58 protein-coding genes, 1 other RNA gene and 1 pseudogene (2 of these 60 cut by a window edge) are annotated in these 54,392 nt (G+C 65.6%); 32 read left to right on the plus strand and 28 right to left on the minus strand.

Going from position 1 to position 54,392, the window contains the following annotated elements; all coding sequences use genetic code 11:
- The 6 genes from SCLO_RS16105 to SCLO_RS16130 form a co-directional block, all read left to right on the plus strand.
- Window positions 1–44 carry the 3' end of a chemotaxis protein CheB gene (locus SCLO_RS16105; RefSeq protein WP_066519374.1) on the plus strand. It extends 1,042 nt beyond the left edge of the window, so only the last 44 of its 1,086 coding nucleotides appear in the window; its start codon lies beyond the left edge, outside the window; its stop codon occupies window positions 42–44.
- Window positions 35–898: a CheR family methyltransferase gene (locus SCLO_RS16110; protein ID WP_066519371.1), complete on the plus strand. Its 864-nt coding sequence runs from the start codon at window positions 35–37 to the stop codon at window positions 896–898. Before SCLO_RS16105 ends, SCLO_RS16110 begins: the two co-directional genes overlap by 10 nt.
- A 125-nt stretch (window positions 899–1,023) precedes the next feature.
- Window positions 1,024–1,722 carry an N-acetylmuramoyl-L-alanine amidase gene (locus SCLO_RS16115; protein WP_066519370.1) on the plus strand — a complete coding sequence of 233 codons (699 nt, stop codon included), beginning with the start codon at window positions 1,024–1,026 and terminating at the stop codon, window positions 1,720–1,722.
- 29 nt (window positions 1,723–1,751) lie between these two features.
- Window positions 1,752–2,164: RNase P RNA component class A (gene rnpB / locus SCLO_RS16120), an RNA gene on the plus strand.
- A gap of 57 nt (window positions 2,165–2,221) precedes the next feature.
- Window positions 2,222–2,770, plus strand: coding sequence for a J domain-containing protein (locus tag SCLO_RS16125; RefSeq protein WP_066519369.1), 549 nt, complete (start codon window positions 2,222–2,224; stop codon window positions 2,768–2,770).
- A complete protein-coding gene (locus tag SCLO_RS16130; RefSeq protein WP_066519368.1) occupies window positions 2,743–3,087 on the plus strand; it encodes a hypothetical protein in 345 nt (114 codons plus the stop codon). The genes SCLO_RS16125 and SCLO_RS16130 overlap by 28 nt, the downstream gene beginning before the upstream one ends.
- Before the next feature lie 164 nt (window positions 3,088–3,251).
- Here the strand turns inward: SCLO_RS16130 and SCLO_RS16135 are convergent, their stop codons facing one another.
- Window positions 3,252–3,866: a superoxide dismutase gene (locus SCLO_RS16135; protein ID WP_066519363.1), complete on the minus strand. Its 615-nt coding sequence runs from the start codon at window positions 3,864–3,866 to the stop codon at window positions 3,252–3,254.
- Window positions 3,867–4,119: 253 nt separating this feature from the next.
- Here SCLO_RS16135 and SCLO_RS16140 point away from each other — a divergent pair, with 253 nt between their 5' ends.
- A complete protein-coding gene (locus SCLO_RS16140) occupies window positions 4,120–4,839 on the plus strand; it encodes a GGDEF domain-containing protein (RefSeq protein WP_083949133.1) in 720 nt (239 codons plus the stop codon).
- A 4-nt stretch (window positions 4,840–4,843) separates the two neighbouring features.
- On the opposite strand, the gene ispZ is transcribed toward SCLO_RS16140, so the two are convergent.
- From ispZ to SCLO_RS16165, 5 genes are read right to left on the minus strand one after another with little or no spacing between them, the layout of a single operon-like run.
- Window positions 4,844–5,503, minus strand: coding sequence for a septation protein IspZ (gene ispZ / locus SCLO_RS16145; protein WP_066519357.1), 660 nt, complete (start codon window positions 5,501–5,503; stop codon window positions 4,844–4,846).
- Window positions 5,504–5,534: 31 nt separating this feature from the next.
- Window positions 5,535–6,473: a signal recognition particle-docking protein FtsY gene (ftsY, locus tag SCLO_RS16150; protein WP_066519355.1), complete on the minus strand. Its 939-nt coding sequence runs from the start codon at window positions 6,471–6,473 to the stop codon at window positions 5,535–5,537.
- The gene (mtaB, locus tag SCLO_RS16155; RefSeq protein ID WP_066519354.1) at window positions 6,466–7,710 is read right to left on the minus strand and encodes a tRNA (N(6)-L-threonylcarbamoyladenosine(37)-C(2))-methylthiotransferase MtaB; all 1,245 of its coding nucleotides are present in this window, start codon (window positions 7,708–7,710) and stop codon (window positions 6,466–6,468) included. The genes ftsY and mtaB overlap by 8 nt, the downstream gene beginning before the upstream one ends.
- Window positions 7,707–8,513, minus strand: coding sequence for a diaminopimelate epimerase (dapF, locus tag SCLO_RS16160; protein ID WP_174521974.1), 807 nt, complete (start codon window positions 8,511–8,513; stop codon window positions 7,707–7,709). The genes mtaB and dapF overlap by 4 nt, the downstream gene beginning before the upstream one ends.
- Window positions 8,514–8,561: 48 nt before the next feature.
- Window positions 8,562–9,959 (minus strand): amino acid permease, encoded by a 1,398-nt coding sequence (locus tag SCLO_RS16165; RefSeq protein ID WP_066519352.1) that lies wholly within the window; start codon window positions 9,957–9,959, stop codon window positions 8,562–8,564.
- 278 nt (window positions 9,960–10,237) lie between these two features.
- Here SCLO_RS16165 and ffh point away from each other — a divergent pair, with 278 nt between their 5' ends.
- From ffh to SCLO_RS16205, 8 genes are all read left to right on the plus strand, one after another.
- Entirely contained in the window at window positions 10,238–11,710 is a 1,473-nt protein-coding gene (gene ffh / locus SCLO_RS16170; RefSeq protein WP_066519351.1) for a signal recognition particle protein, read from the plus strand.
- Between the two features lie 47 nt (window positions 11,711–11,757).
- Window positions 11,758–12,216, plus strand: a complete 459-nt coding sequence (gene rpsP / locus SCLO_RS16175) for a 30S ribosomal protein S16 (protein WP_066519348.1) — start codon at window positions 11,758–11,760, stop codon at window positions 12,214–12,216.
- A 5-nt stretch (window positions 12,217–12,221) separates the two neighbouring features.
- Complete coding sequence (rimM, locus tag SCLO_RS16180; RefSeq protein WP_066519346.1) at window positions 12,222–12,716, plus strand: ribosome maturation factor RimM; 495 nt, start codon at window positions 12,222–12,224, stop codon at window positions 12,714–12,716.
- 10 nt (window positions 12,717–12,726) lie between these two features.
- Complete coding sequence (locus tag SCLO_RS16185) at window positions 12,727–13,002, plus strand: hypothetical protein (protein WP_096362175.1); 276 nt, start codon at window positions 12,727–12,729, stop codon at window positions 13,000–13,002.
- Entirely contained in the window at window positions 12,999–13,736 is a 738-nt protein-coding gene (gene trmD, locus SCLO_RS16190; protein ID WP_066521115.1) for a tRNA (guanosine(37)-N1)-methyltransferase TrmD, read from the plus strand. The genes SCLO_RS16185 and trmD overlap by 4 nt, the downstream gene beginning before the upstream one ends.
- Before the next feature lie 5 nt (window positions 13,737–13,741).
- Window positions 13,742–14,110: a 50S ribosomal protein L19 gene (gene rplS / locus SCLO_RS16195; protein ID WP_066521118.1), complete on the plus strand. Its 369-nt coding sequence runs from the start codon at window positions 13,742–13,744 to the stop codon at window positions 14,108–14,110.
- A gap of 357 nt (window positions 14,111–14,467) precedes the next feature.
- Window positions 14,468–15,511, plus strand: coding sequence for a COX15/CtaA family protein (locus SCLO_RS16200; protein ID WP_066521120.1), 1,044 nt, complete (start codon window positions 14,468–14,470; stop codon window positions 15,509–15,511).
- A gap of 189 nt (window positions 15,512–15,700) precedes the next feature.
- Entirely contained in the window at window positions 15,701–16,387 is a 687-nt protein-coding gene (locus SCLO_RS16205) for an energy-coupling factor ABC transporter permease (RefSeq protein WP_066521122.1), read from the plus strand.
- A gap of 91 nt (window positions 16,388–16,478) precedes the next feature.
- Here SCLO_RS16205 and SCLO_RS16210 read toward each other — a convergent pair whose 3' ends face one another.
- The 7 genes from SCLO_RS16210 to msrP form a co-directional block, all read right to left on the minus strand.
- Window positions 16,479–20,591 carry a cobaltochelatase subunit CobN gene (locus SCLO_RS16210; protein WP_066521130.1) on the minus strand — a complete coding sequence of 1,371 codons (4,113 nt, stop codon included), beginning with the start codon at window positions 20,589–20,591 and terminating at the stop codon, window positions 16,479–16,481.
- Window positions 20,569–20,949 (minus strand): DUF2149 domain-containing protein, encoded by a 381-nt coding sequence (locus SCLO_RS16215; RefSeq protein WP_066521132.1) that lies wholly within the window; start codon window positions 20,947–20,949, stop codon window positions 20,569–20,571. Before SCLO_RS16215 ends, SCLO_RS16210 begins: the two co-directional genes overlap by 23 nt.
- Complete coding sequence (locus SCLO_RS16220) at window positions 20,949–21,566, minus strand: MotA/TolQ/ExbB proton channel family protein (RefSeq protein WP_066521134.1); 618 nt, start codon at window positions 21,564–21,566, stop codon at window positions 20,949–20,951. The genes SCLO_RS16215 and SCLO_RS16220 overlap by 1 nt, the downstream gene beginning before the upstream one ends.
- A 5-nt stretch (window positions 21,567–21,571) precedes the next feature.
- Window positions 21,572–22,156 (minus strand): hypothetical protein, encoded by a 585-nt coding sequence (locus SCLO_RS23460; RefSeq protein ID WP_066521135.1) that lies wholly within the window; start codon window positions 22,154–22,156, stop codon window positions 21,572–21,574.
- A 165-nt stretch (window positions 22,157–22,321) separates the two neighbouring features.
- On the minus strand, window positions 22,322–24,361 hold the full coding sequence (locus SCLO_RS16230; RefSeq protein ID WP_231923264.1) for a TonB-dependent receptor: 2,040 nt from the start codon (window positions 24,359–24,361) through the stop codon (window positions 22,322–22,324).
- 188 nt (window positions 24,362–24,549) lie between these two features.
- Window positions 24,550–25,173 (minus strand): protein-methionine-sulfoxide reductase heme-binding subunit MsrQ, encoded by a 624-nt coding sequence (locus SCLO_RS16235; RefSeq protein ID WP_066521138.1) that lies wholly within the window; start codon window positions 25,171–25,173, stop codon window positions 24,550–24,552.
- A complete protein-coding gene (msrP, locus tag SCLO_RS16240) occupies window positions 25,173–26,099 on the minus strand; it encodes a protein-methionine-sulfoxide reductase catalytic subunit MsrP (RefSeq protein ID WP_066521139.1) in 927 nt (308 codons plus the stop codon). Before msrP ends, SCLO_RS16235 begins: the two co-directional genes overlap by 1 nt.
- Before the next feature lie 220 nt (window positions 26,100–26,319).
- Between msrP and rplM the strand changes: the two genes are divergently transcribed.
- The 3 genes from rplM (at window position 26,320) to SCLO_RS16255 (ending at window position 27,649) form a co-directional block, all read left to right on the plus strand.
- Complete coding sequence (rplM, locus tag SCLO_RS16245) at window positions 26,320–26,799, plus strand: 50S ribosomal protein L13 (RefSeq protein WP_083949191.1); 480 nt, start codon at window positions 26,320–26,322, stop codon at window positions 26,797–26,799.
- Entirely contained in the window at window positions 26,799–27,338 is a 540-nt protein-coding gene (rpsI, locus tag SCLO_RS16250) for a 30S ribosomal protein S9 (protein ID WP_083949192.1), read from the plus strand. Before rplM ends, rpsI begins: the two co-directional genes overlap by 1 nt.
- A 128-nt stretch (window positions 27,339–27,466) precedes the next feature.
- Complete coding sequence (locus SCLO_RS16255) at window positions 27,467–27,649, plus strand: CsbD family protein (RefSeq protein ID WP_066521142.1); 183 nt, start codon at window positions 27,467–27,469, stop codon at window positions 27,647–27,649.
- A gap of 42 nt (window positions 27,650–27,691) precedes the next feature.
- On the opposite strand, the gene SCLO_RS16260 is transcribed toward SCLO_RS16255, so the two are convergent.
- Window positions 27,692–29,092: an alanine/glycine:cation symporter family protein gene (locus SCLO_RS16260; protein WP_066521145.1), complete on the minus strand. Its 1,401-nt coding sequence runs from the start codon at window positions 29,090–29,092 to the stop codon at window positions 27,692–27,694.
- Between the two features lie 94 nt (window positions 29,093–29,186).
- Here SCLO_RS16260 and glmM point away from each other — a divergent pair, with 94 nt between their 5' ends.
- The 5 genes from glmM to SCLO_RS16285 all read left to right on the plus strand — a co-directional run bounded on the left by glmM (window position 29,187) and on the right by SCLO_RS16285 (window position 32,943).
- Window positions 29,187–30,527: a phosphoglucosamine mutase gene (gene glmM / locus SCLO_RS16265; protein WP_066521148.1), complete on the plus strand. Its 1,341-nt coding sequence runs from the start codon at window positions 29,187–29,189 to the stop codon at window positions 30,525–30,527.
- Window positions 30,527–30,751: a DUF1272 domain-containing protein gene (locus SCLO_RS16270; protein ID WP_066521149.1), complete on the plus strand. Its 225-nt coding sequence runs from the start codon at window positions 30,527–30,529 to the stop codon at window positions 30,749–30,751. Before glmM ends, SCLO_RS16270 begins: the two co-directional genes overlap by 1 nt.
- Window positions 30,748–31,509 carry a bifunctional hydroxymethylpyrimidine kinase/phosphomethylpyrimidine kinase gene (gene thiD / locus SCLO_RS16275; protein WP_066521151.1) on the plus strand — a complete coding sequence of 254 codons (762 nt, stop codon included), beginning with the start codon at window positions 30,748–30,750 and terminating at the stop codon, window positions 31,507–31,509. The genes SCLO_RS16270 and thiD overlap by 4 nt, the downstream gene beginning before the upstream one ends.
- A complete protein-coding gene (locus SCLO_RS16280) occupies window positions 31,502–32,101 on the plus strand; it encodes a ribonuclease HII (protein WP_066521161.1) in 600 nt (199 codons plus the stop codon). Before thiD ends, SCLO_RS16280 begins: the two co-directional genes overlap by 8 nt.
- A gap of 149 nt (window positions 32,102–32,250) precedes the next feature.
- Window positions 32,251–32,943, plus strand: coding sequence for a L,D-transpeptidase family protein (locus tag SCLO_RS16285; protein ID WP_083949193.1), 693 nt, complete (start codon window positions 32,251–32,253; stop codon window positions 32,941–32,943).
- Between the two features lie 9 nt (window positions 32,944–32,952).
- Here SCLO_RS16285 and SCLO_RS16290 read toward each other — a convergent pair whose 3' ends face one another.
- The 4 genes and pseudogenes from SCLO_RS16290 to SCLO_RS24425 form a co-directional block, all read right to left on the minus strand.
- The gene (locus SCLO_RS16290; RefSeq protein WP_066521153.1) at window positions 32,953–33,258 is read right to left on the minus strand and encodes a hypothetical protein; all 306 of its coding nucleotides are present in this window, start codon (window positions 33,256–33,258) and stop codon (window positions 32,953–32,955) included.
- Window positions 33,259–33,447: 189 nt separating this feature from the next.
- Complete coding sequence (gene ahpF / locus SCLO_RS16295; RefSeq protein WP_066521155.1) at window positions 33,448–35,034, minus strand: alkyl hydroperoxide reductase subunit F; 1,587 nt, start codon at window positions 35,032–35,034, stop codon at window positions 33,448–33,450.
- Window positions 35,035–35,190: 156 nt separating this feature from the next.
- Complete coding sequence (ahpC, locus tag SCLO_RS16300) at window positions 35,191–35,754, minus strand: alkyl hydroperoxide reductase subunit C (RefSeq protein WP_066521157.1); 564 nt, start codon at window positions 35,752–35,754, stop codon at window positions 35,191–35,193.
- 127 nt (window positions 35,755–35,881) lie between these two features.
- Window positions 35,882–36,543: pseudogene (locus tag SCLO_RS24425) on the minus strand (IS5 family transposase); the annotation flags it as partial.
- Window positions 36,544–36,804: 261 nt separating this feature from the next.
- Here SCLO_RS24425 and SCLO_RS16310 point away from each other — a divergent pair.
- On the plus strand, window positions 36,805–37,266 hold the full coding sequence (locus SCLO_RS16310; RefSeq protein WP_066518390.1) for a hypothetical protein: 462 nt from the start codon (window positions 36,805–36,807) through the stop codon (window positions 37,264–37,266).
- A 222-nt stretch (window positions 37,267–37,488) separates the two neighbouring features.
- Here the strand turns inward: SCLO_RS16310 and SCLO_RS16315 are convergent, their stop codons facing one another.
- Complete coding sequence (locus tag SCLO_RS16315) at window positions 37,489–37,833, minus strand: ArsR/SmtB family transcription factor (RefSeq protein ID WP_066518388.1); 345 nt, start codon at window positions 37,831–37,833, stop codon at window positions 37,489–37,491.
- 288 nt (window positions 37,834–38,121) lie between these two features.
- Here SCLO_RS16315 and SCLO_RS16325 point away from each other — a divergent pair, with 288 nt between their 5' ends.
- The gene (locus SCLO_RS16325; protein ID WP_066518386.1) at window positions 38,122–39,246 is read left to right on the plus strand and encodes a site-specific DNA-methyltransferase; all 1,125 of its coding nucleotides are present in this window, start codon (window positions 38,122–38,124) and stop codon (window positions 39,244–39,246) included.
- Window positions 39,247–39,343: 97 nt separating this feature from the next.
- Complete coding sequence (gene folP / locus SCLO_RS16330; protein ID WP_066518415.1) at window positions 39,344–40,471, plus strand: dihydropteroate synthase; 1,128 nt, start codon at window positions 39,344–39,346, stop codon at window positions 40,469–40,471.
- On the opposite strand, the gene SCLO_RS16335 is transcribed toward folP, so the two are convergent.
- Window positions 40,468–41,094, minus strand: coding sequence for a hypothetical protein (locus SCLO_RS16335; RefSeq protein WP_066518421.1), 627 nt, complete (start codon window positions 41,092–41,094; stop codon window positions 40,468–40,470). The genes folP and SCLO_RS16335 overlap by 4 nt on opposite strands.
- Window positions 41,095–41,185: 91 nt before the next feature.
- Window positions 41,186–42,628: a sigma-54-dependent transcriptional regulator gene (locus SCLO_RS16340; protein ID WP_066518384.1), complete on the minus strand. Its 1,443-nt coding sequence runs from the start codon at window positions 42,626–42,628 to the stop codon at window positions 41,186–41,188.
- 155 nt (window positions 42,629–42,783) lie between these two features.
- On the opposite strand from SCLO_RS16340, the gene SCLO_RS23975 reads away from it, so the two are divergent.
- From SCLO_RS23975 to SCLO_RS16360, 5 genes are all read left to right on the plus strand, one after another.
- Window positions 42,784–42,909 (plus strand): aa3-type cytochrome c oxidase subunit IV, encoded by a 126-nt coding sequence (locus SCLO_RS23975; protein WP_066518383.1) that lies wholly within the window; start codon window positions 42,784–42,786, stop codon window positions 42,907–42,909.
- 25 nt (window positions 42,910–42,934) lie between these two features.
- Window positions 42,935–44,056 carry an NAD(P) transhydrogenase subunit alpha gene (locus tag SCLO_RS16345; RefSeq protein ID WP_066518382.1) on the plus strand — a complete coding sequence of 374 codons (1,122 nt, stop codon included), beginning with the start codon at window positions 42,935–42,937 and terminating at the stop codon, window positions 44,054–44,056.
- A 77-nt stretch (window positions 44,057–44,133) separates the two neighbouring features.
- Window positions 44,134–44,418: an NAD(P) transhydrogenase subunit alpha gene (locus tag SCLO_RS16350; RefSeq protein WP_066518381.1), complete on the plus strand. Its 285-nt coding sequence runs from the start codon at window positions 44,134–44,136 to the stop codon at window positions 44,416–44,418.
- 20 nt (window positions 44,419–44,438) lie between these two features.
- A complete protein-coding gene (locus SCLO_RS16355; RefSeq protein ID WP_066518413.1) occupies window positions 44,439–45,872 on the plus strand; it encodes an NAD(P)(+) transhydrogenase (Re/Si-specific) subunit beta in 1,434 nt (477 codons plus the stop codon).
- Window positions 45,873–45,957: 85 nt separating this feature from the next.
- Window positions 45,958–46,650 (plus strand): aspartate/glutamate racemase family protein, encoded by a 693-nt coding sequence (locus SCLO_RS16360; protein ID WP_066518378.1) that lies wholly within the window; start codon window positions 45,958–45,960, stop codon window positions 46,648–46,650.
- A 160-nt stretch (window positions 46,651–46,810) separates the two neighbouring features.
- Here the strand turns inward: SCLO_RS16360 and SCLO_RS16365 are convergent, their stop codons facing one another.
- The 7 genes from SCLO_RS16365 to SCLO_RS16395 form a co-directional block, all read right to left on the minus strand.
- Window positions 46,811–47,800, minus strand: a complete 990-nt coding sequence (locus SCLO_RS16365) for a type II secretion system F family protein (RefSeq protein ID WP_066518375.1) — start codon at window positions 47,798–47,800, stop codon at window positions 46,811–46,813.
- A gap of 18 nt (window positions 47,801–47,818) precedes the next feature.
- Window positions 47,819–48,817, minus strand: a complete 999-nt coding sequence (locus SCLO_RS16370) for a type II secretion system F family protein (protein ID WP_066518374.1) — start codon at window positions 48,815–48,817, stop codon at window positions 47,819–47,821.
- Window positions 48,818–48,873: 56 nt separating this feature from the next.
- The gene (locus SCLO_RS16375) at window positions 48,874–50,151 is read right to left on the minus strand and encodes a pilus assembly protein CpaE (RefSeq protein WP_066518373.1); all 1,278 of its coding nucleotides are present in this window, start codon (window positions 50,149–50,151) and stop codon (window positions 48,874–48,876) included.
- Window position 50,152: 1 nt separating this feature from the next.
- Window positions 50,153–50,809 carry a CpaD family pilus assembly lipoprotein gene (locus SCLO_RS16380; RefSeq protein ID WP_066518372.1) on the minus strand — a complete coding sequence of 219 codons (657 nt, stop codon included), beginning with the start codon at window positions 50,807–50,809 and terminating at the stop codon, window positions 50,153–50,155.
- 16 nt (window positions 50,810–50,825) lie between these two features.
- Window positions 50,826–52,343, minus strand: a complete 1,518-nt coding sequence (locus SCLO_RS16385) for a type II and III secretion system protein family protein (protein ID WP_066518371.1) — start codon at window positions 52,341–52,343, stop codon at window positions 50,826–50,828.
- Window position 52,344: 1 nt separating this feature from the next.
- Window positions 52,345–53,346, minus strand: coding sequence for a Flp pilus assembly protein CpaB (gene cpaB, locus SCLO_RS16390; protein ID WP_066518370.1), 1,002 nt, complete (start codon window positions 53,344–53,346; stop codon window positions 52,345–52,347).
- A gap of 63 nt (window positions 53,347–53,409) precedes the next feature.
- Window positions 53,410–53,871, minus strand: a complete 462-nt coding sequence (locus SCLO_RS16395) for an A24 family peptidase (protein WP_123905531.1) — start codon at window positions 53,869–53,871, stop codon at window positions 53,410–53,412.
- 51 nt (window positions 53,872–53,922) lie between these two features.
- Here SCLO_RS16395 and SCLO_RS16400 point away from each other — a divergent pair, with 51 nt between their 5' ends.
- On the plus strand, window positions 53,923–54,392 hold the 5' end (the start) of the coding sequence (locus tag SCLO_RS16400) for an alpha/beta fold hydrolase (RefSeq protein ID WP_066518369.1). The gene runs 484 nt beyond the window's last position; the window shows 470 of its 954 coding nt (coding positions 1–470); its start codon is at window positions 53,923–53,925; its stop codon lies beyond the right edge, outside the window.

Raw genomic sequence — 54,392 nt, forward strand, 5'->3', positions numbered from 1 at the left:
TGATGATGGATTTCGTCGCCCGGCAAGGGAGGATATGGTCTTGAACCCCGCATCCTCCGCGACGCACGGAGGGCTCCGGCTTCTGTCCGCCCTGCTGGAGGCCCGGACCGGGCAGGTCCTGTCGCCGGAACGGGAATGGCGGGCGGAAACGGCGCTCAAGCCGCTTCTGCGCGCGTATGGCTTCGGGGACGCGGCGATATTGGCGGCCCATCTCGCCCGCCATCGCGACCCGGATCTGGAGGCGGCGGTCGTCGATGCGCTTCTCAACAATGAAAGCAGCTTCTTCCGCGATCTCCAGATTTTCGGGATGATCCGGCGGGAAATCCTGCCGGACATCCGCGCGCGTGGAAAGGACCGCCGCCTGCGTATCTGGAGCGCGGGCTGCTCCACCGGCCAGGAAGCCTATTCGCTCGCCATCCAGCTTTGCAACGATGCCGGACACTGGCGTGGCTGGCGTATCGAGATATTGGCGACCGATGTGTCCGCGACGGCGATCGAGCGCGCGCGGGCGGGAGTCTTCCCCCAGATGGATGTCCAGAGGGGGCTGTCCGTCAATGACCTCATCCAATGGTTCGATCCGGTAGAGGGCGGCTGGCGCGCCAACGACCGGCTGCGTGGGATGATCGATTTCCGGCAGGATAATCTGCTCGATCCCCATGTGCCTTCCGGCGCCTATGATCTGCTGCTGTGCCGCAACGTGATGCTCTATTTCACGCAGGAGCGGCGGCAGAAGATGTTCGGCGTCTTGCAGAACCACAGTCACGATCATTCCGTCCTGCTTCTTGGGGCGGGGGAAACGGCCATCGGCCATGGCGATCCCTTCGTCGCGCATCCGGATTTCAGGGGCGCCTATCGCCTGCCGTCCTGCGCGGAGGATGCCGCGCGACGGGCGGTCTGATTTCCTTTTCCGCCACGCTTGATTGACGGGCCGCTCTCCGCCATTGTCCTCCCGAACGCCGCTTCATGCGAAGCGGGCCGGAAAGGGCGCGATGATCGAGAAGCTGTGGTGACTGGCCTTTCCCGATGACAGACATTCCGATGATCGACACGCCCTCGCCCAATTTCGACGAGCGCAGCCTGCCCATCTCGCTGCTGGTGCTGCACTATACGGGGATGCCGGATGCGGCGAGCGCGATCAACTGGCTCGCCAATCCGGATTCGAAGGTCTCGGCCCATTATGTCGTGACCGAGGACGGGCAGATCATCCGCATGGTGGATGAGGAAAAGCGCGCCTGGCATGCGGGCCGATCCCATTGGCGCGGGATCGACGATGTCAATTCCGCCAGCATCGGCATCGAAATCGTCAATCCCGGCCATGAATGGGGATACCGTCCTTTCCCGGAAACGCAGATGAGCGCGCTCATCCCGCTGATCCACGACATCGTGCAGCGCCGGAAGATCACCCGCGGCAACATCGTCGGCCACAGCGACATCGCCCCCGCGCGCAAGCAGGACCCCGGCGAACTTTTCCCCTGGGGCCAGCTTGCCCGGCTGCGTCTGGCCCTGCCGCGCCCGACCAGGAACCTGATGGACCCGCATTGGTCGGATGGCGGCTTCATGCTGGCGCTGGAGCGGTTCGGATACGACATCGCCGATCCGCAAGCGGCGGTGGTCGCCTTCCAGCGGCGCTTCCGTCCCGAACTGATCGACGGGATCATCGATGGGGAATGCCGTGCTATCCTGCTGGCGCTGCTGCTGCCCAAGCCGATGGGGGATGACTGAGCCGCTGGAAGTCTGTATAGGCGCCGATGCCAGAGGGCCGGGCGGCCGCGGCTTCGCGCAAGCGGGGGCGAGGAAAGTCCGGGCTCCACGAAATGACGGTGCCGGCTAACGGCCGGCTGGAGTGATCCAAGGGACAGTGCAACAGAAAGCAGGTCGCGTTTTTGTCTTCGGACATTGGGGCTTCGGCCACGCGAAATTGAAAGGGTGCGGTAAGAGCGCACCGCGTCTCCGGCAACGGAAGGCGGCACGGTAAACCCCACCGGGAGCAAGACCGAATAGGGGCGGCGCGCGGCTTGGCCGCTAGGCATGTTTCGGCCGAGACCGCCCGGGTTGGTTGCTTGAGGGACGGAGCAATCCGTCCCCTAGAGGAATGGTCGCCCATCTCCGCCCATCTTCGGGTTGGCGGAGTGGACAGAACCCGGCTTACAGGCCCTCTGGCATTTTGATTTTGACCTCATCCGGGGTGGCGTTTGCCGCTCCGCTTTCCTAATTTGGTGACATGGCACGGAACGGGCGATCGAATGACTGGGGGTTTCCCCGCTGGCGCAGCTACGGCGCATCGCGTGAAGCGCAGGCGGTGCGGCTGTGCGACCGGCATGGCTGCGACCGGCCCGGCGACTGCCCCGCGCCAAAATCGCCCAACAGCCGGGAGCGCTGGTATTTCTGCGCGGATCATGCGGGGGAATATAATCGCAACTGGGACTATTTTCAGGGTCTCGACCAGGAAGAGCGGGAACGGCGCGAGCGGGACGAACAGCGCGAGGCGAACGGCTATCAGTCGAGCGCCTATCATGGCTGGGGCGGTCCCGGCGACGGCAGCCGCTCGCGCGACGAACGCAATGCCCTCAAGGCGCTGGAGCTGGAGGACGACGCTGATTTCGAAGCGGTGAAGAAAAGCTGGCGCAGGCTGGCGAAGGAGAATCATCCCGACGTGAAGCCCGGCGACACCCATGCCGCCATCCGCTTCCAGACCATCCAGGCGGCCTATGAGGTGCTGCGCACCGCCGAGGAACGCCGCACTTGGAAGCCACGGGAGCGCGCGGATTGAAGGGCCATGTGCGGTCGAACTGGTCGAACGCGGTTCTGATCTGCCGCAAATGTTCGAAGAAGCTGGACGGCGGCTTCGGCCCCGATGGGGATGAGCGTCTGGCGAAGGCGCTGCGCCGCCATCTGAAACTGAAGAAGGGACGCAAGGCCGCCGCCGGCATCGTGGAGGTCAATTGCCTCGGCATCTGTCCCAAAGGGGCGGTGACGGTGGTCGATGGCGCGCACAGCCGTGATTGGCTGCTGGTGCGGCCCGGCGCGGATCCGGACGATCTGGCGCGGGAACTGCATCTGGCGGCGGAAGAGGAAGCGCCTGCCTGAAAAGGCTGGCTTCATGCCCCTGTGGGGAGAGGAGCCCGGTGTCGTCGTTCGATCCGGGCTGAAAGCGGAGCCGCCGGTTATGTCTCCCTGTCCGTGCGGGAGCGCGGCGATATCAGAAAAAACGGTCCGCCCGCCGCCGTCCCACAACGGCGGGCGGATCGGGATCAGCCCGGCTGGTCGGCGCGGCTCACGCCCTTGCCGTCCAGATTCTGGGCCGCGAAGTCCCAGTTGATCGCTTCCTTGAGCACGCGGTCGGCATAGTTGGGGCGCGCGTTGCGATAGTCGATATAATAGGCATGTTCCCACACATCGAGGATCAGCAGCGGCGCATGGCCGTCATGCGCGACCGGCGTGTCGGCGTCGTGATAGCTGGTCACTTCCAGCTTGCCGTCCTTCAGGATCAGCGCGGCCCAGCCGCTGGCGAAATGGCCCACGGCCTCCGCCTTCAGCTTTTCGACCAGCGCGTCGACCGAACCGAACGCCTCGTTGATGAGGTCGAGCAGCTTGCCTTCCGGCGCGGTCTTCGTCGGCGAAAGCGACTGCCAGTAGAATGTGTGGTTCCAGATCTGGCCGACCTGGTTGAACAGGCCGCCCTTGGACGACTTGATGAGTTCGACCAGCGACTTGCCCTGCAAGGCAGGATCGGCGGCGACCAGCTCGTTCGCCTTCACGACATAGGCATTGTGATGCTTGCCATGATGATAGTCGAAGGTTTCGGCCGACAGGATGTCGCCGAACGCATCCTTGGCATAGGGCAGGTCGGGCAGGATAAAGGCCATGGTTTTTCTCCTCGGTTTTTTGGGTGGACGGCCACATAACGGCTGGCGCGTCCGAAGGCTCCGATCCCTCCCCTAGCAGGGAAAGAAGCATGGGAAAGACGATTTTTGCTGTCAGCGGCCACGGAAATATCCATGTGACAGGGGCGGAACGGTCGGCTAGATTGGTCGATCAGGCGGATGGCGTTGCGCTGCGGGTTTCGGCCGGGCGCGGCGGATTTACCCCGCGTAAACCATCCCATCCTATGCCGCTCCCATGTCTCCGGCACAGAAGATAGCGCTCTCGGTACTGTTCTCCGTCGCGATGACGATCCTGCCGCTCGCGATCATGTCGCGCGTTCCGGGATTGGGCATCCCGCCCGCTTATTGGGCCTTCGCCTTTTTCTGCCCTGCCATCGGCTCCTATCTCGTCTCGCGCAGGCTGGTCCTGCAAAGCGAGCGGCTGACCCGGCTGCATGACGAACTGTCTCGGGCGCATGAGATGCTGAAACGCGCGGCGGAATCGGATTCGCTGACGGGCGTCCTCAATCGCGGCGGTTTCTTCCGCCGGATGGAAAAGCGGCAAGGCGCGGGCGGCATGGGCTGGCTGCTGATGCTGGACGTGGATCATTTCAAGTCGATCAACGATCGCTACGGGCATGAGGCCGGGGATCGCGCGCTTCAGGCGATGGCCGCGCTCCTGCGCGGGACGCTTAGGGCAGAGGATATCGTCGGGCGGCTGGGCGGCGAGGAATTCGGCATCTATCTGCCCCAGGCGACGCAGGATCTGGCAGCGAATATCGCCGAACGCCTGCGCTACCGTGTGGAGGAAACGCCGCTCGTCGATCTTGAGGGCGGTCCCATCGCCATGACCGTCTCCATCGGCATGGTCCGCATCGGCGAGCGGGCGGCGCTTCGCGACTGCCTGCGCATGGCCGACATCGCTTTGTATGAAGCGAAGCGCAAGGGCCGCAATCAGGTCATATTGGCGGCCTGACGCCTTACCCTTGAGGCGGCGTGGTCTCGCCGATCTCGTCGCTGTCCAGCTTGTCGCCGATGTCGAGGCCATGGCGCATCAGCATCGGGATATTGGCGGCGGCAAAGACCACCGACACGATGGTGACGCCCCACACCTTGACCGCCAGCCAAGCATCGAAGCTCATCGACCGGCGCATGACTTCGTTCGCCACGGCCATGCCGACGAAGAAGAGCGCCCAGTTGCGCGACAGCTTGAGCCAGCCTTCTTCGGTCAGCCCGTCATAGGCCGCCTGCAACAGATATTTGAGCAGCGCCTTCCCCCGCATCAGCCCCGCGAACAGCATCAGCGCGAAGAAGGCGTAGATGATGGTCGGCTTGATCTGGATGAACCGCTGGTCGTGGAAATAGATGGTGAGCCCGCCGAAAAAGAGGATCAGCAGCGCCGACAGCCACAGCATCGGCGACACGCGGCCCAGCTTCACCTTCGACACGATGACCGCGATCACGATGGCGGCCATGAAGGCGGCGGTGCTGAACGTCATGGCGGTGACCGGATTGTTCGCGCCCCAAAGCCATCCCGCGCCCTTGTAGGTGAGGAAGAAGACCAGCAACGGCCCGAAATCGAGCATCAGGCTGAGCGCGCCGTTATGGGCCGGTTTGGGCGCGGGTCGGGTTTCAGCCATCTATATGCCTCCGCAGGAGCAAATCATTCCATTACCGCGCATATGCCGTCCCCGCGATAGCCTTCGCCATGTCGGTGGGGTCGAAGGGCCGCAAATCCTCGATCTTCTCGCCCACGCCGATGGCATGGATGGGCAGGCGGTATTTCTCCGCCGCCGCGACCAGGACGCCGCCGCGCGCCGTGCCGTCCAGCTTGGTCATGACCAGGCCCGTCACCTGCGCGACTTCCTTGAACACCTCGATCTGGCTCAGCGCATTCTGCCCCGTGGTAGCGTCCAGCACCAGCACCACGTCGTGCGGCGCCGCCGGGTTCAACCGCCCAAGCACTCGGCGGATCTTCGCCAGTTCGTCCATCAGCTCGGCCTTGTTCTGGAGCCGCCCCGCCGTGTCCACGATCAGCACGTCGATGCCGGTCGCCGTCGCCTGCTTCACCGCGTCGAAGACGATGCCCGCCGCGTCGCCGCCTTCCTTGCCCGCGACGATGGGGATGCCCAGCCGTTCCGCCCAGACCTTGAGTTGCCCGATCGCCGCCGCGCGGAAAGTATCGCCCGCCGCCAGCATCACGCCATAATCCTGCTCCAGGAGCAGGTTGGCGAGCTTGGCGATGGTGGTGGTCTTGCCCGATCCGTTGACGCCGATGACCAGGATCACCTGCGGGCGCGGAAAGGCTTCGATCTCCAGCGGGCGGGCAACCGGGGCCAGCACCTTCTCGATCTCTTCCGCGATGATCTCGCGCAGATATTCTTCCGTGAGTTCGCGATTATAGCGCCCTTCCGACAGGCGATCGCGCACCCGCGCGGCCATGGCAGGGCCAAGGTCGCTGACGATCAGCGCCTCCTCGATCTCGTCCAGCGTCTGCTCGTCCAGCGCGGCCTTGGTGAAAAGGCCGGTCAGGTTCTCGCCGAGCTTGTCGGATGTGCGCTTGAGCCCGCCGAACAGGCGGTCGCGCCAGCTATTGCCGGGTTCAGTCATCCTGCGCCTCTTGCGCGATCAGCGCGCCCTTCTCAAGCCCCGTGATGACGGCCCGGACGATGGAGGAGGGGGGCTGAGCCGTTGCGAAGCGGACCGGCGCGAAATTTTCCGCATGGCCGCTGATGCCGTTGCGCTCCACCAGCACGGATTGGGTGGAACCGATCAGGCTTTGCAGCCAGCGCGTGCGCTCCCCGGCGCAGGCGTCGCGCAGGCGGGCGGCGCGGTCCCTGATCGTGGCGCGGTCCACCTGCGGCATCCGCGCGGCGGGCGTGCCCGCGCGCGGCGAATAGGGGAAGATGTGGCCGTGGACGATCCGGCACTCCGCGATCAGGCGCAGGCTGTTGTCGAACATCGCCTCGTCCTCGGTCGGGAAACCCGCGATGATGTCCGCGCCGATGCTGATGTCCGGACGGGCGCTTTTCAGCCGATCGACGATGCGGATCGCGTCGGCGCGGGCATGGCGGCGTTTCATCCGCTTCAATATCATGTCGTCGCCCGATTGCAGCGACAGGTGCAGATGCGGCATCAGGCGCGGCTCATGGGCGATGAGGTCGAAGAGCCGCTCGTCGATCTCCACGCTGTCGAGCGAGGAGAGGCGCAGGCGGGGCAAATCCGGCACGCCCTTCAACAGGCGCTCGATCAGCAGGCCGAGCGAGGGGCTGCCCGGCAGGTCGGGACCATAGCTGGTGACGTCGACGCCGGTGAGCACGATCTCGCGATAGCCCGCGTCCACCAGTTGCCTCGCCTTGTCGATCACCGCGCCCGCCGGGACCGATCGGCTGTTCCCCCGGCCATAGGGGATGATGCAGAAGGTGCAACGATGGTCGCAGCCATTCTGCACTTCCAGGAAAGCGCGCGCATGTTCGGCAAAGGCGCTCGCCATATGCGGCGCGGTGTCGCGCACCGCCATGATGTCGGAGACGGTGGGCTCCGCCGTGGAGAGATAGGAGCGCGCCTCCATCTTCTCCCGATTGCCCAGCACCGCATCGACTTCCGGCATCGCGGAAAAAGTCGCAGGCTCGGTCTGCGCCGCGCATCCCGTCACCATGATCCGCGCATCGGGCCGCTCCCGCCGCGCGCGCCGGATCGCCTGCCGGGCCTGCCGCACGGCTTCCGCCGTCACCGCGCAGCTATTGATGACGACAAGATCGTCCTGCCCCGCCGTCATTTCCCGGATCGCCTCGCTCTCCGCGATGTTGAGGCGGCAACCCAGCGTGATGATCTCAGGCCCGCTCATCCAAAGCGCGACCAGTCGGCCTCGCCATCGAACACATGGGTGGCGGGGCCCGTCATGCGGATCGTGCCGCCGGGCGTCCAGTCGATCACCAGATCGCCGCCCGGCAGGCTGACCGTCACCGGGCCGGTCATCAGCTTGCGCCGGATCGCGGCCACGGCGGTGGCGCAGGCTCCCGTGCCGCAGGCGCGCGTCAGCCCCGCGCCGCGTTCCCAGACGATCAGGCGCAGATGATGGTCGCTCACGACCTCCGCGAAATTGACGTTCACCCGCTGGGGAAAGAGCGGATCGGTCTCGATGACCGGGCCGAGCCGGGGGATGTCCACCGCGTCCAGATCGTCGCAGAAGAAGATGACATGCGGATTGCCGACATTGACGGCGGCGGGCGCGGGCAGGTCCTCCCAGCTTGCCTGCATGGAGAGCGTGTCCATGGCATAGGCCAGCGGGATCGCGTTCCAGTCGAAGCGCGGCATGCCCATGTCGACGCTCGCGCCACCCTCCACGCCCTTGGCGTCGAGCAGGCCCGCCTTGGTCTCGATCGTCACGTCGCGGCCCACGAACAGCGGCACGCAGCGGGTCGCATTGCCGCATGCCTCCACCTCGCTCCCGTCCGCGTTGAAGATGCGCATCGACACATCGGCCCGCTCCGATGGACCGATGAGGATCAGCTGATCGCAGCCGATCCCTCCATGCCGGTCGGCAATGGCATGAGCCCGGGCGGCGGTCATCCCGACCGCGTCCTCGCGCGCGTCGATCACGACAAAGTCGTTCCCCAGCCCATGCATCTTCGAAAAGCGTCCCATGATGGGCGCTCATCTAGTGCGGATGCGGGCAAAAGGCCAGTGGGCGCATCGCTATTGCGCCACCCGTGCCCGCTTCTGCCCATAGAGGAAATAGACGATCAGCCCGACCGCATTCCACGCCAGGCAGGCCAGCATGGTTTTCATCGGCAGGCTGACGAACAGATAGGCGCAGCCCGCCACGGCCCCGCCGCCCACCAGCGAGCCCAGCGGCGCGCGGAAGGGGCGCTTCATGTCCGGGCTGCGGCGGCGCAGGACCAGGAGGCAGGCGCCCACGGCGGTAAAGGCGATCAGCGTCCCCGCATTGGCGAGCGCCGCGATCTCGTCGATGGGCAGCAGCCCCGCGAGGATCGCGACCAGCACCGCCGTCACCGCCGTGATCCGCGCGGGCGTCCCCCGTGCCGAGATACGGGCGAGGCTTTGCGGCAGGAACCCGTCCCGCGCCATGACGAGGAAGATGCGGCTCTGCCCATAGAGGAATCCCAGCAGCACGGTCGGAAGCGCGATCACGGCGGCGATGGCGACGATGCGCGCCACTTGCCCCTGTCCCATTTCGCGCAGGATGAGCGCCAGCGGCTCCGGGCTGTCGGCGAAGCGGGTGAAGGGCATCGCCCCGATGGCCGCCGCCGCGACCAGCACATAGATCAGCGTGCACACGATCAGCGACCCGACGATGCCGATGGCAAGGTCGCGCTCCGGCCGCTTGGCCTCTTCGGCGGCGGTCGAGATGGCGTCGAAGCCGTAAAAGGCGAAGAAGATGATCGCCGCCGCCGCCATCACGCCGCGCTCCACCCCGTCCGGCCCCATATGCTTGGCGAAGCCGAAAGGCATGAACGGTTCCAGATTCTGCGCGTCGAAGGCGGGCAGGGCGACCGCGACGAACAGGCTCAGCGTCGCGATCTTCACCAGCACCAGCAGGCTGTTCAGCCGCGCGCTTTCATGCGTCCCCAGCGACAGCAGTCCCGCCACCACCGCGATGATGAAGATGGCGGGCAGGTTGATGAGGCCGCCCAGTTCAGGCCCCTGGGTGAGCAGTTCGGGAAACCCCACCGCCGTCAGCAATGGCGCGGCATAGCCCGACCAGCCCACCGCCACCGTCGACACCACCAGCGAATATTCCAGGATCAGGCTCCATCCCACGATCCACGCGATGCCTTCGCCCAGCACCACATAGGAATAACTGTATGCGCTCCCCGCCGCGGGCATCATCGTGGAAAGCTCCGCATAGGCGAGCGCCGCGCAGGCGCAGATCGCGCCTGCTATGGCGAAGGAGACGAGCACCGCCGGACCCGCCCGGTCCGCCCCCACGCCGATCAGCGTCAATATCCCCGTGCCGACGATCGCACCCACGCCCAGCGCCAGAAGATGCGGCCAGGACAGCGTCCGCGCCATGCGATGCCCCGCTTCCTGCGGCATCATCGCTTCCATCGGCTTGCGGCGCGTCCAGCTCATCCTTGCAGCCTTCCCTGTGCATGAAAGGATGTAGCTAACGCAAAGCAGGGGCGGGTGCAAGCGATAGCCGTGGATCGAGCCGCCCGGGTTGCGCTTCGGGCGGGCTTGCGCTAAAGGCCGCTCGCAGATCGGGCGGCTTGCCGCCGGATACCCTGACAAATCCATGGCGCCCGAAGGGGGTACCGGATGGACGCTGGCCGGCGAGGTTTCGCCCGCCGGCGATTTTGTCGTTTGGCAGGGATGCATGGTTTTCCGGGGCTTTCGCCCCAATCGAGGTGATGATGTTCGATTCGCTAAGCGATCGTCTGGGCGGGGTATTCGACAAGCTGCGTGGGCGCGGTGCGCTGACGGAGGACGATGTCCGCGCCGCGATGCGCGAGGTGCGAATCGCCCTTCTCGAAGCCGACGTCGCCCTTCCGGTCGTGCGCCAGTTCGTCGATCAGGCGACGGAGCGGGCGGTCGGCAGCGACGTGCTGCGTTCGGTCACGCCGGGGCAGATGGTCGTCAAGATCGTCTCCGACACGCTGACCGAGACGCTGGGCGCGGAAACCTCCGAACTCCTCATCGACGTGACCCCGCCCGCCGTCATCATGATGGTCGGCCTTCAGGGGTCCGGCAAGACCACCTCCACCGCCAAGATCGCCAAGCGCCTCAAGGACAAGGAGCGCAAGAAGGTGCTGATGGCGTCCCTCGACGTCCAGCGCCCCGCCGCGCAGGAGCAGCTCGCCGTGCTGGGCCAGCAGGCCGATGTGGCGACGCTCCCCATCGTGCCGGGCCAGCAGCCGGTCGAGATCGCGAAGCGCGCGCTCCAGTCCGCGAAGCTGCAAGGCTTCGACGTGGTGATGCTCGACACCGCGGGCCGCCTCCACGTCGATCAGGCGCTGATGGACGAGATGAAGGCGGTGGCCGATGCCTCCGACCCGGCGGAAATCCTGCTGGTGGTCGACTCGCTGACGGGGCAGGACGCGGTGAATGTCGCGACCAGCTTCACGGCGCAGGTGCCGCTGACCGGCGTGGTGCTGACCCGCATGGACGGCGATGCGCGCGGCGGCGCGGCGCTTTCGATGCGCGCCGTCACCGGCCGCCCGATCAAGTTCGCGGGCACCGGCGAAAAGCTCGACGCCATCGAGCCTTTCCATCCGCAGCGCGTGGCGCAGCGCATCCTGGGCATGGGCGATGTGGTCTCACTGGTCGAAAAGGCCGCCGAAACCATCGACGCCGAGGAAGCCGACAAACTCGCGAAGAAAATGGCCAAGGGTCAGTTCGACATGAACGACCTGCGCGCCCAGCTTGGCCAGATGCGCCGCATGGGCGGCCTTGGCGCGCTGGCGGGCATGATCCCCGGCCTCAAGAAGGCGCAGGCTGCGATGGCGAACAGTGGTGCGAACGACAAGACGCTGCTGCACCTGGACGCCATGATCGGCTCCATGACGCCCAGGGAGCGGGAGAAGCCCGCCCTCATCAACGCCAAGCGCAAGATCCGCATCGCCAAGGGTTCCGGCACCACCGTGCAGGAAGTCAACCGCCTCCTGAAAATGCATCAGGAAATGGAAACGGCGATGAAGAAGATCCGCAAGATGGGCGGCCTCAAAGGGCTGGCCAAGATGTTCGGCGGCGGCGGGCTTGGCGGCATGCTGGGTGGCGCGGGCGGTCCCGAAGGGGCGGGCGCGCCCGATCTCTCCGGGCTTGGTGGTCTGGGAGGCAATATGCCGAAACTCCCGCCCGGTTTTCAGAATTTCATGAAGAAATAAGCGTTTTCAACAGATTATATAAGTCAGAAAGGTAAGGTTGGTTAAACATGGCAACGTCCATTCGTCTTTCGCGCGGCGGCTCCAAGAAGCGTCCCTATTACCGTATCGTCGTGGCCGACAGCCGCGCCCCGCGTGACGGCAAGTTCATCGAGCGCATCGGCAGCTACAACCCCGTCCTGCCCAAGGGCGACGAGAAGCGCGTCGTCCTCGACGTCGAGCGCGCGAAGCACTGGGTCGCCGCCGGCGCGCAGCCGACCGACCGCGTGGCCCGTTTCCTCGACGCCGCGGGCGTGAAGGAACGCGCCACCCGCAACAACCCGAAGAAGGCCGAGCCGGGCCAGAAGGCCAAGGACCGCGCCGAAGAGCGCGCCGAGAAGGCCGCCGCCGCCGTCGAGGCCGCGAAGGAAGCCGAAGCCGAGACCGTGGAAGTCGTCACGGAAGCGCTGGACGAAGCGACCCCCGAAGCCGCTCCCGAAGCGCCCGCTGAAGAGCAGGCCGAGGGCTGAGCCCTTTGACCGACCAGCCCGTCACCCTCGCCGTCATCATCGGCGCGCATGGCGTGACGGGCGAAGTCCGCCTGAAGCTCTTCGGCGAGGGCGTGGACACGCTCAAAAGCTACCGGAGCTTCGATGCGGCCGGGCGCACGCTGACGCTCAAGTCGGTGCGCCCCGGCCCCAATGGCGCGGTGGCGCGCTTCGCCGAGGTCGGCGACCGCGGCCTGGCCGAATCCCTGCGCGGCACGGAACTCACCGTTCCGCGTTCCGCCCTGCCCGAACTGGGCGAGGGCGAATATTATCATGCCGACCTCATTGGCCTGCCCTGCTTCTCCAGCGAAGGGGAAGCCTTGGGCAATCTCGTCGCGGTCGAGAATTTCGGCGCGGGCGACATCATCGAGGTCGAGCGCCCCGGCATCGATGGGAAGGGCGGCAAACGCTTCATGGCCCCGATGCACGCCGTCACGCTGGCCGATGGCCGCGCCGTGATCGAAGCGGCCTTCGCGGCCTGAGCCGGCCGCCATGCAGACATTCCTCGTCCTCCTCTATCCGCTGGCGCTGGTCGGCATCGGCTGGGCGCTCTGGGGGCTGCGCTGGCACTGGGCGCTGCGCCTCCTCGCCCTGCTGGCCGTCGTGAGCATCGCCCCGGCCTTCTTCATCCTGCCGACCGTGCTCCGCCCGCCGCAGGGCTTCGACGATCTGGCGCGCGCCATCGGCTGGATGGCGCTGGGTGTCGGCGGAGCCGCCTGTTTCGCGGGCATCGGCCTGCGCTGCTGCATGAGGGCGCAGAGGCGATGAGCTTCACCGCCCAGATCCTCACCCTCTATCCGGAGATGTTTCCGGGTCCCCTCGGCCATTCGCTCGCCGGACGGGCGCTGGCGGAGGGGAAGTGGGCCTGCGATCCCATCCACATCCGCGACTTCGCGACCGACAGGCACCGCACCGTGGACGACACGCCGGCGGGCGGCGGCGCGGGCATGGTGCTGCGCGTCGACATTCTCGCCAGGGCCGTGGATCACGCACTGGAAAAGCGCCCCGACCTCCCCGTCATCGCCATGACGCCGCGCGGCGCGCCGGTGACGCAGAAGCGGGTGAGGCAACTCGCGGCAGGGCCGGGGGCCACCCTTCTCTGCGGCCGTTTCGAGGGTTTCGACGAGCGGATTTTCGAAACCCGTGCCGTCGAACAGCTCTCCATGGGCGACATCATATTGTCGGGCGGGGAGATGGGCGCGCTGATGCTGCTCGACGCTTGCGTCCGGCTGCTTCCCGGTGTAATGGGCGCGGCTTCCAGCGGAGACGAGGAAAGCTTCGAAAGCGGCCTCCTCGAATATCCGCACTATACCCGGCCCGCTTTGTGGGAAGGGCGCACGATCCCTGAAGTGTTGCGATCGGGGGATCATGCGAAGATCGCCGCCTGGCGGAAACAAAGGGCGGAGGATGACACACGGCTAAGGCGGCCGGACCTTTGGGAACGCCATATCGGCGTTCGGGACCAGCCGCCCTCTGGCGCGCAACGCGAAAGTAAGGACTGAGTTAAATGAACTTGATCCAGCAGATCGAGGCCGAGAACATCGCGGCCCTCGCCAGGGATATTCCGGAATTCCGTCCGGGCGACACGCTGCGCGTCGGCGTGAAGGTCGTCGAAGGCGACCGCAGCCGCGTCCAGAATTATGAAGGCGTGTGCATCGCCCGCTCGAACAAGGGCATGGGTTCCAACTTCACCGTTCGCAAGATTTCGTTCGGCGAAGGCGTGGAGCGTGTGTTCCCGCTCTATTCGCCCAACATCGATTCGATCACGGTGGTCCGCCGTGGCGTCGTGCGTCGCGCGAAGCTCTATTATCTGCGCGGCCGCACCGGCAAGCGCGCCCGCATCGCCGAGCGCCGCGACGTCCGCACCGAGGATTGATCCCCGACGCGCGGTTCGCGATGCCGTGAACATGAACAGGCGGCGCTCCCGGAGCGCCGCCTGTTTTCGTTGGGCGGTTTTCGGCCATTTGCGGACACCCCTTCATTCGTTCGGGCTGAGCGAAGTCGAAGCTGTCCACCGAACGAAGTGAGGTGTTTACGCCTTCGCCAAGCTCAGGCGAACCCCCTTCGATTGCCTGCCAAGGCAGGCTCTCAGGACGGGCTTCGACTTCGCCCAGGGCGAACCGGCGTGGATGTCTGGAACCTGCCCAAAGCCGGGCCATGATGGCCCGATAGGACATTCTGCCCCGCCGCGCCCTCTTGAATCCCGCCTGCCTTGGGCGCATGAACCCCGCCCATGACCGCGACCGCTTTCCGTTCCGCCGCGCCTGGCGCGCGTCCTGCCTCCATCGCCCGCTGGCTGTTGATGGTGGCGGTGCTGGTCTTCTGCATGGTCGTGGTCGGCGGCATCACCCGCCTCACCGAATCGGGCCTGTCGATCACCCAATGGAAGCCGATCACCGGCGCCATTCCTCCGCTGACCCACGATCAATGGATGGAGGCCTTCCGCCTCTACCAGCAGATTCCCGAATATCAGCAGCTTCGGCAGGGCATGACCCTTTCCGACTTCCAGTTCATCTTCTTCTGGGAGTGGGTGCACCGCCTGCTCGGCCGTCTGATCGGCATCGCCTTCGCCGTGCCGCTGATCTGGTTCGCGGCGAAGCGGGCGATCCCGCAAGGCTATGGCTGGCGGCTGGTGGCCCTGCTCGCGCTGGGCGGCCTGCAAGGCTTCATCGGCTGGTGGATGGTGACATCGGGCCTGTCGGTCCGTACCGATGTCAGTCATTACCGCCTCGCCGTCCACCTGCTGACCGCGCTCCTCATCATGGGCGCGTTGATATGGACTGCGCTCGACCTTCTCGCGCTCTCCCGCTACAGCCGCGCCCGGCCCGCCGTCTTGCGCCCCTTCGCGCTGCTGGCGCTGCTCATCCTGTTCGTGCAGCTTCTCTTCGGCGCGTTCACCGCCGGGCTGGACGCGGGCTATGTGTCCAGCACATGGCCGCTGATGAACGATCATTTCGTTCCGGAGGGGATCGCATGGGCGGGCTCCGCCTGGGCGACGATTTCCAGCGATCCCTATCTGGTCCACTTCATCCATCGCTGGTGGGCGTGGATCGCGGCTCTGGCGCTTGTCATGCTGGCGCGCAAGGCGAAGCAGGCGGGCCGCCGCGCTCCTTCCGTGGCCATCAACGCAGCGGTGGGAACGCAGATCGTCCTCGGCATCGCCACCGTCCTGAGCGGCATAGACCTGACGCTTGCCGTGCTGCACCAGGCGGTGGGCGCGCTCGTGGTGGCGTCCGCCACATGGGGGGCGCACGCCATCGGCCAGCGCCGGGCATAAGCCTATCGGTTCCCCCAGGGGAGCTTGTATCGCGGTGCGTCCGCTATTCGGATTGAACGCCTGGGCCACGGCTGCACGCCGTCGGTCAAAACCCGCCTTTGCGCCTCCCCGTCATTTTGATCTGTGACAAAGACATGTCGCGGATAATGCTGTTCCATGGGATATTATGGCTGGGGACGGAGGTGCGCCATGCATATTCAACCGGGTGTCGTCGAAGGCGCCAAGATCGCCTTGAGCTATGCCACGGCGGCGGGGTCCGCCGCTTTGGCCGTCGGCATGGCGCGCGATACGATCAGGCTGGACGGCGGTTCGAGGGCGCTGGTGCTGCGCAGTATCGCCACCACCCTTCTGGTGCTCTTTTTCTTCCAGATTCTCCCGCATTATGCGAGCGGCATTTCCGAAGTGCATTTCATCTTCGGGGCCACGCTCTACCTCATTTTCGGCGGCGGTCCGGCCGCGATCGGGCTGGCGCTGGGCCTGCTGGTGCAGGGCCTGCTGTTCCAGCCGCAGGATCTGCCGCAATATTTCATGAACGTGACCACGCTCGTGGTGCCGCTCTACATCGTCACGCGGCTGGTTCGAAAGCTGGTTCCCGCCCATGCCCCCTATGTCGGGCTGCGCCTCTGGCAGGCGCTGGCGCTGGCCGCCGCCTATCAGGGCGGCATTATCCTGCTCGTCGCGTTCTGGGGCCTCTACGGTCAGGGTTTTGGGGCCGAAAATATGCACCAGATCGGCGTGTTCATGGCGAATTATCTCGTCGTCATCATCGTCGAACCGGTCGTGACCATGGCCATGCTGGCCTTGGCGAAGCTTTTCGACCCGATGACGACCGGCCATCCGCTTTTCTACAACCGGCTTCATCACCCTGTCAGCTGACGGGCGGAGCGGCGGCGCGATCCGCCGCAAGGCCCGGCTTCGCGATCATCGCCCGAGGAGGGCTGGCCGTCAAACCGCCAGCCCTTCCTGCCTATGCCGGTTCGGACGGCCGGGCCCTTTCCCGCCAGCGCCAGCCGCCCAGAAGCAGGGCGAACAGGATGGCGGGCCAGATCACATCCACGGGCGCCAGCGCCGGCGGCAGTGCCCTGGGCGCGGGCGGCGTCTTCGACGAGCGGTCCTCTTCCCGCATGACCTGTCCCTTGAGGGCTTCAGGCGCCTTGCGGTCCTGCCCGGTGCGCGGGGGCGCGGGGGAGGGGGGCGGCGTTCTTTCCGCCCGGACCCGCGCCCGTGACGGGGCCTGTGCTGATCCGGCCTGCGCGGCTCCGCCTTGCCGGGCCGCGGGCGCCGCCGCCACCTTGCGGCCCCCGTCGCGCTCGGCCTTCTCGCGCGCATCGTTGCGCCGGGCGAACGCCTCCAGCTCCGCCGCTGCCGATTCGATGGAGCGGCCCATCGCCTTTTCCATGGCGGCACGGGCCTTCGCGATCAGCGGAGCGGGCACGCCCTGGCTCGCCGCCTGCTCCATCACATAGCGCAGCAGCCTGCCATTGCCGCAGGACACATCGGTGCAGTTCACGCCATGCGCGGCGACGCTGTCCAGATATTCGCGGACCAGCCGGCCGCGCGTCTTTGCATCCGCCTTCCAATAATCCTTGCGGATGGTCTCGATCATCCGGGCGGTGATGTCCTGATAGGCGAAGGGCGACTTGCTCTCGAAAAACTGCTTCATGCCGAGCTTCTGCCTGTCCTCGACATAGGTTTCGTAGGTGTGCTGCCACATGGCGTCGTCCACCGCATCGGTGACGGTGGCGTCCCAGCCCCAGAGATATTCGATGAATTCGCGCATGGCTCCGGCCCCGGCATAGCCTTCCTTCTGCATCCCCCTGATCCATGTCGGATTGACATAGCGCGACCGGAACTCGCGGCCGATGAACTCGTCGAGGCTCCGCATGGCCGGGCGGCCCGGATCGCGGCTGTCGGCGACCATCGTTTCGGGCGTCGTGCCGTCCACATTGCGCACGGCGGCGGCAAGCCCGCCCATATACATGAACATGTCGTCATTATCGAGCGCGCCATAAAGGGCCGTCGAGTTGGAATGGACCACCGTGTCGGTCCCCGACAGCGCCATGCGGAACACGTCCGGCATGGGCTGGCCCCAATAGCCGTTGCCGAAGCCATGGCCCATCTTGCGGATATAGTCGTTCGCGAAGCCCGCCTCGTCATCCCACGACCCGCTCTTGCCGATGATGGCGGAGGTGTTCAGATTATAATTGCCGGGCGGCTCGTCGAAGATGCGCACGCCCGCCATCTTGTCCGCTTCCTTCGCGTCCACGCCCTTCGCGATCAGCGCGGAGCGGGTGGCGAGATAATGCTGCCGGACCTGATTGTCCGCCTCGTCCAGCGCCTTCACCTTCTGGACCGCCTCGTCCATCAGGCGGGTGAGGTTGCCGAACAGGCCCTCCGACGCCGAGGCGATCACGATGTCGACACGGGGGCGACCGAGTTGTTCGCGCGGCACTACCTCCACGCCCGTCACCTTGCCGCGCTCGTCCCACACCGGCTTGGTGCCGAGCAGGTAGAATATCTGGGATTCCAGCACGCCTTCATGGCGCATCGTCTCGTCGCCCCAGATGACGAAGGAGACCTTGGCGGGATAGCGGCCATGCCTGCGTTTGAAATCCTGCAACATCTGCTCGGCCATCCGGGTGCCCATGTCCCATGCTGCGGGCTTGGGAATCTTGTCCGGGTCGATGCCGTAGAAATTGGCGCCGGTGGGATAGGCGTCCGGATTGCGGATCGGCTCGCCGCCCATGCCCGCGGGCACGAACCGGCCGCCCAGCGCGGTCATCAGCCCGTCCAGTTCGCGCGGACCGGACAGCAGGATGCGCTGCCTCATCTCTTGCGCCAAGACCTCGCGCCGGTCCGGCAGGCCGGAACGATCGACGCTGACGATCGCGTCCACCGTGCTCGTCACCGCATCGGGCTCCGGCACACGGCCGAAGGCGTGCAGGCCATAGGGGATCGTCTGGCCTTTCAGCTCAAGCAGATAATCCTCCACCTGATGCAGTTGCTCGTCCGTCCACGGTTTCGCGGGATCGAGCCCCAGATCCTTGGCGATGCCCATCCGGCCCGCCGCCTCCCGCGCCTGTTTCGCATAGGCGGCGGCAAGCTCGGGATTCTTGGTTTCATTCTGGCTGTGGTCGTCGATCAGTTCGCCCAGCTTCGCCAGATCCTCGGTCAGTCCCCCCGCGACGAAGGGCGGCACCATATGGTCGATCAGCGTGGCCATGCCGCGGCGGCGCGCCACCAGCCCTTCGCCGACGACATCGACATTGTAGATATAGGCATCGGGCAGGTCGGCGATCAGCGCGTCGGGCGCGTCCTCCTCGCCCAGCCCGGCGTCGCGCCCGTCCAGCCATTCCAGCGTGCCGTGCGTGCCGACATGGACGACCGCGTCGGCCTTGAAACCGTTGCGCAGCCATGCATAGCCCGCGACATATTGGTGATGCGGCGCCAGGTCCTTGGCGTGATACAGTTTTTCCAGGTCCTCGCCCCAGGCGCGCGACGGCTGCGGCGTCAATATGACCTTGCCGTAACGCACCAGCGGGATGACATAATAGGTCTGCCCGTCCTTGCGCTCGGTCATCAGCCGGTTGTCCTCCGGCTGTCCCCAATCCTTGACGATCTTGTCGCGCAGCGGCGGCGCCAGCGCATCGAGCCAGCGGCGATAGTCCGTCACGGAAACCCGCTCCGCCTGTCCGAGCGCGAGCATCTCCTCCAGCTCTCCGGGCGCATCACCGCCGACATTGCGCGCCTTGGTGGTGATCTCGGCCAGCACCTCGTCGGGCGAGGGCAGCCTGTCCCCGACATCATAGCCCTCCGCCTTCATCCGCTTCAGGATGGTGGCGATGGATTCGGCGACGTTGAGGTAGCTGGCCGCGATCCCGGCCTTTCCGGGCGGAAAATTATAATAGAGGATCGCGATGCGCTTCTCGCCATTGGGCTTGCGCGCCAGTTCGGCATAGCGCAGCGCGCGGCTGACGGCCATGGAGACGCGCGACGGGATCGGGCTGGTGATGACCGAATTCAGCCCCGTCAGCGGATCGGCGATCTTCTCCTTGGTGCCCACCACCGTCGGCGCGACGGTGCCCGCCAGTTCCGGCCCGGCCAGGTTGAACGTGCCTTCGAAGGCGGACAGGCCCTGGGGGGAGGAACGCCACTCCTGCTCGCTGCGGCCGTAAAGCGTGATGAGGTTGATGACCGGAATGCCGACCTGTTCCAGCAGCTTCGACGACTGGGTGTCGTTGAACTGGAAGAACAGGCCCAGCCCGGCATCGGCGCGCGCATCCTTCCCCGTGCCGATCAGCTTGTGGAAGGCGACCGCGCCGGGATAGCCGAAGACGGGAACGGCCTCGGCGCCCTGCTTCTCCACCTCGGCGACCAGCGCGTTGAGCAGGCGGGTGTCGCCCGTATAATAAGTGGCCTTGAAGAAGCCGATGGCGATGCGCGGCGCGCCGGGCTTCAGCTTCCCGTTTGCCGCCCGCCATGTCTGGAATGCGTCCCAGTCCGCGAAGACGCGGCCATTCTCGCCGTCGGGATAATAATAGCCGAAATCGAGCGAGGGCTGCGGCGCGGGCAGGGTGAAGCCCGTGACGCCCGCTTTGGTCAGCGCCAGTTCCATCAGGGCGCGCTGGTTCTGCGGGCCGCCATGCTCCCAATAGGCGCGGGCCTGTTCGTCCCACTGGATGCCCTGCTGCCTGTAGGCGTCCGGGCCCTGCAACCCCTGGCCCACGCCCAGCACGGTGCCCCGCGCCTTCACCGTGGCGATAAGGTCGGTCTTCTTCTCGCTGTCGAAGCGGCGCAGCAACTGCTCGTTCATCACGTCATAGACCAGCACGTCGCTCGCCGCGATCCTCGCCGGGTCGGTCTCGTCGAAGGTCGATTCGGCGAGAAACTGAAGCTCGATCCGCCCCTTGAGGTCCGGCCGCGCCTCGATCAGCTTGCGATAGGCGGCGAGCGTGCCGGGAATATTGCCGTCCGAAAAAACGTAAGACAGCCGGATCGGGCGCGGCTCTTCCGCCCGCGCCGCCGCCGGCATCAGCGCCAGCGCAAGGAACAGCGCGCTAAGGAGCCGGAACAGGCGCATGGGTGGGGTCGCCGTTCTTCTGGTCGGTTTCGGGCACATAGATGATCTGGCCGTTGGCGAGCCGGTAGGCCGCGCCCAGCCGCTCGCCATTGCCGGTGCCTGTGGCGCCCGACAGCTTGTAGGCCTTGATGACCTGCCCCTTCCTGACGACGATCTCCTGCTGCCCGCTGGCGTCGGTCCTGACCATCGTCATCTCGCCCTCGCCGCTCATCAGGTCGCCCATATTGTAGACCGAGAACAGCGTGATCATGAGGCCGACGATGAAGACGATCGAGGCGTCGAACAGGTTGGCGACGCCCGCCAGCGGATCTTCCTCCGCCGGTTCGTCCGGCGGCGCGAGCTTGATGAACCGGCCCATCAGCGCCCCTCCATCTCGGCCACGACGACCTCGGCCAGGTAGCGCTGCTCGCGGATCGAGGCGCTGACCCAGCCCTGCCGCAGCACTACCAGCCCATAGGCGACGGTGCCGGTGGCGAGGCCGATGATGGTGCTGGTGAAGGCGACGACCATCTGGCCCGCCATCGCGCCCAGATTGCCGCCCGCCATGGCGGCGAGCGAACTGCCCATCGGGATCAGCGTGCCGATCAGGCCGAGGCTCGGCCCCAGCTTCACCAGCGCGCGGGGGCCGTCCAGGCTGTGCCGCAGCCGCTCCTCCGCCTCGGCGACGACATTCTCCAGCCCGCCATGATGCAGCGCCTGCGTCCGGTCCAGCGCGCGGATCGCGGCGAGCAGCTTCGCCAGATGCACGGGCAGCGCGGCCTCGCGCGCGGGGTCGGCCCCCTCGTCCAGCACGCGGCCCTGCTGGAGCCAGCGCTTGAGGTCGAAACCGGCGCGCTCGCGGCGGCGGGCGACCGCTTCCACCAGATAGCGGCCGACATAGTAGAACATGAGCGCGACGCACAGCCACAGCATCAGGACGACCGGCAGGCGCAGCACCTGCCCCAGCGCGAACAGCCCGTTTTCGAGAATGTCCATGAATCTCATCGTCTCACCCAAAACCCTCTGATGACGCCGGCCGCTCCGGCCAGCACGAGAATGGCGATCGCCCAGACGGGCGGCGCGGGCACGGCCGCCGGCTGGACCGTCCTGTTGAGCATCACGGCGGACTGCCAGCCATAGGCCGCGTCGGCCGCAAGGCCGATGGCCGGCGATGCCAGCGCGACGACGACCAGCACATGCTCGCGCAATGCGACGCCGCCCTCCCCCGCGCCGCCGCGCGCCAGCCCGGCGGCGCACAGCGCGGCCAGCCCCAGCGCCGCCGCGATCCAGAGCGGCACCCCGCCCGCCATTTGCAGGGCGGCCGCCAGCGCCGCGCTGCCCCCCGCGACGACGGAGCCGCTGCGTCCCGCCGGACCCGCGATGAGCCGCCAGAAGGCCGCCGTCCCGATCAGCAGGCCAATCCAGTTGGGCTGCGGCGAAAGGATGGTCGCGATCCAGAAGGCCGATGCATAGGCGGCCAGCGCGCGCGCCCAGTCCGCGCGCGCCAAACGGGCGGGCGTCATATGCGCGGCGGCTCCCAGCATCGCCAGCAGCCAGAGAAGAGAGATGGACAGGGCCGGATTCATGCCATGGTCTTCCGTCGGGCGGGTCTATGCTGCCTCCTTAGGGCGGAAAGGCGGCGATCGCCATGCCGTCGCGGGTCTTTGCTGGCGCATCCCGCCATTTCCCTTGCCTCCATGAAAAAAGACGCGGTTCGACCCCAATCGAACCGCGCCAGGGGGGAGGGGCCGTCAGAGTTTCAGGCGCACGCCGCCATAGGCGGCGCGGCCGGGTGCCGCATAACCGAAGGTTTCCTGATAATGGTCGTCGAACAGGTTCTCGACCCGGCCGAAAAGCTGGACCTTCCTGCCGATGTCCCATGTCGCGTTGAGGTTCACGAGCGTGAACGCCTTCATGTCGACCAGCAGGCGCTGATAGAGACTGTTGAAGGCGTAATCGACCTGCTTCCCATTGTAGCGCACCGTCAGCGTGGCCGAGAAGGGCAGGGCTTCAGGCGCATAGCTCAGATTGAAGCTGGCGATGTTCCTGGGCCTGCGGGCGGCCTGCGTCTCCACCGGGACGGCGGGTTGGAAGGCGCCGTCCAGCGGCGCGGGGTCGACCAGCGCGTTGATGATCTGGGGCGCCTTCAGATAGGTGTAGCTCGCGTCCACGCGCCAGTCGCCCAGGCGGGCGTTCGCATAGGCTTCCACGCCGCGTTGCCGGGAAACGACGGCATTGTTGAAACTCGTCGAGAGATAGACCCCGCCGACGAAGGTCCCGGCGGTTTCGATCTGGTTGTAGAAGCGGCTGCGGAAATAGGTCGCGCCCAGCGTCAGGCCGCCGTCGAGCAGGCTCTGTTCGATGCCTGCTTCCCATCCGCGCGACCGTTCGGGCTGCAAGTCGGGATTGCCGATATACCGCCCGTCGACATAGCCGAACAATTCGCTTGCCGACGGCGCCTTCACCCCGGACCCGTAGGCCGCATGGATGCGCGTCCCGCTGTCGAACAGATAGCTGCCCGTCGCCCGGAAGGTGGCGGCGTCCCGGAAACGGTCGTTCGCATCGATCCGGGCCGACACGCCCAGGGCCAGCCGGTCGTCGACCGTCACGTCATATTGGGAAACGAAGCCGATGGTGTCGATCCGATGCTCGCCGGTGAAGGCATAGCCGCTGGGATCGACATTGCGGAATTCCTCCCGCTCGGCATCGATCGCGAAGGTGAAGCGGTTCTTCACATGATCGTTGCCGAAGCGCACCGTGTTTTCGAACGAGCCGCGATACCGGCGGCCGCGATCGCCATAGCTGTATCCCGACGCCTTGTAGGCGTCCCGGTTGGCGTCGGTGATCTGTCCTGAAAGCGCCGTGGTCAGCGCGTCGTCGAAGAGGCTGAGTTCGGCGCGGACCAGCCCGTAAAACGCCTTGTTGCGATAATAATGGCCGGGCGTGTCGATCGTGGTGATGACCGGATAGCGCAGCACGACCGGGGAAGAGGCGTCGATCGCCTGTTCGTTGAGGTCGGCCTTGGTATAGCTGTAGCGCGCGACGGCGGTGACCTTGAAGTTCGGCGCGGGCGTCCAGTTCAGCTTGCCCGACGTGCCCAGATTGTCCGACCCCAGATCGCGGTTGCCCGCCGGGGCGGTAGGATAGCCGTCCGTCGTCAGATAGCTCGCCGAAAGGGCGTAGTCGACATTGTCCCCGGCCGTCCCGGCGACCCGTCCCGCCGTGGAGATCGTGCCGAAGGAACCGGCCTCCGCCCGTGCGCGGATGCCCGGCGCCTCGCGCCCGGACAAGGTGGTGTAGGTGATGACGCCACCGATGGCGTCGGACCCGTAAAGCGAACTTTGTTGCCCCCGCAGCACCTCGACGCGGGCATTTTCGTCCGCGATCAGGTTTCCGAAATCATATTCGCCGCTATAGGGATCGGACGCCTTGATGCCGTCGATGAACACCAGGACGTGATTGCCCTCCGAACCGCGGATGCGCACCTGGGTGAACCCGCCGATCGCGCCGGTCCGGTTGACGGCCACCCCCGGCACGTCGCGCAGGATGTCCGACAGCACGCGGGTCTGGCGGCTCTCGATCGCCTGATCGTCCAGCACCGTGATCGATGAACCGATCAGATGGGCGGGAACCGCGTCCCCGGAACGCGTCGCGGTGACGACGATGTCGCTCCTGCCGTCCGCCGGATCGGCCGCGGGCGACTGTGCGATCGCCGACGGCGCGGCGATTCCCGCGATCGCGATCGCTGCGGTCGATGCCCCCATGGCCTTGATGATGAATTTCCCTTTCACGTCCCCTCCTGAAGCTTTGCCGTGTTCGTTGCATTGGCGGGGGACGGGTTAGGAGGGCGGGGAGCCATAACCATGTTAATTACGGTTGCGCGCTGGGGCATTACAGTTGCAGGGCGCTGTAACAATGTTCCTTTTACCGGAACAAATGACGGGGAAAAACGGACGCCGCGCGCCGCGCGCGCTGGCCTTCAGCCTTGGGCGCGGGCCGGGCGCGCCCTGCGTTTCGGCATGAACCGCGCCGCCAGCAGCAGGGCGACGACCACCGCATAGAAGAGGGGGTCGCGATGATCGGCTTTCACCAGCAGATAATAATGGACCACGCCCATGGCGGCGATCGGATAGACGGCCCGGTGCAGGCGCCGCCAGGATCGGGGCCGCATCTTTCGCCTGACCCTGTTGATGGAAGTGACCGCCAGCGGCACGAGCAGCAGGAAGGCGGCCATGCCGATGGTGATATAGGGACGCTTGGCGATGTCCTTGAGGATGCTCGGCCAATCGAACTCCTGGTCCACCGCGACATAGGTCAGCAGGTGCAGGCAGGCATAGGCGAAGGCCCACAAGCCGATCCGCCGCCGGTATCGCATCGGCCGCGACCATCCCGCCCCTTGCGCCAGCGGACTGATCGCCAGCGTGATGCAGAGGAACCGCAGCGCCCAGACGCCCAGCTCCCTCAGCACGAACTCGATGGGATTGGCCGTCAGCCCGCCGGTCAATCCTTGCAGGACGAGCAAGAGCAGGGGCGCGGCGCACAATATCCATATGCAGGCGGATTCGATGCGATGGGCGCGTCCGCCGGTGATGGCGGCCGCCATCAATAGAGCGTGCGCGGGTCCAGCCCGCGATAAAGGCTCGCCACCTGGTCCCCATAGCCGTTGAAGGGCAGGGTCTTGCGCCGGAAGAACTCGCCGATGCGCCGTTCCTTTGCCTGCGACCAGCGCGGATGATCGACCGCAGGGTTCACATTGCCGTAGAACCCATATTCGCGCGGCGCCAGCAGGTTCCAGCTCGTCTTCGGCCGGTTGGCCGTGAACTGGATGCGGACGATCGACTTGATGCCCTTGAATCCGTATTTCCAGGGCACGACCAGACGGATGGGCGCGCCGTTCTGGTTGGGCAGCGTCTGCCCATACAGGCCCACGGCGAGCAGGGTCAGCGGGTTCAATGCCTCGTCCAGCCTCAGCGCCTCCTGATAGGGCCATCGCAGGATATCGCTGCGTTGCCCCGGCATCTGGCGGGGGTCGTGCAGGGTCTGGAACGCCACATATCTGGCCTGGCTGGTCGGCTGGACCGCCCGGATCAGCTTGGCGAGGGGAAAGCCGATCCACGGGATGACCATCGACCACGCCTCGACGCAGCGCATGCGATAGATGCGCTCCTCCAGCGGGAAGCGGCGGATCAGGTCGTCGATCCCATATTTGCCGGGCTTGTCGCAAAGGCCCGCGATGGTGACGATCCAGGGCCGGGTCTTCATCATCCCGGCATAGGCGGCGGGGGAATCCTTGTCGGTGCCGAACTCGTAGAAATTATTATAGCTGGTCACGTCCTTCAGCGGGGTCTTGTCCTCGTCGATCCGCATGCGGTTGGGGCTATGTTTGAGCGGCGCGGCGCGGGCGGGCCCCGCGCCCATCAACGCCGCGCCCATTCCCACGCCGCCGAGCACGAAATCGCGGCGCCGCAGGTACAGGCCATGATCCGTGACGTCATGGTCCTTGAGGTCGGGCGCGTTCCGGATCAGCATGCGCGACTCTCCAGCTTGGCGGTCATCCGCTTATTATGGGTGAACGCCCGAACGAACGAAAGGGTTTCTGTTTTGCCCGCTTCGACAGGAAGGTATTATTTTACCCGTCCGGAATCCCGCCGAATCTCTTGACTTCCCGCCCCCCACCCGTCATGAGCGCGCATCTTCCGATCGCCCGAAAAGGCGTTCGGTTCACTATTTCATTCTGGAGATTGGCACCATGAAGGCGCTGATGAAGACCACCAAGCCGGCGACCCCGGCAACGGTCGAAAAGAAGTGGATACTGATCGACGCGGAAGGTCTCGTCGTCGGCCGTCTCGCTTCGACCGTGGCGAATATCCTGCGCGGCAAGCACAAGCCGAGCTTCACCCCCCATGTCGATTGCGGTGACAATGTCATCATCATCAACGCGGAAAAGGTGAAGTTCACCGGCCGCAAGCTGACCGACAAGGTCTACTACAAGCACACCGGCTATGCCGGCGGCATCAAGGAAACCACGCCCGCCAAGGTCCTGGAAGGCCGTTTCCCCGAGCGCGTCCTGGAAAAGGCCGTCGAGCGCATGATCCCCCGCGGTCCGCTCGGCCGTCAGCAGATGCGCAACCTGCGCATCTTCGCAGGCAGCGAACATCCGCACGAAGCGCAGAACCCCGAAGTGCTCGATTTCGCATCGCGCAACCGCAAGAACAAGGTGGGTGCATAATGTCCGATAACCGCCAGTCCCTGTCCGACCTCGCGTCGCTGACCGTCAACGCGCCCGCCGTCGCGGAAGCGCCTGCCGCTGCTGCGGCCGCCGACGCGCCCATCGTTCCCGCCCAGCCTTCCGCGCCGCTGCGTGAGCAGGAAATCGACAGCCTCGGCCGCGCCTATGCGACCGGCCGCCGCAAGGATGCCGTCGCCCGCGTCTGGGTGAAGCCCGGCACCGGCAAGATCACGGTCAACGGCCGCGACCAGGAAATCTATTTCGCGCGTCCCACGCTGCGTCTTGTCATCAACCAGCCCTTCGGCGTCACCGACCGCGAAGGTCAGTATGACGTGATCGCCACCGTCAAGGGTGGCGGTCTGTCGGGTCAGGCCGGCGCGGTCAAGCACGGCATCGCCCAGGCGCTCAGCAAGTACGAACCGGCGCTGCGCAGCGCGGTCAAGGCCGAAGGCTTCCTGACCCGCGACAGCCGCGTCGTCGAGCGCAAGAAGTACGGCCGGGCCAAGGCCCGCCGCAGCTTCCAGTTCTCGAAGCGCTAAGCGGTTCGATCATCGGATTTGGGAAGGGGCCGGTTTTTTCCGGCCCTTTTTCATTGCACTCCCGTTTCGGTGGCAACCTCTGGCCGCTTCGGTTCGTTGACCTGCCATCCCCTAGCAAGGAGACGATCATGGGTGAAATGACGGACAAGATGAAGGCTGCCGGCAACAAGGCTGCCGGATCGGTCAAGGAATCGATCGGCAAGGCGACGGACAATGAACGCCTGGAAGCCGAAGGCAAGGCGCAGAAGGCCAAGGGCACCGCTCAGGACGTGGCCGGATCGGTCAAGGGTGCGCTCGGCGACAAGATCTGACGCCCCCTTACGAAATTCATAGCAGCGAAAAACCCCGTTCCGTCAGGAGCGGGGTTTTTTGTCGTCCGTCGCGCGCCGGCCTTCGTCCTTCAGATAGTCCCGCACGTCCCGCCGCAATTCCCCCGCGCACAGATAGAGGGCAATGACATTGGGGATCGCCATCAGGAAAAAGCTGCTGTCCACGATCCCTACCACCCGGCCCAGGTCGATGGCGGCGGCCGGAGGCAGGGCGATGATGTAGAGTATTTTGTAGCTCCACTGCGCCCTGGGCCCATTGCCGAACAGATAGCCCCAGGCCTGCAACCCATAAAAACCCCATGCCACCAGCGTCGAATAGGCAAAAAGAAAGACCACTATGGCGAGCAGCCACGGAAACCATGGCGACACCTGAGCAAAGGCGGCGGAGGTGATCGCGATCCCCTCCAGTCCCGTATTCCATGTCCCCGCCACGACCAGTGCCAGCCCGCCGAAGCCGCAGACGATCATCGTGCCGAGCAGCGGTTCCAGCAGCGCGACCAGCCCCTCGGACACCGGATGGCGCGCCCGCGCGAGGCTGTGCGCCATGACGGCGGAACCGACGCCCGCCTCGCTCGCGAACACCGCGCGCCGCATCCCCGCGACGAAAGCGCCCACCGCGCCGCCCGTGGCCGCGCTGCCGCTCCACGCGCCTTGCCAGATCTGCGCCAGCGCTGCCGGGATGGCGTCCACATGCAACAGCAGGATCGCCGCCACCCCCGCCAGATAGACCGCCACCTTGAGCGGCGTCAGGCGCTTGGCCACCTCGCCCAGCCAGGCCGCGCCGCCCAGCGTCACCAGCGCCACGGCTCCGGCCAGAAAGACCCCATAAGCCCAGCCATTGCTGAGGCCCGTCACCACCTGCACCTGCGCAAAGCTCTGGTTGACCTGTACCATCGGGATCGCGCCGAACAGGGCGAAGAAGGCGTAGAGCCCGCCGAGCATCAGCCCGGTCTTCGGCCATCCCCGTGCCGCGCCTACGGCTTTGAGCACATACATCGGCCCGCCATGCACATGGCCGCGATCGTCGAAGACGCGATATTTGAGGCCCAGCGTGACCTCTGCCATCTTCACCGTCATCGCGAACCAGCCGATGACGAACATCCACAGGATCGCGCCCGGACCGCCCATGGTCAGCGCCACCGCGACCCCCGCGATATTGCCGAGCCCGATCGTCCCCGACAGCGCGGTGGAGAGCGCCGCCCACTGGCTGACATCGCCCTTCGCCTCGCCCTTGTCCGGCTGGGTCCGCAGGATGCGGAGCGCCCGTCCCACCTGCGTCACGTTGGGAAAGCCCAGCCAGAGGGTGAAGAACAGCATCGGCGCCGCCAGGTAGAGGACGATCAACTCGATCTGCGCCCCGAAAACCGGCACCTTGAAGAATACCGCTCCGGACAGCGCGTCGACCCAGGCATTGAATCTTTCCATCCGTCCCGATTGACCTCTGCCCGGTGGAAAGTCGAACAAAGATTGCTATGGAGGCGATGACTTTGCGTCGCAGCCAGGGACAGCGTCAGAACATATGAGCAGGCAATATTTCGGCACCGACGGCATCCGGGGCCGCACCAACCAATGGCCGATGACGGCGGACCTGGCGATGAAGGTCGGCATGGCGGCGGGCCGTCACTTCCTGCGCGGCAACCACCGCCACCGCGTCGTCATCGGCAAGGATACGCGCCTGTCGGGCTATATGGTGGAAAATGCGCTGGTTGCGGGCTTCACTGCCGTGGGCATGGACGTGGTGCAGTTCGGACCGATCCCGACACCCGCCGTCGCGCTGCTCGCCCATTCGATGCGCGCGGATCTGGGCGTCATGATCTCGGCCAGCCACAATCCTTATTTCGACAATGGCATCAAGCTGTTCGGGCCGGACGGATACAAGCTTTCCGACGAGGACGAACTGAAAATCGAGGCGCTGCTGGATCAGGACATTCCGCTCGCGGCGTCGAAGGACATCGGCCGCGCCCGCCGGGTCGAGGATGCGCGCGGCCGCTATATCCACGCGGTCAAGTCCAGCTTTCCCGCCGACCTGCGCCTGGACGGGCTCAGGATCGTGATCGATTGCGCCAATGGGGCCGCCTATCAGGTCGCGCCCTCCGCCCTCTGGGAACTGGGCGCCGAGGTGATCGTCGTCGGCGTCACGCCCAACGGCACGAACATCAATGACGGCTGCGGCTCCACCGCGCCGCTGCTGTGCCAGGAAACGGTGATTTCCTCCGGCGCGGACATCGGCATCGCGCTGGACGGCGACGCGGACCGGTTGATCGTGGTGGACGAGAAGGGCAATATCGTCGACGGCGACCAGATCATGGCCCTAATCGCCGCCAACTGGGCGCGGGAGGGGACGCTGCGCGGCGGCGGGCTGGTCGCGACGGTCATGTCGAATCTGGGGCTGGAACGGTTCCTTTCCGGGCAGGGCATCGGCCTTGAGCGCACCAAGGTCGGCGACCGCTATGTGCTGGAGCGGATGCGCGAGGGCGGCTTCAATGTCGGCGGTGAGCAATCGGGCCATATGATCTTGTCCGACCATGCCACCACCGGGGACGGCACTATCGCTGCCTTGCAGGTGCTGGCCGCGCTGGTCCGCTCCGGCAAGCCCGCCAGCGAAGTGTTGCACCAGTTCGACCCGGTGCCGCAGCTTCTGAAGAATGTCCGCTTCGCGGGCGGCAAGCCGCTGGACCATGACGAGGTGAAGCGCGTGATCGCGCAGGCCGAGGCGGAACTGGCCGGATCGGGCCGTCTGGTGATCCGCCCGTCCGGCACGGAGCCAGTGATCCGAGTCATGGCCGAAGGCGACCGGGAAGAGCAGGTGCGCGATGTCGTCGAACGCATCTGCGCGGTGGTGGAGAAGGTGGCGGCCTGATGCTGGAGATGCGCCCGGATTGCGAACGCTGCGGCGCAGGCCTGCCCGCCGATGAGCCGGGGGCGTTCATCTGTTCTTTCGAATGCACCTTCTGCGCGACCTGTGCGGAGGCGTTGGATGACCGTTGCCCCAATTGTGGCGGCGAATTGATGGACCGTCCGACGCGAACGGGCAGGGCGCTGGCGGCCAACCCCGCCTCGACGGAGCGGCGGTACAAGGCGTGAGCGTCGCGCGCATCCTCATCATCGCGGGGTCCGACAGTGGCGGCGGCGCGGGGATTCAGGCGGACATACGGACCGTCACGCTGCTCGGCGGCCATGCCATGACCGCGATCACCGCGATCACCGCGCAGAACACGCTGGGCGTGCAGGGCGTGCATCCCGTGCCGACCGACATGGTGCTGGCGCAGATGGAAAGCGTCATCGGCGACATCGGCGTGGACGCGGTGAAGATCGGCATGATCGGATCGGCGCAGACCGCCGCCGCCGTCGCGGACCGGCTGGCGAAGCTGGAGGGCGTGCCCATCGTCTTCGATCCCGTCATGGTCGCCACCAGCGGATCGGCGCTGGCCGACGACGCGACCGTCGCGGCGTTCGAGAGACTCATGGCCTTCGCCGCGCTGGTGACGCCCAACCTGCCGGAACTGGAGGCGCTGGGCGGAAAGGATGTGGCGATCCGCTTCGCCACCCATGTGCTTGCCAAGGGCGGGCATGGCGAGGGACCGATGCTGACCGACCGGCTGATCGGCCCGCAAGGCGTGGTCAAGGCATGGAGCAACACCCGCATCGACACGCCCCACACCCACGGCACCGGCTGCACTCTGGCGAGCGCCATCGCGACCAGGCTGGGGCAGGGCATGGCCCTGATCGACGCCATCGAACGGGCGCGCCAATATGTGCGGGAAGCGCTGACGCTCGCGCCGGGCTTGGGGCAGGGGCATGGGCCGATGGGCGCGCCTTTCGGGTTTCATGCCCATGCCTGATTTCACGCATGAACTGCGGCATCATCCCGGCCTCGTCGCCGGGGTGGACGAAGCAGGCAGGGGGCCGCTCGCCGGGCCGGTGGTCGCCGCCGCCGTCATCCTGCGCGCGGAGGATTGCCCGGACGGCCTCAACGACAGCAAGCAGCTCACCGCCGCCCGCCGCGCCGTGCTAGAAGGAGAGATCAAGGCGCGGGCGCTTTGCTGGGGCGTCGGCGTCGCCAGTGTCGAAGAGATCGACAGCCTCAACATCCTCTGGGCGACAATGCTCGCCATGAAGCGCGCGATGGAGGCGTTAAGCGAGGATTGCGCCCATGTGCTGGTGGACGGCAATCGCTGCCCCGACTGGCGCTGGCCCGCCACCGCCGTGGTGGAAGGGGACGCCAAATGCCTGTCCATCGCGGCCGCGTCGATCATCGCCAAGGAAGCGCGCGACCGGATGATGGTGGAAGCCGCCGCGCTGCACCCGCATTATGGCTGGGAAAGCAACAAGGGTTATGGCAGCGCCTATCATCTGGCGGCGCTGCGCGAACATGGGCCGACGCCATTGCACCGCCGCAGCTTTGCGCCGGTGGCGCAGCTTCTGCTGCTCTGAATATGGAAACAGGCAGGAGCACGGCGCGCCTCACCTCATGAGGACCAACTCCAGATAAAACGTTCACCAGCCTGTCCTACACCGGGACGGATGCGACGAATCGTTCACCGCGGACTGGCGCGCCGGCGGCTTATGGTTAAAAAAGGCTTATGGCTTTCGCCCTGCGCGCCTTCTGTCCCTTGCTGGCTTTCGCGGCCTGTGTCGCCTTGCCCCTGGTTGCGCGTGCAGCGCCGGTGGCGTCCGACCCGATCGCGCTGGCTCCGGGCGAATATCGCTGGCTGAGCGAAGGGCCGTGGGCCGGTCCCATCTACATGGTCATCAGCATCGAAAAGCAGATGGTGCATGTCTATGACGGCGACCGGCTGATCGGCGCGGCTTCGGTCTCCACGGGGATGAAGGGCCACCGGACGCCGACCGGCGAATTCCCCATCCTGCAAAAACGGCAATGGCATCGCTCCAACCTCTACAGCAATGCGCCCATGCCGTTCATGCAAAGGCTGACATGGGACGGCATCGCGCTCCATGCCGGGCATAATCCGGGTTATCCGGCCAGCCATGGCTGCATCCGGCTGCCCCATGCCTTTGCCCGCAAGCTGTTCGACCTGACGCGGATCGGAACGCAGGTGAACGTGACGACCGATCGGCTAAGCCCAGCCCTGATGGTGGGCACGCTGGTGCTGGAAGATCCGAATGACCCTTCCAGCGCCATCGTCACTTTCACGCCGGTCGAGGAAGCCGTGCTGGCGGAACGACCCGCCTTGCCGCAGGCGGCGGGGAAGGCGGAACGGGTTCCGGCGTTGAAAGTCGATCCGGCCATTTTCCGGCCGCGGCTGATGCGCTGACAGCGCGTATCAGCAAAAGCGGGCCGCGCTCATCCAGTCACGGCACATATGTCCCAATTCCCTGCGGATGGCGGCGGGATCGGCTTGCGGGGATCGATGCCTCATTGCCGATCGCAGGCGATGGATGGCGACCAGCATATCGTCGGCGCGAGAGAGAAACATGTCGTCGGGGCTGTCTGACCTGACGCCGTCCACAAGCCGGGTCAGATTGCCGAACAGGCCCGGCGGCATCGCGCCATCCTGCACGCAGACATCGTCGACCATCGCATGGATGGCCACCAGCCATTCCGCATTCCGATATGCCCATAGCGCCATGACGACACCTGCTCATGCCCTCTCAAGGACGACGAGAATCGCGCATTATCGTGAAAAAGAGATTAAGCTTAAATTTTCCTTTCCTTTGAGCGCATTATGGATGAATCCGGGGGCCAGACTGAAAAAGGGCGGCCGATCCCTTGGGAAATCGGCCGCCCTTTTTCAACATTTCCGCGCCGTTGAGGCGGATCAGGCCGCAGCGGCAGCCGTTTCCTCGCTGGCGGGCAGGCGGATCAGGTAATCGAAGGCGGACAGCGCCGCCGTCGATCCCGCGCCCATGGCGATGACGATCTGCTTATAGGGCACCGTCGTGCAGTCCCCCGCCGCGAACACGCCCGGCTGGCTGGTTTCGCCGCGCGCGTCGATCTCGATCTCGCCACGCGGGGACAGGGCGATGCTGTCCTTCAGCCATTCGGTGTTCGGGACCAGGCCGATCTGGACGAAAATGCCCTCCAGTTCGATGTCATGCTCGGTGCCATGGTTGCGGTCCTTGTAGCTGAGGCCCGTCACCTTGTTCCCGTCGCCCTGCACCTGCGTCGTCAGCGCCGATGTGATGATCTTCACATTGGGCAGGCTGGCGAGCTTGCGCTGCAACACCGCGTCGGCGCGGAGCTGGCTGTCGAACTCGATCAGCGTCACATGGGCGACGATGCCGGCAAGGTCGATGGCCGCTTCGACGCCGCTATTGCCGCCGCCGATCACCGCCACGCGCTTGCCCTTGAAAAGGGGACCGTCGCAATGCGGGCAATAGGCCACGCCCTTGTTGCGATATTCGTCCTCGCCCGGAACGCCCATCTGCCGCCAGCGTGCCCCGGTGGAGAGGATCAGGGTGCGGCCCTTCAAGGACGCGCCATTTTCCAGCACGACCTCATGATAGCCGCCTTCGGACTTGGCCGGGATCAGCTTCGCGGCCTTCTGGAGGTTCATGACCTCGACATCATATTCCTTGACGTGCTGTTCCAGATGCGCGGCCAGTTTCGGCCCTTCGGTATGGGGGACGGAGATGAAATTTTCGATCGCCATGGTGTCGAGTACCTGGCCGCCGAAACGCTCCGCCGCGATGCCGGTGCGGATGCCCTTGCGCGCCGCATAGATCGCCGCCGCCGCGCCGGCCGGACCGCCGCCGACGATCAGCACCTCGAAGGGGTCCTGAGCCTTGATCTTCTCCGCCGCGCGGTCGGCCGCGCCGCTGTCGATCTTCGCGACGATCTGTTCCAGTTCCATGCGGCCCGAAGCGAAAGGCTCTCCGTTCAGGAACACGGTCGGCACCGCCATCACCTTGCGCTCGTCGACTTCCTGCTGGAACAGCGCGCCGTCGATGGCGACATGGCTGATGCGGGGGTTGAGCACGCTCATGAGGTTCAACGCCTGCACCACGTCCGGGCAGTTCTGGCAGGAGAGCGAGAAATAGGTTTCGAACGCGAAATCGCCGTCCAGATCCCTGATCTGCTGGATGAGGTCCTGCGCCGCCTTCGACGGATGGCCGCCGACCTGCAACAGCGCCAGCACCAGCGAGGTGAACTCATGCCCCATGGGCAGCCCCGCGAAGCGTACGCCGATGTCGGTGCCCACGCGGCGGATCATGAAGCTGGGCTTGCGCTTGTCGTCGTCGGCGCGGGCCACGGACACCTTGTCCGACAGTTCGGCGATTTCGTTCAGCAGCTCTTCCATCTCGCGCGATTTCGCGCCGTCATCCAGCGAAGCCACCAGCTCGATCGGCTGGGTGATGTTCGCCAGATAGCCCTTGAGCTGTCCTTTGAGATTTGCGTCCAACATCGTCTTACTGGCTCCGTTGCATGAAGGGGCGGGCATAAGCCGCCCGTTTCCGAGGGACGGCAAGGCGCCCCTCGAAAGGATTGGGTCTGAAACTGTCAGAGATCAAGCCGCGCCGGGATCAGGCAATGCCCTGATGCCCGGCCGCGGGAAAGGTCGTCAGATCTTGCCGACGAGGTCGAGCGAGGGAGCGAGGGTCTTTTCGCCCTCTTCCCACTTGGCGGGGCACACTTCGCCGGGGTGGCTGGCCCAATATTGGGCGGCCTTGATCTTGCGGAGCAGTTCTGCGGCATTACGGCCGACGCCCTCAGGAGTGATCTCGACCAGCTGGATCACGCCTTCCGGATCGAGCACGAAGGTCGCGCGATCCGCCAGGCCCACGCCTTCGCGCAGCACGCCGAACTGGTTGGAGATGTCGTGATTCTGGTCGCCCAGCATATAATAGTTGATCTTGCCGATGGCCGGCGAGGTGTCATGCCATGCCTTGTGGCAGAAATGCGTGTCGGTCGACACCGAATAGACTTCCACGCCCATGCCCTGAAGGGTGGGGTAGATGTCGGCCAGGTCTTCCAGTTCGGTCGGGCAGACGAAGGTGAAGTCGGCCGGGTAGAAGAAGAAGACGGCCCACTTGCCCTTCACGTCGGCGTCGGTGACATCGACGAACTTGCCTTCCTTGAATGCGGTCGCCTTGAACGGCTGGAGGGGAGTGTTGATGAGAGCCATGAGCTTTCGAATTCCTTCTCTGGGTTGCTGTTGCCTGCCCCATGTAGGTTTCGTGGACAAAGGGTATCCAGAGTTTGACTGACACGAGCGCTACGAAGCCGAGGTATGATTCTTTGGTTTTATCGTAGCGGGTCGCGATGCGCCGCCAGTTCTTGAGTTTGTTGAACAGGCGTTCGATCAGGTTGCGCCATTTGTATTTCGCGCGGTCGTGCGGGGCGGGATTGCGCCGGTTGACCTTGGCAGGGATCACCGCCTCGACACCCGCCGCCTCGATCTCTTCGCGGATCGCATCGGCATCGTAGCCCCGGTCGGCCAGGAAGGCCTTGATCCGGTCGGTTATCATACGGAACAGTGGGGCGAAGCCCTGCACATCGTGCGCCTGTCCGGGTGTCAGCACGAAGCCGAGGGGGAGGCCCCTGGCATCGCACCTTGCGTGGAGCTTCGTCGTGAAGCCGCCTCGCGATCGGCCAAGCGCCTCGGTTTGCTGAGTCCCCTTTTTATGCCGACGGCACAATGATGTGCCCGGACCACCGTGCTGTCGATCATGTCGGCGGCCGCGTCGCGCCCCGCCAGTTCGGCCAGCGTCTCGAGCATGGCATCGAACACGCCGGTCGTGACCCATCGTCGATAGCGCCGGAACACGCTGTTCCACTTGCCATACTCGTCCGGCAGGTGCCGCCATTGCGCGCCGGTCCGCGCAATCCACATCATGCCCTCGAAATAAGGGCGATTATCCTGCGCCGGGCGGCATCCACGACCGTGCTCAGGCGGCAGCAGCGGCCCGATCACTTCCCATTCTTCGTCCGTAACGCCGATCCGCTCGCCCAAGGCTGCCTCCAAAAGCCAGCCTTGAATCAGCGACCGAGTCCCCAGTCAAGCTTTGTCCACGAAACCTAGGGACCGGGGCGAGTCGAGGGAAATTGGTTTTCTCGGACTTGCAGATAGAGAAAATCGATTATTGAATGTTGATTTGATCGATCGGATCATTTCAAACTTGTGAACTCCCGGCGCTTCGGTGCGTTGGAGAGCCATTGCTGCAAGGAGGAGATCATGCGCTTTCACGGGTTTTCCATGGCCTTTCCGATGGCTGTCGCCATAGCCCTGACAGGATGCGCCAAGAGCACGGAAAATGTCGCGGGCAACAATGCCGCGCAGCCGGGCGCCGTCGAAACCATCGAGGATGTGGATACGTTGGGCAATCATGCGCCCGAAGCCGCCCGCCTGCCGACCGACGATTGGGTCGGACGCTGGACCGGGCCGGAAGGGCTGTTCCTGGATATTCAGCCTTCGCCCGATGGAAAGCCCGGTCACTATGCCATCGCCAATCAGGATACGCTGGACCGGAAGGGTGATTATACCGGCATTGCCGAAGGCGCGACGATCCGTTTCGTGCGCGATGGCCGGGATCTGGCGATTCGCCCCGGCAAAGGCAGCGAGACAGGCTTCAAATATCTGGCGGACAAGAACGAATGCCTGATCGTCATTCCTGATCGGGAAGGCTATTGCCGATAGTCATTCCCCGTTCCTTATCGGGCGATTTTCGGGTGGAGGCAGACATTCAAATTCTCCCTATGAGGGGAGGGGACCGCCGCGAAGCGGTGGTGGAGGGGTAGTGCCTTCTCGATAGGGCATACCCCTCCGTCAGGCCTTCGGCCAGCCACCTCCCCTCAAAGGGGAGGAGTAAAAGTCTGCTCCTGGCCGCAAACCGCTCATGCGCCTTCCGAAAACCTGTCTCTATTCCCCGTCGCCCAGATCCTCCAGCGCGGTGAAACGCTGCGACCAGAGCGCGCCATAGACGGCCATCCATTGAACCACCGGCGCCAGCCCTTTTGCGCGAGCGGTATAGAAAGTCTCCCGCCCGGCGCGGCGGGCCGTGACGAGACCGGCGCGTTTCAGCTTGCCCAGATGGCGGGAAACCATGGGCTGCGACACGCCCGAGACGCCGGTGAGGGCATGGACGCTCTGTTCCCCTTCCCGAACGAGATATTCGAGCAGGGCGCGGCGCGTGCCGTCGGAGAGCGCCTTGAACAGGGCGTCACGAAGGGTCGATCGATCTTCCCGATAGGGTTCGGCTGTCATCCCCTTAAAATAACCATAGGGTTATCAATAGGTCAACCCGAAGCCTGTTTTTGCCCTTTCCAACGGCGTTAACCAAAAAAACTTCACCGGTCCGGCCCATTGAGTCTTTTTCGCCACACCACCCGATATGGAGTCTTCCCGACATTTGCAGACTCAACATATCGTGGCTACCCTGTTCGTTCTCCCTCCTGTTAACTTTTATGTGAGGGTCGCTGGATAAGTCGCTGATCTTGACGGCGGACTCCTGAGGACTCATCGCTGGGCCTCGAAACCAACGGGGGTTGCTGCATGGGTGTGATGGAACGCGTCGCGACGCGGCGGAAGAAGGCGGTCGCGCCGGTAGGGATCGAGGCGGACCGGCTGCTGCGCGGCGACTGCATCGCCGAAATGGCGAAGCTGCCCGACGCCTGCATCGACATGATCTTCGCCGACCCGCCCTACAACCTGCAACTGGGCGGCGACCTGTTCCGCCCGGAAGGCGGGCGCGTCGACGCGGTCGACAATGATTGGGACAAGTTCGACACGCTGGGCGCCTATGACCGCTTCACGAAGGCGTGGCTCAAGGAAGCGCGCCGCATCCTGAAGCCCAACGGCACCATCTGGGTGATCGGCAGCTACCACAATATCTTCCGCGTCGGCACGGCCTTGCAGGACGAAGGCTTCTGGATATTGAACGACATCATCTGGCGCAAGGCGAACCCGATGCCCAATTTCAAGGGCACGCGCTTCACCAACGCGCATGAGACGCTGATCTGGGCGAGCCAGGGCGAGGACGCGCGCTACACCTTCAACTACAAGGCGATGAAGACGCTGAATGACGAACTTCAGATGCGTTCCGACTGGGTGCTGCCGATCTGCGGCGGGCAGGAGCGGCTGAAGCGCAACGGGCACAAGGCGCACCCGACCCAGAAGCCCGAAGCGCTGCTCTACCGCGTGCTGCTGGCCTGCACCAAGCCCGGCGACGTGGTGCTCGATCCCTTCTTCGGCACGGGCACGACCGGCGCGGTCGCCAAGCGCCTGGGCCGCAAATGGATCGGCATCGAGCGCGAGGACAGCTATATCGAAGTCGCGATGGAGCGGATCGAGGCCGCGCTGCCGCTCGACGAATCCGCCCTCACCATCATGCAAAGCGCCAAGTCGCAGCCCAAGGTCGCTTTCGGCACCCTGGTCGAAACCGGCTATCTGCAACCCGGCGCGGTGCTGACGGACAGCAAGCGCCGCTGGCGGGCCGTCGTGCGCGCGGACGGATCGCTGGCCGTGGGCAGCGACAGCGGCTCCATCCACAAGATGGGCGCGACCCTGCAAAATGCGCCGAGCTGCAACGGCTGGACCTTCTGGCACCATGAGGTGCAGGGGAAACTCCTGCCGATCGATACCCTGCGGCAGACCTATCTGCTGGCGAACGAACCTTAAGCGGCAACGCACGTCATCCGTCCGCTTCGAGCGAAGCCGGGGCGCGCGGTTGCGCTCCTGTCTCGCTTCGCCCGGCGCGAACGGCTAAGGAATGCCCATGCCTCCCTTGCCCAACATTCCCGCCGACGCGCGCCTTTATCTGCGCCCCGCCTGGTTCGTCGCGACGCCCATCGGGCTGCCGGACGGCGCGGCGGCGCGGATGGGGAGCGGGCTGGTCTGGTTCCAGGCCTATGAACTGACCGCGCGCCGGGGCGCCGAACGGCTGGCGCGGGTGACGATCCCCGTCGAAGGCTTCGCCGATGCCATCGCCGGCCTGCCGGACCCGCTGGCGGAAAGGGCGCTGTGCTTGGCCGCGAATATCTCCGCGCCGCGCGCGCCGCTGGCGCTTGGTGATCAGACGATCCGTTTCGACGCGCCGCAACTGATGGCGATCCTGAACGTCACGCCCGACAGCTTTTCCGATGGCGGACGGCATGCCGGCGATCCGCAGGCAGCGGCGGACGCGGGCTTCGCCATGGCGGCGGCGGGCGCGGCGCTGGTCGACGTGGGGGGCGAATCCACCCGTCCCCGCGCGCAGAAGATATGGGAAGGCGACGAGATCGCCCGTGTCGTGCCCGTGATCGAGCGTCTGGCGGTGGCGGGCGTGCCGGTGTCCGTCGACACGCGCAAGGCGGCCGTGATGGAGGCCGCGCTCGCCGCCGGGGCCAGGGTCGTCAACGATGTGAGCGCCCTGCGCCACGATCCGCGGAGCATGGAGGTCGTGGCGGCGACGGGCTGCCCGGTGGTCCTGATGCATGCGCCGTCGGCGGGCGACGATCCGCATGAAAATCCGGCGGGCTATGGCGATGTCGTCGCGGATGTGTTCGACATGCTGGAGGCGCGGATCGAAGCCTGCCTCGCCGCCGGGATCGCGCGGGACAGGATCATGGTCGATCCGGGCCTTGGTTTCGGCAAGGGACTGGCCGACAATCTGGCATTGGTGAACGGCCTTGCGATTTTTCAGGGGCTGGGCGTCCCGCTGCTCTTCGCGGGCAGCCGCAAGCGGATCATCGGCGCGCTCTCCAACGAGGCGCCCGCGTCGGACCGGCTCGGCGGCTCGGTGGCGCTCGCCTTCCGCGCGGCGGAACTGGGCGCGCAGATGGTGCGCGTCCATGACGTCAGGGAAAGCATGCAGGCCCTGCAACTCTGGCGCGGGCTTGCCGATGCGGGGTTGAGCGCGGTTTAGTTGCCTGACGCGTTGGCCGCTGCCGTTGGGCTGGCGCCTTCCCGCGTCTCGCTGCGGGGCGCGAATATCCGCAGGCTGTCGAGCAACTTTTCCGCGATACCCTGATATTGCTCGCTCAGCATTTCGGGATAGACGAAGGTGGCCGTGACGATGGAGCCGTCGGGCTGCTTCAGCAGGCGCAGGGCGATATTATTGCCCTCGCCGTCATTCGCCGTGCCGCGATATTCATTGTCGCCGATGAAGTCGCCGTCGACGCCTTCCGATCCGTTGCTGGCCGCTTCCACGATCTTCTGCAACGTCTGGTCGCCGTCATTCTTCTGCCAGAAGACGCGCACGTCCGCGCCCGCGCCGGGATCTTCATAGACCACGCCGTCCGCATTGCTGCCCGCGGCATCCTTCACCCAGCCCTCGGGAAGGGTGACGGAAAAACCGCGCTCCGCATTCACATAATTGCGGTTTTCGGTTTCATCCGCCTTCTGCTGGTTGGCGATGGCATTGGCGGCCGCGGCATTGGCGGCCGCGGCCAGCTCCTCCTGGCTGGGCATGTCGCCCACGGGTTCCGCCCGCCCGCAGGCGACCAGGGCGAGGAAGGGAAGGCAGGCGGCAAGGGATGCGCTTTTCATGTCCTGCTCAAAAGCATAGCCGCCGCGATATTTCAACGGCGCACCGCACTTCTTCGGGATGATGCGCCTTCGCGCCGGGACATGCGGGCGCTCAGGCGGCGCTGTCGATGCCCAGTTCGGCGAGCTTCCGGTAGAGCGTCGAGCGGCCGATGCCCAACCGCCGCGCGACTTCCGTCATGCGTCCGCGATAATGGCCGATGGCCAGGCGGATGACGTCGGCTTCTATTTCGGCCAGCTGGCGGACATGCCCGTCGCCTTCGAACAGGGTGATGCCCGCGCCCTCGCGATGCGGCTGGCGGATGGAGGCCATGCGGATCGACGGCACGGCGTCGCGCGCGCCGATCTGCGCGGCGATCTGGGGGAAGTCCTGCGGCGTCAGCGCGTCGCCATCGCACAGCACGGCGGCGCGGAACAGCGCGTTCTGCAACTGGCGCACATTGCCCGGCCATTCATGCTGCATCAGCAACGCCAGCGCCTCGTCCGTCAGGCCCAGGCTCCGCAGTCCCGGCTGCTCCGCGATCCGCGCCAGCAGATGACGGCACAGCGCCGGAATATCCCCGATCCGCTCGCGCAGGGGGGGAACGGTCAACTGCACCACGTTCAGGCGATAATAAAGATCCTCGCGGAATCGCCCCGCCTCGATTTCCTCCAGCAACCGCTTGTTGGTCGCGGCGATGACGCGCACGTCCACATGGACCGGGCGGCGCGCGCCGATGGGCTGCACCTCTCCGTCCTGCAACACCCGCAGCAGCTTGACCTGTGCCTCGAAGGGCATTTCGCTGATTTCATCCAGGAAGATGGTGCCGGTATCGGCCGCCACGAATTTGCCGATATGCCGTTCGAACGCGCCGGTGAAGGCGCCGCGTTCATGGCCGAACAACTCCGATTCGACCAGATTGGCGGGAATGGCGCCGCAATTGACCGTCACGACCGCCTGCTTGTGCCGGGGGGAGGCCGCATGGATGGCCCGGGCGATCACGTCCTTGCCGACGCCGCTTTCGCCTTCGATCAGCACGGGGACGCGCGCGCGGGCCGCCTTGGCCGCGATGGCGAGCGCCGCGCGGAAGCGGGGGGCGGACCCCACTACATCCTCGAACGAGAGGGGCGCGGTGATCTTCTCCGTCAGGGGGCGCAGTTCGCTATTGATGTCGTCCTCGCTCAGCGTGGCGTTGAGCGCGGCGAGCAGCCTTTCCGGCGCGATGGGCTTGGACAGATAATCCGTGGCCCCGGCGCGCATCGATTCGACCGCCATCGCCACATTGTCATGGGCCGTCAGCACGAGGATCGGCAGGGCGGGCCGCCGCGCGCGCAATTCCCGGATCAGTTCCGCCGGTTCATAGGACGGGCACCATTGGTCGAGCAGGATCGCGTCCAGCCGCATCCCGTCCTGCGTGCCCAGCGTCGCGATGGCGGTTTCGCCGTCGTTTGCGAAGATCGTGCGCCATCCGGCGCGCGCGGCCAGCGCGGACACCAGACGGCGCTGCGCGGGCTCGTCATCGATCAGCATCAACATGGGAACGCTGTCGCGCGCCATCTCATCCCTCATTCCACTACAGGCGGCAAAGTCTAGCGCAGGGGGGTAAAGGCGCCCTTAACCTGAAAGATTTTCTTGTTGCTTTGCGGGTTGAGGGGCAGGCAGGCAGGAGATAAGAGGGTCGACGACTGGACTGGCAGAGAGGAAGAGAGGGCATGGCCCAACAGGATAATATGCAACATGCGAACGAAACCTATGCGGGTTTCGTGGACGTCGTTAAGTGGGGCACGATCGTTTCCCTGATCGCGACCGCGATCGTGGTGCTGCTGATCTCGAACTGAAGGTCGGTTTGCACAGGGGGATGCCATGAAAATTGCAATCATCAAGGAGCTTGCCGAAGGCGAGCGCAGGGTCGCCGGCACGCCGGAGACCGTGAAGAAATTCAAGGCTTTGGGCGCTGATGTGGCGGTTGAAAGCGGCGCGGGGCTGACCGCTTCCGTCGCCGATGCCGACTATGCGGCGGCTGGAGCCGTGCTGGGTGATCGTGCCGCGACCGTCGCGGGCGCGGACATCATCCTGGGCGTTCAGGCCGCCGATCCGGCCAGCCTTTCCGGCGCGAAACCGGGCGCCTGGGTCGCCGCCGGTTTCAACCCGTTCGGCGAGCGCGCCCGCGTGGACGCCTATGCCGCGGCGGGCTTCGAGGCACTGGCGATGGAGTTCATGCCGCGCATCACGCGTGCGCAGTCGATGGACATCCTCTCGTCGCAATCGAACCTGTCGGGCTACAAGGCGGTGCTTGACGCCGCGGCCGAATATGGCAAGGCTTTCCCGATGATGATGACGGCGGCGGGAACGGTGTCCGCGGCGAAGGTCTTCATCATGGGCGTGGGCGTCGCGGGGCTTCAGGCGATCGCGACCGCCCGTCGCCTGGGCGCGCAGGTGTCCGCGACGGACGTGCGATCCGCTACCAGGGAGCAGATCGAATCGCTGGGCGCGAAGCCGATCTTCGTCGAAAGCGTCAAGGGTATCGAGGGCGAAGGATCGGGCGGCTATGCCACCGAAATGTCCGAGGAATATCAGAAGGCGCAGGCCGAACTGGTATCCGGGCACATCGCCAAGCAGGATATCGTCATCACCACCGCGCTCATTCCGGGCCGTGCCGCTCCTCGCCTCATTTCCGACGGGCAGATCGCGTCGATGAAGCCGGGCAGCGTGATCGTCGACCTTGCCGTCGAGCAGGGCGGCAATGTCGAGGGCGCCGTAGCGGGCGAAGTGGTCGAACGTCATGGCGTCAAGATCGTGGGGCACAGGAACGTGCCTTCGCGGCTGGCGGCGGACACGTCGGCGCTCTTCTCGCGCAACCTCTATAATTTCCTGTCCGCCTTCTGGGACAAGGAAAAGAACGCGCCCGTGCTGGACGAAGAGATCGGCAACGCCATCCGCCTGACGCAGGGCGGCAAGGTCGTGAACGAGCGCCTTCTGGGGTGAGATAACGGCGCGCGGTCCCATGGGACTGCGCGCGCCATGTCCTGCGGGAAAGGCGGGACGAACGGGGAGTAGGAAAGATGGACTTCATCTCCATCCTGTCGATTTTCGTGCTGGCGTGCTTCGTCGGCTATTATGTGGTGTGGTCGGTGACGCCGGCGCTCCACACGCCGCTGATGGCCGTCACCAACGCCATTTCTTCCGTCATCATCGTCGGCGCGCTGGTCGCGTCGGCCGAAGCGGGCAGCGCGGCCGCCAAATATCTGGGGCTGCTGGCCGTGGTGCTGGCATCGGTCAACATCTTCGGGGGCTTCGCGGTCACGGAACGCATGCTGGCCATGTACAAGAAGAAGGAGCGCAAGTGATGCTGCAGACCGTCATCGCGATGGCCGCGGCAGGCGCGCAAGGCGTCGCCGCTTCGCCCTTCGTCTCGCTCGCCTATCTGGTCGCGGGCGTCCTTTTCATCCTCGCGCTGCGCGGGCTGTCCAGCCCTGCGTCGAGCCGCCGGGGCAACCGCATGGGCATGGCGGGCATGGCGATCGCGGTTGCCACCACCCTCTATACCCATGATGTCATCTCCCTGCCGGAGATCGTCGGGGCGATCGCCATCGGTGGCGCGATCGGCTTCGTCATCGCGCGCAAGATCGCGATGACCGACATGCCGCAGCTTGTCGCGGCTTTCCACTCGCTTGTCGGCCTGGCGGCGGTGCTGGTGGGCGCGGCAGCCTATCTCAATCCCGGCGCTTTCGGGATTCTGGATGCGCTGACGGGCGAAATCCATAATGCCAGCCGCATCGAGATGGGGCTGGGCGTCGCCATCGGCGCGATCACCTTCTCCGGTTCGGTCATCGCCTTCCTCAAGCTCAACGGCAATATGTCGGGCAAGCCGATCCTGCTGCCCGGCCGGCACATCATCAACCTGGGCACGCTCGCCGCGATCCTGGGCCTGATCGCGTATTTCCTGACCGACCAATCGCCCTGGATCTTCTGGACCGTCACGGCGCTCAGCTTCATCATCGGCTTCCTGCTGATCATCCCCATCGGCGGCGCGGACATGCCGGTCGTCGTGTCGATGCTGAACAGCTATTCGGGCTGGGCGGCGGCGGCCATGGGCTTCACGCTGGGCAACACCGCGATGATCATCACCGGCGCGCTGGTGGGTTCGTCGGGCGCGATCCTGAGCTACATCATGTGCAAGGCGATGAACCGCGGGTTCCTCTCCGTGATCGCGGGCGGCTTCGGCGCGGAAGCTGGCCCCTCGGGCGGCGGCGCGGCGGCGGTCGACCGCCCCTACAAGCGCGGCAGCGCCGAGGACGCGGCCTTCCTGATGAAGCAGGCGGACAGCGTCATCATCGTGCCCGGTTACGGCATGGCGGTCAGCCAGGCGCAGCATGCGCTGCGCGAAATGGGCGACCTGCTCAAGAAGGAAGGCGTTTCAGTGAAATACGCCATCCACCCGGTCGCGGGCCGTATGCCGGGGCACATGAACGTGCTGCTGGCCGAAGCGAATGTCCCCTATGACGAGGTGTTCGAACTGGAGGACATCAACAGCGAATTCGGCCAGGCCGACGTCGCCTTCGTCATCGGCGCGAACGATGTGACCAATCCGGCGGCCAAGACGGACAAGACCTCGCCCATCTACGGCATGCCGATCCTGGACGTCGCCAATGCCAAGTCGGTGCTGTTCGTGAAGCGCTCCATGGGCGGCGCGGGCTATGCGGGCGTCGACAATGAAGTCTTTTACATGGACAACACGATGATGCTGCTCGCCGACGCCAAGAAGATGGTCGAGGAAATCGTCAAGGGTCTTGCCCACTAAGGCAGGCATCCCGTAACGCTATGACGGACGGCGGCGCTTCACGCATCGCCGTCCGTTTCCTTTTTCGGAGTGATGGGGGCCACCTATGCGTAAACTCGGTCTGATCGGTGGGCTCAGCTGGATTTCCACCGCCCGCTATTATGAGATCATCAACCGGGCCATCCATCGGGCGAAGGGCGGATTCCACAGCGCGCCGCTGCTGATCGAAAGCCTGAACTTCGCGGATGTGGGCCGCAGCGTCACGCAGGAGGATTGGGACGGCGTGGCGCAACGTCTGGTCGGCTCCGCGCGCAGGCTGGAGCAGGCCGGGGCGGAAAGCCTGATGATCTGCGCCAACTCGATGCACCGTGTCTATGACGAGGTGCAGGCGGCGGTGGATGTTCCCATCATCCACATCGCCGAAGTCGTCGGCGCGCAGATGGCGGCGGACCATGTGGAAAAGGCCGCACTGATCGGCACGCGCAACGTGATGATGGAGAAATTCTACCGCCAGCGGCTCGTCGGCCACGGCGTATCGCTGTTGCCGCCCGACATGGAACTGGCCGACCGGATCGACCAGATGGTCTATGAGGAACTGACGCTGGGCAAGATCGGCCGCGAAAGCGAGCGGTTCATGAAGTCCGAACTGACCGACATCGCCAAGGAGGATGTGCAGGCGGCCGTGCTGGCCTGCACGGAACTGGAACTGGTGGTGGACGTGAAGGCGAATGTGCTGCCGATCTACGACTGCACCTCTATCCACGCCATGGCGGGCGTGGATTTCATTCTTGGGCAGTAGCGGAACGGACGGTCTTTCGCCCTGAGCTGGGCGAAAGCGTAAACAGCTTGCTTCGTTTCGCGGCAGGCCCTTCGACGCCTCTCGCGGCGGCGCTCGGGACAGGCAGACTGCGCTCGGCCCGAACGGATGCGAGCATCCGCAACCGGCCGAATCTTTCCGCTTATTTGAACGCCTGGCTGATCGAGCAGGCTGCCGGACCCAGGATCACCACGAACAGTGTCGGCAGGATGAAGAGGATCAGCGGCACCGTCATGATCGCGGGCAGGCGCGCGGCCTTTTCCTCGGCGCGCATCATGCGTTCGTGACGGAACTCGGCGGACAGGACGCGCAATGCGGAAGCCAGCGGCGTGCCATATTTCTCCGTCTGGATCATGGTCGTCACCACGCCCTTCACCGCGTCCAGATTGACGCGCGTGGCGAGATTTTCGAAGGCCATGCGCCGGTCCGTCAGGAACGCCAGTTCGATCGCGGTCAACTGGAACTCGTCGCCCAGCTCGGGATAGGCCTTGCCCAGTTCGCGCGCCACGCGGCTGAAGGCGGCGTCTACGGTCAGCCCCGCCTCGGCGCAGATCACCAGCAGGTCGAGCGCGTCGGGCAACCCCTTGCGGATCGCGGCGGACCGTTTCTGGACCTTGTTGTTGATGTAGAGGTCGGGGCCCTTGTAAGACAGCAGCAGCGCGCCCGCGAATACCATGAACCGCTTGAACCCGCCCCAGTCAGGGAAGACGTCCAGCCCATAGATCAGCAGCGCCGCCATGCCGCCGATGGCGATCGGCAGCACCATGCGGGCGAAGATGACGGCGACGGCCCATTCCTTCGAGCGGATGCCCGCCTGCGCCATGCGGGTCTGCACGTCGCGAAGCTGGTCGTCCTGCAACACCTGAAGGCTCGACAGGAAGGAGCGCATGCGATCAGTCGTCTGGTTCTTCTTGACCAGCTTGGCGCGCCGCTTGGCGGTGGAGGCGGTGATGCCCGCCTTCAATTGCTCGCGCCGCTCGTTCAGCGCCTTCACGCGCTTGGCCATCGGATCGCGCACGGTCATGACCGTATAGAGCGCGAAGATGACCGCTGCCGTGGCCAACCCGGCAAGCAGCGTGCCGAAATCGGTGGCGCTGAGGCCGAAGAGGGTGCCTGCTGGGGCCGCTTCCATGATTGCCTTGCTCCCCTGTCAGATCTCGAAGTTGATCATCTGCGCCATGATGAAGGCGCCTATGCCCATCCAGCACATGCCCCCGATGCCGATCACCTGCATCAGCGACAGGCCGAACAGGCCCATGGGATCGGGCGTGTAGAAGGGGCTCATATAATCGAAGTTGATGTAGCTGATGAGGCCGAAGACGATGAACGGCAGCGCGCCGATGATATAGGCCGATGCCTTGGATTCCGAGGACATGGCGCGGATCTTCAGCTTCATCTGCGCGCGCTGGCGCAGCACGGTGGCGAGGTTCGACAGCGTTTCGGCGAGGTTGCCGCCGGTTTCCCGCTGGATCGCTAGCGAGATGACGAAGAACTGGAACTCCGCCGTGCCCAGTCGGTCGGCGGTCTCCTGCAACGCCTGGTCCATCGTCTTGCCGATCTTGATGCGCTCGGTGATGAGGCGGAACTCCTCGCCGACGGGGCCGGGGATTTCCACGGACACGACGCCCAGCGTCTCGGCGATGGGAAGGCCCGAGCGCAGGCCGCGCGTCAGCAGCTCCAGCGCGTCGGGGAATTTGGCGTTGAACTGGGCGATCCGCTTGTTGATGAGGCGGCTGACCCACCAGTGCGGCAGGCCCAGGCCCGCCGCCAGCGACACCATCAGCGCGAAGAAAAGCGGAAATCCGCGCAGCATCATTACCGCCGCCATGAACAGGAAGATCACGGCGCAGCTCGTCATATACTGGCTGAGCGTCCATTTCTTGCCGGTCATCCGAAGCCGCTTGGTCAGATTGTCCGGATTGGGAATCAGCGACACCAGCATCTTCATTTCGGTGATGGGCTGGCGGCTGTCGATCGCGCGGCGCATCCGCGCTTCCAGCACCGCTTCGGCGGAATCGCTGTGCCGCCCGCGGATCAGCGCGATGCGGCGCTTGCGGGCCTTGTCGGGCGACGGGCCGGAAAAGGCCGCGAAGACGAGCCCCAGGAGGGTCGCCAGCAGCACCGCCATCAGGATCATCTTGCCGTCCATCTGCTCGCCCGTTCCGTTTCAGCAGGGGACGCGACGCCGCGCGGCGTCGCGCCGCATCAGTGGGTTGCCGCCGCCTTGGCCTTGCGCGAAGGAATGATGTTCTTGAGGTCGCCCAGCTTGCCGAGCAGGGAGTCGCCCTTCTTGCGGCCGCCTTCCTCCTCCTCGGCCTCGGCGGCGCCCAGCACTTCCTTCACCATCGTCGCGCAGGCCGCGCCGACCTTGCCGCCCTTGGCGGCCTCGGCCAGCGTCTTGCCCAGCTTCGCCGCCTGCGATGCGGCCCTGATGTCGAAGGGGATGAGCACATCGATGGAACGCTCGATCGACTGTTCGAAATCCTTGCGGCTGATTTCCGGCGATCCGGGATGGACGCGGTTGGCGATCACCAGAACGCGCGCCTGCGGGGCGCCGCCCTTGAGCCATGACAGCACGCGGATGGTGTCCCGCGCGCCCGCCAGGGTCATTTCCGTGACCACCACCGCCACATTGACGTCGCCCATCAGGTGCGGATGCTGGATCATCATGCCGCGCGGCAGGTCGATCACCGAGCATTCGAAGGCGGTGCGGAACTCCTCCAGCAACTGATAGAAGGCCCCGCCGTCCGACATCATCGGCATGCTGATCGGCGCTTCGGCCGACAGGATCGCCAGATTGTCGCTGGCCCGCACCATGGCGCGCTCGATGAACAGGCCGTCGATGCGGCCCGGATTCTCGATCGCGTCGATCAGGCCGCGGCCCGGCTCCAGGTCCATGGCGAGCGCGTCGGTGCCGAAATGGATGTCGAGGTCCAGAAGCGCGGTCGAGCGCTGATGCTGTCCGCTGAGCAGCCAGGCGAGCGAGGTCGCGAGGCTCGACGCGCCCACGCCGCCGCGCGTGCCGATGACGGCCGCCGTCATATGCGGCCGCTCCACGGCACCTTCGCGGGGGGCGAAGAACACGGCCTGGGCCTGCGCCAGCGCATCGCGGAGCTGGTCCGCGCCGAAGGGCTTGAGCAGATAATCCTGGATGCCGCTCGCCAGCAGGTCGCGATAAAGGCGCACGTCGTTCACCTGGCCTGCGGCGATCACCACCGTGCCCGGCTCGCACACTTCGGCGAGGCTGTTGATGTCGTTCAGCGGATCGCCGCTTTCGGACATGTCGACGAACAGGATCTGGGGCGACGCGGTGATCGACAGGCTCTGGACGGCGTTGCGCATCCCGCCCTTGTTCACCTTTTCCGGCGCCCACCCCATTTCGGCGGCCACCGCGCGGAGAAGGTCGAAGCTGTGATCGTCGCAGACGAAGGCGTGGAACGGATCACGCTGTCCGTTCATGCCGGGTTTCCAGGGCGCGTTCATCTTATTGGGCTCCATATTGCGACTTGAGTTCGCCCGATCCGGTCGGCGCCTTTTCGCGATAGGTGGAAATGGCGCGGTTGGAGGTGGCGGTGCGCAAATCGCTGTCGCTTCCCTGACCGCGCACCAGATCCTCCGGATTGGCGATCATCGCGGCGAAATTGCTGTTCATGGCGCATCCATAGTTGGACGATGCGCCCAGATTGGCGTCGGTTTCCGCTTTGCTGGACCAGTTGGGGCAGCCGGGTACGCTCGCCATGGCGCGGCGCACGATCAGGCGCACGCCGCCTTCAGAAGCGGTGCCGGCGATGGCCGAACTGTCTTCATCGATCAACAGCCCATGCCGCGCGACGACATTGGCGATGCCTTCGCGCAGGGCCGGGCCGACGGCGGCCGGATCGCCGGTGAGCGAAACGCGGTCACCATAGCCTAGGCCGATGGAGGCGAACCAGTCGTTCAGGCGGCGCGCTTCCGGAACGGAAAGATCGCCATCCATGCCGGGCCGCACATCGAAGGTGTAGGCCGCGTGGCTCACCACCGGCTGATGGATCGTATCGACGCTGCGATTGACTTTGGAACCGCGCGCTTGCGTCGCGCCGGGAATGGCGATCAGGGCGATCAAGCCCAGCTGGACGATGCCTTTCAAGGAACGGGCTGTCATGATCTTCGTCCTTCCGTCAGTAGCTGAAGCCAGGGGTGGCGTCGCTCGCCTTGGCCGCCTTGCGATGGTCGCGCGCCGCCATGGCGGGCATCGATGCCGAAGCCTGGGGGCCGGGCGCGGGCATGGGCACGTCGGGACCGCGCGTCGGCGCGGGCGCGCGGCCGCCGCTGATGCTGTCATTGGCCTGCTGCAGGAACAGGCCCTGGCCTTCAGTCGCGGTGCGGAAGGCGTCGGTGGGCAGCCGGATGTCGGATGCGTTGACCGGCTTCACCAGATAAGGCGTCACGACGATCACCAGTTCGGTTTCATTGCGCTGAAAACTGCGCGATTTGAACAGGCTGCCCAGGATCGGGATGTTGCCAAGGCCCGGCACCTTGTTGATGGTGTTGCCGGTCTGATTGTTCAGCAGACCCGCGATCATGAAGGCCTGCCCCGATCCGAGCTCCACCGTGGTTTCCGCCGTGCGGGTCCTGAGCGCCGGCGTATTGACGTCGAGCGAGAAGTCGAGGCTGGAAACCGTGGGGCGGACGCGCAGGGAAATCCGGCCGTCGGCCAGCACCGTAGGCGTGAAGGCGAGCTGGACGCCATATTGCTTCCATTCAAGGCTGTTGCCCTGCGTGCCGTTGCTGACCGTATAGGGAAACTCGCCGCCCGCCAGGAAGCTTGCCGTTTCGCCGGAGAGCGCGGTCAGGTTGGGCTGCGCCAGCGTGGTGGCCAGGCCACTCGATTCCGCCAGGTCCAGGACGCCTGCGATGTCGATGCCCAACAGGCGGGCGACGCCGCCGATGCTGTAGCCTCCGTCAAAGGGACTGTTGAAGGTCCACAGATTCTTGTTGGGGTCATAGCTGCCGAAATTACGGGTGCCGCCGCCCAATATGCCCTGCGTCTGGCCGTTGCCGCGAAGGGTAGGGCCGCTGAAATTCGTACCGATCTTGTGGCCGAGGTCCCGGCTGACTTCCGCGATCTTGACCTGAAGATTGACCTGTAGCGGCGTCGCCATGCGCAGGCGGCTGACCACGGTCACGTCCTTGCCCACGAAAGCCTGCGTCAGCCTTTCGGCTTCGGCGGCGTCCTCGGGGGCGGCGATCGTGCCGGTCAACAGGACCATGCCGTTCATCTTGTTCGCCGCGATATTCGCTTCGGGCATCGCCAGCCGCAGCATGTCGTCGATATTGGTCAGGTTGTTGCCGACCCGCACGGTGCCGGAAAACAGGACCTTGCCGTTCTTCGCCGTGACGAAGACGGTGGTCTCGCCCGCTTTCTTCGCCAGCAGGTAGAGCTGGTTCTGCGACCGGACGTGGACGTCCGCCACGTCGGGATCGGCGATCACCACGTCCGACATGGGCGCGGGCAGGTTGATGACCCGGCTGCCGCCCACCGACAGCAGGATCGCATTGTCCTGCATGGAGGAGGGAGCCGCGTTGAGAGCCGTGGTCGGCATGGCCGCCGCCGCGAGCGCGAGGCCGAGGGCGATCGCCGGCGTTGCCATCGGCTTGATCGCCGCCGTCCGGCGGAGCAGGTGCAATCCCTTCATCTTACTTCCCCCCGACCGGAACATCGGTCACATTGGTGCCGCGCGCGACGCGGATCGTCGGCCCCTGAAAGACGGCCGTTCCCGCGGGAGCGCCATTGGGGTCGGCGGGCGCGGCCTGCTTGGCCGGGACGCTGCTGCGCTGGTAGCGCGACACGTCGGCGCCCGTGGAATAGGTGCTGCCGCGATCGATGGGCCGGGCCTGAAGGCTCGCGATCATCTTCTTTTCGGCGTTCGGATTGGCGCCGTCGGGCAGGTCCTGATCGGTGCCCGCGATGGCGGCGTCCAGTTCGGCGGCATTGTCCGCGATCGAGCGCAGCGACAGCGACAGCGAACCGACGGTCTGCGCGACCGCGATCTTCTCCGCGATCTTGGGCGTCACTTCCAGCGTGACGTTGGAATAGGTCCGCACGACCGGCTTGCCGTCATCGCCCATCGCGTCCATGCGCTGATCGGTGGCGAGCACGCGCAGGTTGCGCAGGATGGTTTCGGATACCTTGAGCGGTTCGCCTTCGCCGCCGCCCGATACGCTCTGCGTCAGGACCAGATCGATGCGGTCGCCCGGAAAGACGAAGCCCGCGACCGAGCTTTGCGCCGACACCGGCACCGTCACCGCGCGCATCCCCGGACCCAGCGCGGCGGCCAGGAAGCCCCGGTCGCCCGGCTTGATCAGCGAACCCTGCGTCAGCGGCTGGCCCGCCGTGATGGCGTTGCGCACGACGCTGCCCGCCAGCTTGGCGGGATCGGCCTCGCCCTTCAGATAATAGGCCTGTTCGACCAGATCCTTGGGCCAGGGCTGGAAGCGGAAGCTCTCAGCATCGAGGATGGTGCCCACCGGCAGCGCCTTGGTCGCGACCAGCACATGCGGCTGGTCGGCGGCGACCGGCATCGACGCGGCATTGACCTGCGGCGCGCTGGATGAGCTCAACATGCTGCGCGCCAGCAAGGCTGTCGTGACCGCCACGAAAAGCGCCCCCACCAGCAGCACGATCTTTTTTGCTTCCATGACGAAATTCGCCTCCCTCAAGCGGGTGCACTGCCCCCGGCGCCCACCTTGCATCCAGAATGGTTAAAATATCGTTGGCCAAATCAGCCACAGCGCCGACAGCGAGATCGCGACGCCATAGGGGATCTCCGGCTGTCCCAGCCGCTTGGTCATGCGGTGGTGGATCACGGTCGCCACGGTCACCAGGCCGCCCAGCACCGCCATCAGGATGATGAGCGACATGACCCCCTGCCAGGGAAACCACAGCGCCAGCGCGCCCAGCAGCTTGACGTCGCCGCCGCCCATCCAGCCGAGCGAGAACAGACCCGCGAAGATCGCGAAGACGATGGCCGCCGTCAGCAGTTGCGCTGCCATGTCGGGCCACACCGCCATCCCGCTCGCCACCCACCAGATCGGCGCCAGCGCGGCCACGGCCAAGTTGAGCCGGTTCGAAATGATGCGCGAGCGCAGGTCCGTGACGGCCGCTACGATCAGCAGCACGCCCAGCAGGCACAGCATCGCGACTCTGAAATATTCCCCCATCATGCATGCAGGGTGTAGACCCGATGCCTTAGCAAATCGTAACCATGCCGCCTGATGGATTCGCCCGCTTCCCTTCCCCCCTCTTTCGACCGCCGCGCCTGGCCCATGGACGGGCGGGTGGATTATTGGCAGGCGGCGGACGGGTGGCCGCTGCGCCGATACCGGCTGGGCGATGGGTCACGGGGCCGGATGCTGCTCCTCAACGGGCGCGGCGACATGATCGAGAAATATCTGGAAGTGATCCATCATTGGGCGGACCGGGGCTGGGCCGTCACCGCGTTCGACTGGCGCGGGCAGGGGGGATCGGGACGGCTGACGGACGATCCGTTGACCGGCCATATCGGGGATTTCGGCCAGTGGATTGCCGATCTCGACGCCTTCGCCGCCGACTGGCGCAGGGAAGGAGAAGGGCCCAGCGCGATGGTCGCGCACAGCATGGGCGGCCACCTGATGCTGCGCGCGCTGGCCGAAGGCATGACCCCGCCCGACGCCGCCGTCGCTGTCGCGCCGATGCTGGGCGTGCA

The sequence above is a fragment of the Sphingobium cloacae genome (assembly GCF_002355855.1).
In the GTDB taxonomy this organism is placed as follows: Bacteria; Pseudomonadota; Alphaproteobacteria; order Sphingomonadales; family Sphingomonadaceae; genus Sphingobium; species Sphingobium cloacae.

Bases quoted from the DNA above. Each gene is read 5' to 3' on its own strand.
- SCLO_RS16280 (WP_066521161.1), top strand. From the start codon at position 31,502: ATGCCTGATTTCACGCATGAACTGCGGCATCATCCCGGCCTCGTCGCC.
- SCLO_RS16355 (WP_066518413.1), top strand. From the start codon at position 44,439: ATGGCCGCGGCAGGCGCGCAAGGCGTCGCCGCTTCGCCCTTCGTCTCG.
- SCLO_RS16310 (WP_066518390.1), top strand. From the start codon at position 36,805: ATGCGCTTTCACGGGTTTTCCATGGCCTTTCCGATGGCTGTCGCCATA.
- ftsY (WP_066519355.1), bottom strand. From the start codon at position 6,473: ATGACTGAACCCGGCAATAGCTGGCGCGACCGCCTGTTCGGCGGGCTC.
- SCLO_RS16290 (WP_066521153.1), bottom strand. From the start codon at position 33,258: ATGGCGCTATGGGCATATCGGAATGCGGAATGGCTGGTGGCCATCCAT.
- rplS (WP_066521118.1), top strand. From the start codon at position 13,742: ATGAACTTGATCCAGCAGATCGAGGCCGAGAACATCGCGGCCCTCGCC.
- SCLO_RS16110 (WP_066519371.1), top strand. From the start codon at position 35: ATGGTCTTGAACCCCGCATCCTCCGCGACGCACGGAGGGCTCCGGCTT.
- SCLO_RS16365 (WP_066518375.1), bottom strand. From the start codon at position 47,800: ATGGAAGCGGCCCCAGCAGGCACCCTCTTCGGCCTCAGCGCCACCGAT.
- rpsP (WP_066519348.1), top strand. From the start codon at position 11,758: ATGGCAACGTCCATTCGTCTTTCGCGCGGCGGCTCCAAGAAGCGTCCC.
- SCLO_RS16395 (WP_123905531.1), bottom strand. From the start codon at position 53,871: ATGATGGGGGAATATTTCAGAGTCGCGATGCTGTGCCTGCTGGGCGTG.
- SCLO_RS16140 (WP_083949133.1), top strand. From the start codon at position 4,120: ATGTCTCCGGCACAGAAGATAGCGCTCTCGGTACTGTTCTCCGTCGCG.
- mtaB (WP_066519354.1), bottom strand. From the start codon at position 7,710: ATGAGCGGGCCTGAGATCATCACGCTGGGTTGCCGCCTCAACATCGCG.
- SCLO_RS16340 (WP_066518384.1), bottom strand. From the start codon at position 42,628: ATGGCGCGCGACAGCGTTCCCATGTTGATGCTGATCGATGACGAGCCC.
- ffh (WP_066519351.1), top strand. From the start codon at position 10,238: ATGATGTTCGATTCGCTAAGCGATCGTCTGGGCGGGGTATTCGACAAG.
- SCLO_RS16210 (WP_066521130.1), bottom strand. From the start codon at position 20,591: ATGCGCCTGTTCCGGCTCCTTAGCGCGCTGTTCCTTGCGCTGGCGCTG.
- SCLO_RS16370 (WP_066518374.1), bottom strand. From the start codon at position 48,817: ATGGACGGCAAGATGATCCTGATGGCGGTGCTGCTGGCGACCCTCCTG.
- SCLO_RS16360 (WP_066518378.1), top strand. From the start codon at position 45,958: ATGCGTAAACTCGGTCTGATCGGTGGGCTCAGCTGGATTTCCACCGCC.
- rpsI (WP_083949192.1), top strand. From the start codon at position 26,799: ATGTCCGATAACCGCCAGTCCCTGTCCGACCTCGCGTCGCTGACCGTC.
- SCLO_RS16135 (WP_066519363.1), bottom strand. From the start codon at position 3,866: ATGGCCTTTATCCTGCCCGACCTGCCCTATGCCAAGGATGCGTTCGGC.
- SCLO_RS23975 (WP_066518383.1), top strand. From the start codon at position 42,784: ATGGCCCAACAGGATAATATGCAACATGCGAACGAAACCTATGCGGGT.
- SCLO_RS16335 (WP_066518421.1), bottom strand. From the start codon at position 41,094: ATGAAAAGCGCATCCCTTGCCGCCTGCCTTCCCTTCCTCGCCCTGGTC.
- SCLO_RS16205 (WP_066521122.1), top strand. From the start codon at position 15,701: ATGCATATTCAACCGGGTGTCGTCGAAGGCGCCAAGATCGCCTTGAGC.
- SCLO_RS23460 (WP_066521135.1), bottom strand. From the start codon at position 22,156: ATGAATCCGGCCCTGTCCATCTCTCTTCTCTGGCTGCTGGCGATGCTG.
- trmD (WP_066521115.1), top strand. From the start codon at position 12,999: ATGAGCTTCACCGCCCAGATCCTCACCCTCTATCCGGAGATGTTTCCG.
- rplM (WP_083949191.1), top strand. From the start codon at position 26,320: ATGAAGGCGCTGATGAAGACCACCAAGCCGGCGACCCCGGCAACGGTC.
- SCLO_RS16270 (WP_066521149.1), top strand. From the start codon at position 30,527: ATGCTGGAGATGCGCCCGGATTGCGAACGCTGCGGCGCAGGCCTGCCC.
- SCLO_RS16325 (WP_066518386.1), top strand. From the start codon at position 38,122: ATGGGTGTGATGGAACGCGTCGCGACGCGGCGGAAGAAGGCGGTCGCG.
- SCLO_RS16385 (WP_066518371.1), bottom strand. From the start codon at position 52,343: ATGAAGGGATTGCACCTGCTCCGCCGGACGGCGGCGATCAAGCCGATG.
- glmM (WP_066521148.1), top strand. From the start codon at position 29,187: ATGAGCAGGCAATATTTCGGCACCGACGGCATCCGGGGCCGCACCAAC.
- SCLO_RS16350 (WP_066518381.1), top strand. From the start codon at position 44,134: ATGGACTTCATCTCCATCCTGTCGATTTTCGTGCTGGCGTGCTTCGTC.
- SCLO_RS16125 (WP_066519369.1), top strand. From the start codon at position 2,222: ATGGCACGGAACGGGCGATCGAATGACTGGGGGTTTCCCCGCTGGCGC.
- msrP (WP_066521139.1), bottom strand. From the start codon at position 26,099: ATGCTGATCCGGAACGCGCCCGACCTCAAGGACCATGACGTCACGGAT.
- SCLO_RS16165 (WP_066519352.1), bottom strand. From the start codon at position 9,959: ATGAGCTGGACGCGCCGCAAGCCGATGGAAGCGATGATGCCGCAGGAA.
- ahpC (WP_066521157.1), bottom strand. From the start codon at position 35,754: ATGGCTCTCATCAACACTCCCCTCCAGCCGTTCAAGGCGACCGCATTC.
- folP (WP_066518415.1), top strand. From the start codon at position 39,344: ATGCCTCCCTTGCCCAACATTCCCGCCGACGCGCGCCTTTATCTGCGC.
- SCLO_RS16255 (WP_066521142.1), top strand. From the start codon at position 27,467: ATGGGTGAAATGACGGACAAGATGAAGGCTGCCGGCAACAAGGCTGCC.
- SCLO_RS16200 (WP_066521120.1), top strand. From the start codon at position 14,468: ATGACCGCGACCGCTTTCCGTTCCGCCGCGCCTGGCGCGCGTCCTGCC.
- SCLO_RS16260 (WP_066521145.1), bottom strand. From the start codon at position 29,092: ATGGAAAGATTCAATGCCTGGGTCGACGCGCTGTCCGGAGCGGTATTC.
- SCLO_RS16380 (WP_066518372.1), bottom strand. From the start codon at position 50,809: ATGACAGCCCGTTCCTTGAAAGGCATCGTCCAGCTGGGCTTGATCGCC.
- ahpF (WP_066521155.1), bottom strand. From the start codon at position 35,034: ATGTTGGACGCAAATCTCAAAGGACAGCTCAAGGGCTATCTGGCGAAC.
- SCLO_RS16215 (WP_066521132.1), bottom strand. From the start codon at position 20,949: ATGGGCCGGTTCATCAAGCTCGCGCCGCCGGACGAACCGGCGGAGGAA.
- cpaB (WP_066518370.1), bottom strand. From the start codon at position 53,346: ATGGAAGCAAAAAAGATCGTGCTGCTGGTGGGGGCGCTTTTCGTGGCG.
- SCLO_RS16375 (WP_066518373.1), bottom strand. From the start codon at position 50,151: ATGAACGCGCCCTGGAAACCCGGCATGAACGGACAGCGTGATCCGTTC.
- ispZ (WP_066519357.1), bottom strand. From the start codon at position 5,503: ATGGCTGAAACCCGACCCGCGCCCAAACCGGCCCATAACGGCGCGCTC.
- SCLO_RS16220 (WP_066521134.1), bottom strand. From the start codon at position 21,566: ATGGACATTCTCGAAAACGGGCTGTTCGCGCTGGGGCAGGTGCTGCGC.
- SCLO_RS16185 (WP_096362175.1), top strand. From the start codon at position 12,727: ATGCAGACATTCCTCGTCCTCCTCTATCCGCTGGCGCTGGTCGGCATC.
- SCLO_RS16315 (WP_066518388.1), bottom strand. From the start codon at position 37,833: ATGACAGCCGAACCCTATCGGGAAGATCGATCGACCCTTCGTGACGCC.
- SCLO_RS16345 (WP_066518382.1), top strand. From the start codon at position 42,935: ATGAAAATTGCAATCATCAAGGAGCTTGCCGAAGGCGAGCGCAGGGTC.
- SCLO_RS16235 (WP_066521138.1), bottom strand. From the start codon at position 25,173: ATGGCGGCCGCCATCACCGGCGGACGCGCCCATCGCATCGAATCCGCC.
- SCLO_RS16115 (WP_066519370.1), top strand. From the start codon at position 1,024: ATGACAGACATTCCGATGATCGACACGCCCTCGCCCAATTTCGACGAG.
- SCLO_RS16285 (WP_083949193.1), top strand. From the start codon at position 32,251: ATGGCTTTCGCCCTGCGCGCCTTCTGTCCCTTGCTGGCTTTCGCGGCC.